Source organism: Streptomyces sp. NPDC058671, from assembly GCF_042716475.1.
Lineage (GTDB): Bacteria > Actinomycetota > Actinomycetes > Streptomycetales > Streptomycetaceae > Streptomyces.
On record NZ_JBHXSA010000005.1, the window covers coordinates 185,237 to 242,907 of the forward strand.

43 protein-coding genes and 1 riboswitch (1 of these 44 cut by a window edge) are annotated in these 57,671 nt (G+C 72.0%); of the genes, 11 read left to right on the forward strand and 32 right to left on the reverse strand.

The window, feature by feature from the left end; genetic code table 11:
* Window positions 1–19: 19 nt before the first annotated feature.
* From ACFWV2_RS08560 to ACFWV2_RS08575, 4 genes are read right to left on the reverse strand one after another with little or no spacing between them, the layout of a single operon-like run.
* Window positions 20–670, reverse strand: a complete 651-nt coding sequence (locus ACFWV2_RS08560) for a thymidine kinase (RefSeq protein WP_384403702.1) — start codon at window positions 668–670, stop codon at window positions 20–22.
* A 60-nt stretch (window positions 671–730) separates the two neighbouring features.
* Window positions 731–1,936, reverse strand: coding sequence for an alkaline phosphatase family protein (locus tag ACFWV2_RS08565; protein ID WP_384403705.1), 1,206 nt, complete (start codon window positions 1,934–1,936; stop codon window positions 731–733).
* Entirely contained in the window at window positions 1,936–2,532 is a 597-nt protein-coding gene (locus tag ACFWV2_RS08570; RefSeq protein WP_384403708.1) for a DUF5998 family protein, read from the reverse strand. Before ACFWV2_RS08570 ends, ACFWV2_RS08565 begins: the two co-directional genes overlap by 1 nt.
* Before the next feature lie 31 nt (window positions 2,533–2,563).
* Window positions 2,564–5,725: a GNAT family N-acetyltransferase gene (locus tag ACFWV2_RS08575; RefSeq protein ID WP_384403711.1), complete on the reverse strand. Its 3,162-nt coding sequence runs from the start codon at window positions 5,723–5,725 to the stop codon at window positions 2,564–2,566.
* A gap of 215 nt (window positions 5,726–5,940) precedes the next feature.
* Between ACFWV2_RS08575 and ACFWV2_RS08580 the strand changes: the two genes are divergently transcribed.
* On the forward strand, window positions 5,941–6,222 hold the full coding sequence (locus tag ACFWV2_RS08580) for an HPr family phosphocarrier protein (RefSeq protein ID WP_030211756.1): 282 nt from the start codon (window positions 5,941–5,943) through the stop codon (window positions 6,220–6,222).
* A gap of 143 nt (window positions 6,223–6,365) precedes the next feature.
* On the opposite strand, the gene ACFWV2_RS08585 is transcribed toward ACFWV2_RS08580, so the two are convergent.
* The 4 genes from ACFWV2_RS08585 to ACFWV2_RS08600 all read right to left on the reverse strand — a co-directional run bounded on the left by ACFWV2_RS08585 (window position 6,366) and on the right by ACFWV2_RS08600 (window position 11,240).
* Window positions 6,366–7,049: a GntR family transcriptional regulator gene (locus ACFWV2_RS08585; protein WP_384403715.1), complete on the reverse strand. Its 684-nt coding sequence runs from the start codon at window positions 7,047–7,049 to the stop codon at window positions 6,366–6,368.
* Between the two features lie 249 nt (window positions 7,050–7,298).
* Window positions 7,299–8,069, reverse strand: a complete 771-nt coding sequence (locus tag ACFWV2_RS08590) for a M23 family metallopeptidase (RefSeq protein ID WP_384403718.1) — start codon at window positions 8,067–8,069, stop codon at window positions 7,299–7,301.
* Between the two features lie 12 nt (window positions 8,070–8,081).
* A riboswitch (cyclic di-AMP (ydaO/yuaA leader) is annotated at window positions 8,082–8,247 on the reverse strand.
* A gap of 240 nt (window positions 8,248–8,487) precedes the next feature.
* The gene (locus ACFWV2_RS08595) at window positions 8,488–9,885 is read right to left on the reverse strand and encodes a M16 family metallopeptidase (RefSeq protein ID WP_384403721.1); all 1,398 of its coding nucleotides are present in this window, start codon (window positions 9,883–9,885) and stop codon (window positions 8,488–8,490) included.
* On the reverse strand, window positions 9,882–11,240 hold the full coding sequence (locus tag ACFWV2_RS08600) for a M16 family metallopeptidase (RefSeq protein ID WP_384403724.1): 1,359 nt from the start codon (window positions 11,238–11,240) through the stop codon (window positions 9,882–9,884). The genes ACFWV2_RS08595 and ACFWV2_RS08600 overlap by 4 nt, the downstream gene beginning before the upstream one ends.
* A 181-nt stretch (window positions 11,241–11,421) precedes the next feature.
* On the opposite strand from ACFWV2_RS08600, the gene ACFWV2_RS08605 reads away from it, so the two are divergent.
* Complete coding sequence (locus tag ACFWV2_RS08605; protein WP_384403727.1) at window positions 11,422–13,878, forward strand: DNA topoisomerase (ATP-hydrolyzing) subunit A; 2,457 nt, start codon at window positions 11,422–11,424, stop codon at window positions 13,876–13,878.
* Window positions 13,879–13,910: 32 nt separating this feature from the next.
* Here ACFWV2_RS08605 and ACFWV2_RS08610 read toward each other — a convergent pair whose 3' ends face one another.
* Window positions 13,911–14,996 (reverse strand): CobW family GTP-binding protein, encoded by a 1,086-nt coding sequence (locus tag ACFWV2_RS08610; RefSeq protein WP_384403730.1) that lies wholly within the window; start codon window positions 14,994–14,996, stop codon window positions 13,911–13,913.
* Window positions 14,997–15,109: 113 nt separating this feature from the next.
* On the opposite strand from ACFWV2_RS08610, the gene ACFWV2_RS08615 reads away from it, so the two are divergent.
* Together ACFWV2_RS08615 and ACFWV2_RS08620 are read left to right on the forward strand one after the other, a co-directional pair.
* Complete coding sequence (locus ACFWV2_RS08615) at window positions 15,110–16,792, forward strand: ATP-binding protein (protein WP_384403733.1); 1,683 nt, start codon at window positions 15,110–15,112, stop codon at window positions 16,790–16,792.
* A complete protein-coding gene (locus tag ACFWV2_RS08620; protein ID WP_384403736.1) occupies window positions 16,789–17,478 on the forward strand; it encodes a response regulator in 690 nt (229 codons plus the stop codon). Before ACFWV2_RS08615 ends, ACFWV2_RS08620 begins: the two co-directional genes overlap by 4 nt.
* A gap of 9 nt (window positions 17,479–17,487) precedes the next feature.
* Here the strand turns inward: ACFWV2_RS08620 and ACFWV2_RS08625 are convergent, their stop codons facing one another.
* The 3 genes from ACFWV2_RS08625 to ACFWV2_RS08635 all read right to left on the reverse strand — a co-directional run bounded on the left by ACFWV2_RS08625 (window position 17,488) and on the right by ACFWV2_RS08635 (window position 21,865).
* Window positions 17,488–19,080, reverse strand: coding sequence for a cation acetate symporter (locus ACFWV2_RS08625; protein ID WP_384403739.1), 1,593 nt, complete (start codon window positions 19,078–19,080; stop codon window positions 17,488–17,490).
* Window positions 19,077–19,514 carry a DUF485 domain-containing protein gene (locus ACFWV2_RS08630; RefSeq protein WP_384404018.1) on the reverse strand — a complete coding sequence of 146 codons (438 nt, stop codon included), beginning with the start codon at window positions 19,512–19,514 and terminating at the stop codon, window positions 19,077–19,079. Before ACFWV2_RS08630 ends, ACFWV2_RS08625 begins: the two co-directional genes overlap by 4 nt.
* Window positions 19,515–19,747: 233 nt before the next feature.
* Complete coding sequence (locus tag ACFWV2_RS08635) at window positions 19,748–21,865, reverse strand: type IIA DNA topoisomerase subunit B (protein ID WP_384403741.1); 2,118 nt, start codon at window positions 21,863–21,865, stop codon at window positions 19,748–19,750.
* A 431-nt stretch (window positions 21,866–22,296) separates the two neighbouring features.
* On the opposite strand from ACFWV2_RS08635, the gene ACFWV2_RS08640 reads away from it, so the two are divergent.
* On the forward strand, window positions 22,297–22,527 hold the full coding sequence (locus ACFWV2_RS08640; protein ID WP_030211728.1) for a hypothetical protein: 231 nt from the start codon (window positions 22,297–22,299) through the stop codon (window positions 22,525–22,527).
* A gap of 105 nt (window positions 22,528–22,632) precedes the next feature.
* Here ACFWV2_RS08640 and ACFWV2_RS08645 read toward each other — a convergent pair whose 3' ends face one another.
* From ACFWV2_RS08645 to ACFWV2_RS08675, 7 genes are all read right to left on the reverse strand, one after another.
* Window positions 22,633–23,451: a serine protease gene (locus ACFWV2_RS08645; protein WP_384403744.1), complete on the reverse strand. Its 819-nt coding sequence runs from the start codon at window positions 23,449–23,451 to the stop codon at window positions 22,633–22,635.
* Window positions 23,452–23,604: 153 nt separating this feature from the next.
* The gene (locus ACFWV2_RS08650) at window positions 23,605–25,152 is read right to left on the reverse strand and encodes an RNA polymerase sigma factor (protein WP_384403747.1); all 1,548 of its coding nucleotides are present in this window, start codon (window positions 25,150–25,152) and stop codon (window positions 23,605–23,607) included.
* A gap of 379 nt (window positions 25,153–25,531) precedes the next feature.
* The gene (locus ACFWV2_RS08655) at window positions 25,532–26,422 is read right to left on the reverse strand and encodes a FadR/GntR family transcriptional regulator (RefSeq protein WP_384403750.1); all 891 of its coding nucleotides are present in this window, start codon (window positions 26,420–26,422) and stop codon (window positions 25,532–25,534) included.
* A gap of 159 nt (window positions 26,423–26,581) precedes the next feature.
* Window positions 26,582–28,324, reverse strand: a complete 1,743-nt coding sequence (locus ACFWV2_RS08660; protein WP_384403753.1) for an ATP-binding cassette domain-containing protein — start codon at window positions 28,322–28,324, stop codon at window positions 26,582–26,584.
* 122 nt (window positions 28,325–28,446) lie between these two features.
* Window positions 28,447–29,277: an NUDIX domain-containing protein gene (locus ACFWV2_RS08665; RefSeq protein WP_384403756.1), complete on the reverse strand. Its 831-nt coding sequence runs from the start codon at window positions 29,275–29,277 to the stop codon at window positions 28,447–28,449.
* Window positions 29,278–29,386: 109 nt separating this feature from the next.
* Window positions 29,387–31,459, reverse strand: a complete 2,073-nt coding sequence (locus tag ACFWV2_RS08670) for a glycogen debranching N-terminal domain-containing protein (protein WP_384403759.1) — start codon at window positions 31,457–31,459, stop codon at window positions 29,387–29,389.
* 115 nt (window positions 31,460–31,574) lie between these two features.
* Complete coding sequence (locus ACFWV2_RS08675; protein WP_384403762.1) at window positions 31,575–32,999, reverse strand: DUF4192 domain-containing protein; 1,425 nt, start codon at window positions 32,997–32,999, stop codon at window positions 31,575–31,577.
* 141 nt (window positions 33,000–33,140) lie between these two features.
* On the opposite strand from ACFWV2_RS08675, the gene ACFWV2_RS08680 reads away from it, so the two are divergent.
* Window positions 33,141–35,324 (forward strand): RecQ family ATP-dependent DNA helicase, encoded by a 2,184-nt coding sequence (locus ACFWV2_RS08680; RefSeq protein WP_384403764.1) that lies wholly within the window; start codon window positions 33,141–33,143, stop codon window positions 35,322–35,324.
* A 228-nt stretch (window positions 35,325–35,552) separates the two neighbouring features.
* Window positions 35,553–36,182, forward strand: coding sequence for a hypothetical protein (locus tag ACFWV2_RS08685; RefSeq protein WP_384403767.1), 630 nt, complete (start codon window positions 35,553–35,555; stop codon window positions 36,180–36,182).
* A gap of 57 nt (window positions 36,183–36,239) precedes the next feature.
* Here the strand turns inward: ACFWV2_RS08685 and ACFWV2_RS08690 are convergent, their stop codons facing one another.
* From ACFWV2_RS08690 to ACFWV2_RS08715, 6 genes are all read right to left on the reverse strand, one after another.
* The gene (locus ACFWV2_RS08690) at window positions 36,240–36,878 is read right to left on the reverse strand and encodes a hypothetical protein (protein WP_384403770.1); all 639 of its coding nucleotides are present in this window, start codon (window positions 36,876–36,878) and stop codon (window positions 36,240–36,242) included.
* 106 nt (window positions 36,879–36,984) lie between these two features.
* A complete protein-coding gene (locus ACFWV2_RS08695; protein ID WP_384403773.1) occupies window positions 36,985–37,698 on the reverse strand; it encodes a ribonuclease HII in 714 nt (237 codons plus the stop codon).
* A gap of 692 nt (window positions 37,699–38,390) precedes the next feature.
* Window positions 38,391–39,299: an ADP-ribosylglycohydrolase family protein gene (locus ACFWV2_RS08700; RefSeq protein WP_384403776.1), complete on the reverse strand. Its 909-nt coding sequence runs from the start codon at window positions 39,297–39,299 to the stop codon at window positions 38,391–38,393.
* A 12-nt stretch (window positions 39,300–39,311) separates the two neighbouring features.
* On the reverse strand, window positions 39,312–39,971 hold the full coding sequence (locus ACFWV2_RS08705; protein ID WP_360789007.1) for a histidine phosphatase family protein: 660 nt from the start codon (window positions 39,969–39,971) through the stop codon (window positions 39,312–39,314).
* A 173-nt stretch (window positions 39,972–40,144) separates the two neighbouring features.
* Complete coding sequence (locus ACFWV2_RS08710; RefSeq protein WP_384403779.1) at window positions 40,145–40,750, reverse strand: YdbC family protein; 606 nt, start codon at window positions 40,748–40,750, stop codon at window positions 40,145–40,147.
* 42 nt (window positions 40,751–40,792) lie between these two features.
* On the reverse strand, window positions 40,793–41,527 hold the full coding sequence (locus ACFWV2_RS08715; RefSeq protein ID WP_384403782.1) for an arylamine N-acetyltransferase: 735 nt from the start codon (window positions 41,525–41,527) through the stop codon (window positions 40,793–40,795).
* Window positions 41,528–41,765: 238 nt separating this feature from the next.
* Here ACFWV2_RS08715 and ACFWV2_RS08720 point away from each other — a divergent pair, with 238 nt between their 5' ends.
* Window positions 41,766–42,296, forward strand: coding sequence for a TerD family protein (locus ACFWV2_RS08720; RefSeq protein ID WP_384403785.1), 531 nt, complete (start codon window positions 41,766–41,768; stop codon window positions 42,294–42,296).
* A gap of 114 nt (window positions 42,297–42,410) precedes the next feature.
* On the opposite strand, the gene ACFWV2_RS08725 is transcribed toward ACFWV2_RS08720, so the two are convergent.
* A complete protein-coding gene (locus tag ACFWV2_RS08725) occupies window positions 42,411–45,305 on the reverse strand; it encodes a vitamin B12-dependent ribonucleotide reductase (RefSeq protein WP_384403788.1) in 2,895 nt (964 codons plus the stop codon).
* A gap of 170 nt (window positions 45,306–45,475) precedes the next feature.
* Window positions 45,476–45,985 (reverse strand): transcriptional regulator NrdR, encoded by a 510-nt coding sequence (nrdR, locus tag ACFWV2_RS08730; RefSeq protein WP_384403791.1) that lies wholly within the window; start codon window positions 45,983–45,985, stop codon window positions 45,476–45,478.
* 447 nt (window positions 45,986–46,432) lie between these two features.
* Here nrdR and lexA point away from each other — a divergent pair, with 447 nt between their 5' ends.
* Window positions 46,433–47,221 carry a transcriptional repressor LexA gene (gene lexA / locus ACFWV2_RS08735; RefSeq protein ID WP_384403794.1) on the forward strand — a complete coding sequence of 263 codons (789 nt, stop codon included), beginning with the start codon at window positions 46,433–46,435 and terminating at the stop codon, window positions 47,219–47,221.
* Window positions 47,222–47,330: 109 nt separating this feature from the next.
* Here the strand turns inward: lexA and ACFWV2_RS08740 are convergent, their stop codons facing one another.
* From ACFWV2_RS08740 to ACFWV2_RS08760, 5 genes are all read right to left on the reverse strand, one after another.
* On the reverse strand, window positions 47,331–49,304 hold the full coding sequence (locus tag ACFWV2_RS08740; RefSeq protein ID WP_384403797.1) for an ATP-dependent DNA helicase: 1,974 nt from the start codon (window positions 49,302–49,304) through the stop codon (window positions 47,331–47,333).
* 50 nt (window positions 49,305–49,354) lie between these two features.
* Window positions 49,355–51,199, reverse strand: a complete 1,845-nt coding sequence (locus ACFWV2_RS08745; RefSeq protein WP_384403800.1) for an IucA/IucC family protein — start codon at window positions 51,197–51,199, stop codon at window positions 49,355–49,357.
* Window positions 51,200–51,260: 61 nt separating this feature from the next.
* The gene (locus ACFWV2_RS08750; RefSeq protein WP_384403803.1) at window positions 51,261–51,947 is read right to left on the reverse strand and encodes a GNAT family N-acetyltransferase; all 687 of its coding nucleotides are present in this window, start codon (window positions 51,945–51,947) and stop codon (window positions 51,261–51,263) included.
* A 55-nt stretch (window positions 51,948–52,002) separates the two neighbouring features.
* Window positions 52,003–53,955 (reverse strand): IucA/IucC family protein, encoded by a 1,953-nt coding sequence (locus ACFWV2_RS08755; RefSeq protein WP_384404021.1) that lies wholly within the window; start codon window positions 53,953–53,955, stop codon window positions 52,003–52,005.
* A 139-nt stretch (window positions 53,956–54,094) separates the two neighbouring features.
* Window positions 54,095–55,507: a diaminobutyrate--2-oxoglutarate transaminase family protein gene (locus ACFWV2_RS08760; protein WP_384403806.1), complete on the reverse strand. Its 1,413-nt coding sequence runs from the start codon at window positions 55,505–55,507 to the stop codon at window positions 54,095–54,097.
* Window positions 55,508–56,049: 542 nt separating this feature from the next.
* Here ACFWV2_RS08760 and ACFWV2_RS08765 point away from each other — a divergent pair.
* Together ACFWV2_RS08765 and ACFWV2_RS08770 are read left to right on the forward strand one after the other, a co-directional pair.
* Window positions 56,050–57,228 (forward strand): trypsin-like serine peptidase, encoded by a 1,179-nt coding sequence (locus tag ACFWV2_RS08765; protein WP_384403808.1) that lies wholly within the window; start codon window positions 56,050–56,052, stop codon window positions 57,226–57,228.
* Between the two features lie 288 nt (window positions 57,229–57,516).
* Window positions 57,517–57,671 carry the 5' end (the start) of a trypsin-like serine peptidase gene (locus tag ACFWV2_RS08770; RefSeq protein WP_384403811.1) on the forward strand. Its footprint extends 1,009 nt past the window's final position, so only the first 155 of its 1,164 coding nucleotides appear in the window; the start codon lies at window positions 57,517–57,519; the stop codon falls past the right edge of the window.

The following is a 57,671-nucleotide window of genomic DNA, read 5'->3' on the forward strand; positions in this document are numbered from 1 at the left end:
CGCCGGCGCCTCGGCGCCGTCAGGCGTGGTTGACGGGGAGGACGTCCGGGGACAGTGCGCCCGCGTGGGCGGCGGCGGAGGTCATCCGCTTGCGGTGGTGGCGGCGGCACAGCACCTCGTAGCCGACCTCCTCGACCGGGCGGCGCACATCACCGACGACGACCTGCTCACCCTCGACCACCATCTCGCCGCCGACCGTGCGGGCGTTGTGCGTGGCCCGCGCCCCGCACCAGCACAGCGCCTCGACCTGGAGCTGCTCGATCCGGTCCGCCAGTTCGATCAGGCGCTGCGAACCCGGGAAGAGCCTGGTCCGGAAATCGGTGGTGATGCCGAAGGCGAAGACGTCGAGACCCAGGTCGTCGACGACCCGCGCGAGCTGGTCGATCTGTTCCGGGGCGAGGAACTGCGCCTCGTCGACGATCACGTAGTCGGCCTTGCCGCCCTGCGAGAACTGGGCGACCAGGTACGCGTACAGGTCCATGCCCTGGGGAGCCTCGACCGCCTCCGTCACCAGGCCGAGCCGGGACGACAGCTTGCCCTCGCCCGCCCGGTCGTCACGCGTGAAGATCACGCCCTGAAGCCCCCGCGCATCGCGGTTGTGGGCGATCTGGAGGGCCAGGGTGCTCTTCCCGCAATCCATGGTTCCGGAGAAGAAGACCAGCTCGGGCATGACGGGTCGGGACCTTTCAGGTCGTGGGAGGGGACGGGACGGGGAGACGGGACGCGGTGTTCAGGAACGGACTTCGAGCAGCGGGACGAGCTGCTCCGCGGGCGTCATCGACCCGTGCATGCCGACCATCGCGGACTCGTGCGGCTCGTTGACGGAGGCGGTGATCGCCACGTCGTCGTGGGCCGCGGCGACGACGTCGCCGATCCGGCCGTACACCCGCTCGTCGATCTCGTCGCCGAACCAGCCGAGGGAGACGGCCTCGTCGCGGCTCGCCACCCAGAACTGCTCGCCGATCACCTCACGCCAGCAGGTGAGGACGTCCGCCTCGGCGCCGGGCACGGCGTAGACGTGACGGGCCCGGCCCTCGCCGCCGAGGAGGGCGACGCCCGCGCGCAGCTCCCAGTCCTCGTCGAAGTCGATGCGGTGCTGCTCGTCGAAGGGGATGTCGACCATGCCGTGGTCGGCCGTGACGTACAGGGCGGAGCGGGGCGGCAGCTGCTCGGCGAGCCGCTGCACGAGCCGGTCGACGAACATCAGCTGGCCGCGCCAGGCGTCGGAGTCGACACCGAAGCGGTGTCCGGCGCCGTCGAGTTCGCTGTAGTACGTGTAGACCAGCGAGCGGTCGCCGGCGGCGAGCTGCTCGGCGGAGAAGTCCATGCGCTCCTCGCCGGAGAGCCGCCCGTGAAACGTTCCGCCGCTGAGCGCGACCTTGGTGAGCGGGGTCTGCTCGAAGATCGGGGAGGACACCTGGGCGGTGTGGACCCCGGCCTCGTGCGCGAGCTGGAAGACGGTCGGGTACGGCTGCCAGACGTGCGGCGCGGTCCACGGCTTCCAGCGCAGCTGGTTCATCAGCTCGCCGGTCGCCGGGTTGCGCACGGTGTAACCGGGCAGCCCGTGCGTGCCGGGATAGCGGCCGGTGCCGACGGAGGCCAGCGAGGTCGCCGTGGTCGCGGGGAAGCCTGCGGTGACCGGGCGGCCCGTGCCGCCCCGCGAGGAGCCGAGGAGCGAGGTCAGATAGGGCGCCTCGTCCGGGTGGGCCTTGATCTGCTCCCAGCCGAGCCCGTCGATCAGGAAGAGGCAGTTCCGGTCGGCCGGGGCCAACTCCGCGATCCGGGAGGTGAAACCGGGCACTCCCTGGCCGGCGACGAGCGTCGGCAGCAGGTCACCGAGGGAGCCGGAGGCGTACTCGGGGACCGGCGCGGTCTCCGGGGCGAGCGGAACCGGATCGTCGGGCCAGCCGTGGTTCACGGCGGCGGGCTGCACCATCAGCGGGTGGGGGCGGCGGTGGCCGCGATGGCTTCGGAGAGGGCCTGGGCGAAGGCGAGGGTCTGCCGGACGGTGTCCGGACCGTCCCCGGCCTCGCTCACGCGCAGGCTGAGGTCGTCGGCGGTGGCGTTCCCGGTGTAGCCGTGGTCGGCGTCACAGTTGGAGTCGCCGCAGGCGGCGGGCTCCAGATCGATCCGGGAGACGGCACCCCAGCCGATGGTGAGGACGACCTCGCGGGGAAGGGCGCCCGGCGTGTACGACTCCGGGTTGGCGACCACGCGGCTGAGGACGACGGACGAGATCCGGTCCAGCTTCACGGACTCGGTGGACGTCGTGGCGTACGGGGTCGGGGAGCTGGAGTCGGCGGCCTGCTCGTCGGTGTGGCTGACGATGAAACGGTGCGGCGTCAGGACGAGGACGGTGACATGGCGCCGGACCTCGTTCGCGTCGAAGGTGGTCTCCTGGTGCACCACGTACGACGCGACGGCCTCGCCGCCGACGGCGGACTCCACCGCCTCGGCCACGAGGGCCGGGTAGTAGCCGCTGCGCTCGATCGCCGCGCGCAGCCCCTGGGTCGTCGTACCGGTCTTCGCCATGGACTCCATCCTACGGGGCGGTGGGGGCCCCTCAGGCCGTTCCGTAGCTCGGCAGGCTGCGCGGGCCGAGGTCGGTTCGGGGCGGCGGCGGGGCCAGTCGGACGGTGGCGCCGAGGACGGAGAGTCCGCGTGGTGCGACGACCACCGGCTCCAGGGAGACGGCGACGACCTCGGGATGGTCGTCGACGAGCCGGGAGACCCGAAGCAGGACCTCTTCGAGGGCCGGGGTGTCGACGGGGGCCGAGCCGCGCCAGCCGAACAGGAGCGGGGCGGTGCGGAGGGAACGGACGAGTTCGGCGACGTCCCGGTCCGTGGCCGGGACCAGGCGGTGGGTCGTGTCGCCGAGCAGCTCGGACGGCGCGCCCGCGAGGCCGAAGGAGAGGACGGCGCCGACGGCTGGGTCGATGGCGGACCTGACGACCGTGTCGACGCCCCGGGGCACCATGGCCTGCACGACGGGCTGGAGCTCCTCGGGCTTGCCGAGGACCTCGGTCAGCTCGGCGTACGCCGTGCGCAGCTGCTCCTCGGTCGCCAGGTCGAGCCGGACGCCGCCGAGGTCGGGGCGGTGGCGGAGGTGCGGCGCGGTCGTCTTGAGGGCGACCGGGTAGCCCAGCCGGGCGGCCGCCGCGACGGCGGCGTCGGGCGTGGGCGCGGGCAGGGTGGGCAGGACGGCGATCCCGTACCGCGCGAGCAGTTCCCCTGCCTGCTCGGTGCCGAGCGTCACACCGCGGGGGTCGGCCTCCTCGCCGCCGAGCACCCGCTCGATGAGCGCGGCGGCCCCCGCCTCGTCGATGTCCTCGTACTCGGGCACCCGCCCGGGCTCGGCGGCCTGCCGCCGCCACTGCCCGTACCGCACGGCCTCGGCCAACGCCCGCACGGCCCGCTCGGCGGCGGGGTAGGCGGGGATGGTGATGGCGACGCCGGCGGCGCCGGGGGCGCCGGCCGGCTCCTCCGACGACCCGGGGACGGATCCGGTGCCGGGCCCGGCCGTGGAACCGGCCGGGTCCGCGACCCGGGAACTGGCCGGGGCTCCGGGTCCGGACCCGATCGGCGTTCCCGATCGGGCGTCGGCCGGGGCGCCGGGGCCGGACTCGGCCGGGACTCCGGGTCCGGACTTCGCCGGGGCTCCGGGGCCGGACTCGACCGGGGTTTCCGGTCGGACGTCGGTCGGCGTCGGTGGGTCGGCCTGGGCCTGCGCTCCGAGCCGGGGCCCGGCTCCCGTACCCGTCCCCGTACCCCCGCCCCGGCCCCTCCCGGCCGTCGTCGGTCGCGTGCTCGTTGCGATCGCGAGGGCCTCCGCGAGGCCGCCCATCTCGACGTGGACGACGACGACCGGCTTCGTCGGGGTCGGGGCGGAGGCGACGGCCTCGCGGAGGGAGGCCGCGAGGACCTCGCCGTCGCCGAACTCGGTGGCACCGTTCTCACCGACCCAGGGGATCGCGTTCACGACGACCGCGTCGGACGTCTCGTCCGCGAGCGCCGCCGCCAGCGCGTCCCGGAAGTCCGCCGGTTCCGCCGCCGTCGTCAGGTCCAGCGGCCGCAGCGGGCGCAGTCCCTCCGTCAGGCAGGCGTCGTACGTGAGGAGGCCGAGGGACTCGGAGTTGCCGAGGATCGCGACCCGCGGCCCGGCGGGCAGGGGCTGGGCGGCCAGGAGCAGACCGGCGTCGACGAGTTCGGTGACGGTGTCGACGCGGATGACCCCGGCCTGGCGGAGCAGAGCGGAGACCGTGGCGTGCGGGATGCGGGTGACGGGCACCCGGTGGCCGGGCGGGGCGCTGCCGCTGTGCCGGGCGCCCTTGACGACGACGACCGGCTTGACGGCGGCGGTGCGGCGGGCCAGCCGGGTGAACTTGCGGGGGTTGCCGATCGACTCCAGATAGAGGAGGACGACGTCGGTTCCGGGGTCGTCGTACCAGTGCTGGAGGAAGTCGTTGCCGGAGACGTCGGCGCGGTTGCCCGCCGAGATGAAGGAGGAGAGGCCCGCCCCCCGCCGGTGCAGCCCGGCGAGCAGGGCGATACCGATCGCGCCCGACTGGGTGAAGAGTCCGATGCGCCCCGCGGCCGGCATCTGCGGCGCGAGGGAGGCGTTGAGCCGGACGTCGTCGGCGGTGGTGATGATCCCGAAGGCGTTGGGGCCGATGATCCGCATCCCGTACGAGCGTGCCTGCCGGACGAGCTGCCGCTGCCGTTCGCGGCCGTCGGCCCCGCTCTCCGCGTATCCGGCGGACAGGACGACCAGGCCCCGTACGCCGTGCTCACCGCAATCCGCGACGGCCTCCGGCACCCGTTCGGCGGGGACCGCGACGATCGCGAGGTCGACGGGTTCTCCGATGGCGCCGACGGACGCGTGGGCGGGGACACCGTCGAGCTCCGAAGCCTCGCCGGTGGGGAGCGCGGCGTTGACCGCGTACACGCGTCCCGTGAAGTCGGCTCCGAGGAGGTTGCGGAGGACGGTGCGGCCGACGCCGCCGGGGGCGCGCCCGGCTCCGACGACGGCGACGGACCTGGGGGTGAGGAGGCGCTGCACGGAGCGTGCCTCGGCCCGCTGCTCCCGTGCGCGCTGGACGGCGAGGGACCGGTCGGTGGGTTCGAGGTCGAGGTGGAGCCGGACGGAGCCGTCCTCGAAGCTGCGCTTCTGGGTGTAGCCCGCGTCCGTGAAGACCTTGATCATCTTGGTGTTGGCGGGCAGGACCTCGGCGGCGAAGCGCCGGATGTCCCGTTCGCGCGCGACCGCCGCGATGTGTTCGAGCAGGGCGGAGGCGACACCGCGTCCCTGGTGGGCGTCCTGCACGAGGAAGGCGACCTCGGCCTCGTCGGCAGGCGCGGAGGCGGGCAGTCCGCGGTCGTCGATGCGGTCGTAGCGGACGGTGGCGATGAACTCGCCGCCCACCGTCGCCGCGAGCCCGACCCGGTCCACGAAGTCGTGATGGGTGAAGCGGTGGACGTCCTTGGCGGAGAGCCGCGGATAGGGGGCGAAGAAGCGGTAGTACTTCGACTCGTCCGAGACCTGCTCGTAGAAGCTGACGAGGCGGTCGGCGTCGGCGGCGGTGATGGGCCGGATGCGCGCGGTGCCGCCGTCGCGGAGCACCACGTCCGCTTCCCAGTGGTCGGGGTAGTCGTGGTCCGGTGGCTCGGGACGCGCCTGTGGTGCCGGGTGTTCGGCCGCTTCCGACTGCTCCGACGCGCTCTGCATGGGGCCAGCCTACGGCCGCGACACGGCTGTGGCACCGGTCGCGTGGAGGGTGCGCGCCGTGCAAGGTAGGGGCACGCCGTGCAAGGTGGGAGCACGCCGGGTGCGGCAGGAGCGGGTCGGAAGACGGTCCGGTCCGGGCCGGAGGTCGGCGTGGAGCACCGGGCGTCCCGTGAGAGACTGGTCTAGACAACCGCTAAGACTTGAAGGGCAACACCATGGCTGAGCGCCGCGTCAACGTCGGCTGGGCCGAGGGCCTGCACGCCCGCCCCGCGTCCATCTTCGTCCGTGCCGCCACGGCTTCCGGCGTTCCGGTGACGATCGCCAAGTCCGACGGCACCCCGGTGAACGCCGCCTCCATGCTCGCGGTGCTCGGCCTGGGCGCGCAGGGCGGCGAGGAGATCGTCCTCGCCTCGGAGGCCGAGGGCGCCGAGGCCGCTCTGGACCGTCTGGCGAAGCTGGTCGCCGAGGGTCTCGACGAGCTCCCCGAGACCGTCTGAGCCGGGTCGACCTTCTCGTACGGCGAAAGGCCGTGGCTGCCGGAATTCCGGCGGCCACGGCCTTTCGCATTTCCCCCCGAGCGACTTTCGGGCAGCACGGGACCAGCCCGCCGAATTCGCATTCTTTGTATACGGTGCGCGCGTTAATTCCGGGCGCTCGCCGTGTTGACGACATGTTGCGAAACCCTCACACGACCGCGCGTCGGCCTTTTGAGGTGGTGCAGCGGCTGCGAGCGCTCCGCGTGCAGCGCGGTCAGCGCCCGCGCCCGCTCGGCGTCACCGCGCGCGAGGGCGTCCACGATCGCGCCGCGCTCGGCCCAGGCCTCCACCGGCTGCGCGGGCTCCTCGACCGCGTACATCCAGGCGATCTTGTGGCGCAGCTGGGTCAGCAGCGCCGTGAGCGCCGGGCTGCCGGAAGCCTGTGCCAGCGTCTCGTGGAACCAGCCGCCCAGCGAGCGCAGATCCTCGCCCTGACCCCGCCTGGCCCGCTCCTGCCCCAGCCTGACCAGGCCCCGGAGCACCTTGAGGTGGGCCTCGGTGCGCCGCTGGGCGGCTCGTGCGGCGCCCAGTGGTTCGAGCAGCGCCCGCATGTCGAGCAGATCGGCCGCCTCCTGCTCGGTGGGCTCGGCGACCTGCGCGCCCGCGTGGCGGCGGGTGACGACGAAGCCCTCGGACTCCAGGGTGCGCAGGGCCTCGCGGACCGGGACCCGGGAGACCCCGTACCGACGTGCGAGCTGTTCCTCGGTCAGCCGGCTGCCCCGCTCGAAGACGCCGGAGACGATGTCGTCCCGGATCGCCGTGCATACCGAGTGCGCGGGAATGCGCATGTCCGACCTCCGCCTTGGTCTGCGCGAGACAATTCCAGAGGCGCCTGTTCTGCGCCCGATCTGCGACTCTATTGCAGCGCGCCGGAATTTCCGATGCCCCAGCGGAATATGGACGCCTTTTGACCGACGAAAAGCCCCGGCTCAGCACGAGCCGGGGCTTTTGCGACGCGACGCGGACCGGCCCTCGGGGGCCGGGGTGCGGTCAGGGGGTACGGGGTGCGGTGACGCGGGCGCGGCGGACGCCGTGCGTCAGACGCTGACGCCTCGGGCCCGGAGGTAGGCGACCGGATTGATGTCGGAGCCGTACTCGGAGCTCGTACGCGCCTCGAAGTGCAGGTGCGGGCCGGTCGAGTTGCCGGTCGAGCCGGAGATGCCTATCCGCTGGCCCGGTTCGACGCTCTGGCCGACGTGGACCTCGATGGAGGAGAGGTGACCGTACTGGGTGTACGTGCCGTCGTTCATCCGGATGACGATGTTGTTTCCGTACGCGCCGCCCCAGCCGGCCTCGACGACCGTCCCGGAGCCGACGGAGACGACGCCGCTGCCGTAGCCGGCGTGGAAGTCGACGCCGGAGTGGCTGCCGGAGGACCAGAGCGAGCCGCCGGTCTGGTAGCCGGTGGACACGTACGAGCCGGCGACGGGGAGCTGGAAGGAGTTCAGACGGCGGCGCTCGGCCTCACGGGCGGCGCGCTCCTCCGCCTCGCGGATCTCCTTGGCGCGGGCCTCCGCCTTGCGCTTCGCCTCGGCTTCGGCCTTCGCCTTCGCGGCGGCCTCGAAGGCCTCCTGCTCCTGGGCGGCGGCCTGGGCGTTGATCCGGTCCACGAGGGAGTCCTCGGTGATCACCTTGGTGAGCCCGGTGTCCTCGACGGAGCGGTTGTCCGCGTCGGCGGCGAGTGCCGGGGAGGCGAGGGTTCCGATGACGCCGGTGGTGGCGAGTGTCGCGGCGCCGGCGAAGCCCACGCTGCGGCGCGCCATCCGGCTCGAACCACGATGCTTCCCGGTGGCACGGGTGAACGCCATGTAGTGGCTGATCCTTTCCTTCCCTCTCGCCTACCGGGTTAGCTGACGGGTTCGGAGCAGGAAGGTCTCCTACGAGCCCCTCCGTACGAGACGAAGGCGCCCGATTCACCCCAGGGACTACGTGTGGGTCCCCGGCTCCCCAGGCTCGCGCCTGACGGGGACTCGGCGATGACTGTCCGGTTGCCGCGGGTGCGGCGGGTGCAACTGCCGAACAGACGCAACGACGCTATGCGGATCACCTTTCAATCACCAACCGGACCGGCCTGTTTGTAAGACATGCCACAGAGCAAACGATCACCCTTGCTGCCAATACGGACAAAGGGGAGGGCTCCGACGACATCGTTCGTCGGAGCCCTCCCCGTGCCCCTCTTCTCAGGATCCGGCCGGAACCGGTCCCGGCCGGGGCCAGGAGCCGGAATCAGCCCGTCACGACGGTGACTTCACCGATGCCCAGCGCGCGCACCGGGTCCGCGATCTGCGACGCGTCACCCACGAGCACCGTGACGAGCCGGTCCACCGGGAAGGCGCTGACCACGGCCGCGGTCGCCTCGACCGTGCCCGTCTCGGCCAGGCGGGCGTACAACTGGGCCTGGTAGTCGTCCGGAAGGTGCTGCTCGACCTGGTCGGCGAGCGTCCCGGCGACGGAGGCGGCCGTCTCGTACTTGAGCGGGGCGACCCCGACGAGGTTCTGCACGGCCGTCTCGCGCTCGGCGTCGGTCAGGCCCTCGGCGGCCAGCGTCCGCAGCACCTTCCACAGGTCGTCGAGCGCCGGGCCAGTGTTGGGCGTGTCGACGGAACCGCTGATGGCGAGCATCGCGGCGCCGTTCCCCTGGCTGTCCGAACGGAGCACCTGCGCGAAGGCGCGCACCCCGTAGGTGTAGCCCTTCTCCTCGCGCAGCACCCGGTCGAGTCGCGAGGTGAGGGTGCCGCCGAGGCAGTACGTGCCCAGGACCTGGGCCGACCAGACGCGGTCGTGCCGGTCGGGACCGATGCGGCCGATCAGCAACTGGGTCTGGACGGCGCCGGGTCGGTCCACGATGACGACCCGTCCGGTGTCGTCGGCGGTGATCGGCGGCATCGGGAGCGGCTCGGCAGGCTCGCCGGTCCAGGCGCCCAGGGTCTCGGCGAGGACCTTGTCCAGGTCGACGCCGGTCAGGTCGCCGACGACCACGGCGGTGGCCGTGGCGGGCCGGACGTACGCCTCGTAGAAGGCGCGGACCGCGGCCGCGTCGATCGCCTCGACGGTCTCCTCGGTGCCCTGGCGCGGCCGCGACATCCGCGACTCGGCAGGGAAGAGCTCCTTGGACAGCTGCTTGGCGGCGCGACGGGCCGGACTGGCCGTCTCGTGCGGGATCTCGTCGAGACGGTTGCGCACCAGGCGCTCGATCTCGGTGTCCAGGAAAGCCGGGGCGATCAGGGCCTCGGAGAGCAGCCCGAGGGCCTTGGGCAGCCGGGAGACGGGGACCTCCAGGGAGACCCGTACGCCCGGGTGGTCGGCGTGCGCGTCGAGCGTGGCGCCGCAGCGCTCCAGCTCGGCCGCGAACTCCTCGGCGCTGCGCCGGTCGGTGCCCTCGGAGAGCGCGCGCGCCATGATGGTGGCGACACCGTCGAGACCGGCGGGCTCGGCGTCCAGCGGGGCCGGCAGGAAGAGCTCCACGGCCACGACCTGCTGACCGGGGCGGTGGCTGGTCAGCAGCGTCAGGCCGTTGTCCAGCTTGCCGCGGTCCGGGGCGGGGAAGGCCCAGGGCCTGGCGACGCCGGGCGTCGGCTGGGGGTGGAAGTCCATGCTCGTCAAAGACACGGCGGCGTCGGTCACTGGTCCGCTCCCTCTGCGTCGTCATCGCCGTCGGCGTGGTCGCTCTGCTCGGTCGCCAGGGGCTCGTAGACGAGCACCGCGCGGTTGTCGGGGCGCAGCGCGGCCGCGGCGGCCGCCCGCACCTCGTCGGCGGTGATGTCCAGGACCCGGTCGACGGCCGTGAGGGCGAGCTGCGGGTCGCCGAACAGCACGGCGTACCGGCACAGTTCGTCGGCGCGGCCCGCGACGGTGCCGAGGCGGTCGAGCCACTCGCGCTCCAACTGGGCCTGCGCGCGCTCCATCTCCTCCGGCGTGGGGCCCTCCGCGGCGAACCGGGCGAGCTCCTCGTCGACGGCCGCCTCGATCCGGGGGACCTCGACGCCTCCGGAGGTCTTGACGTCCAGCCAGCCGAGCGAAGGCGCTCCGGCGAGCCGCAGCAGGCCGAAGCCGGCGGCGACGGCCGTACGGTCGCGGCGGACGAGACGGTTGTGCAGACGGGACGACTCGCCGCCGCCGAGCACCGTCAGGGCCAGGTCGGCGGCGTCGCACTCGCGCGTGCCGTCGTGGGGCAGCCGGTAGGCGGCCATCAGCGCGCGGGCCGGGACCTCCTCCTCGACGACCTCGCGCAGCTGCTCGCCGATGACCTCGGGCAGGTCGCCGGAGCGCGGTTCGGGCTTGCCGTCGTGGCCGGGGATGGAGCCGAAGTACTTCTCGACCCAGGCGAGGGTCTCCTCCGGGTCGATGTCGCCGACGATCGACAGCACCGCGTTGTTCGGGGCGTAGTACGTGCGGAAGAAGTCCCGCGCGTCCTCCAGGGTGGCCGCGTCCAGGTCGGCCATGGAGCCGATCGGCGTGTGGTGGTAGGGGTGGCCCTCCGGGTAGGCGAGGGCGGTCAGCTTCTCGAACGCCGTGCCGTACGGCACGTTGTCGTAGCGCTGGCGGCGCTCGTTCTTGACGACGTCCCGCTGGTTCTCCATGGACTCGTCGTCCAGGGCGGCGAGCAGCGAGCCCATGCGGTCGGCCTCCAGCCAGAGCGCGAGCTCCAGCTGGTGCGTGGGCATGGTCTCGAAGTAGTTGGTGCGCTCGAAGCTCGTCGTGCCGTTGAGCGAACCGCCCGCACCCTGCACCAGCTCGAAGTGCCCGTTGCCGTGGACCTGCTTCGAGCCCTGGAACATCAGGTGCTCGAAGAGGTGGGCGAGGCCCGTGCGGCCCGGGACCTCGTGCCGTGAGCCGACGTCGTACCAGAGGCAGACCGCGGCGACCGGGGTCAGGTGGTCCTCCGAGAGCACCACGCGCAGGCCGTTCGCCAACCGGTGCTCGGTCGCTGTCAGGCCGCCGGAGCCGGCCTCGGCCGTGGCCGTGTGACCCATGGGCATGTACGTCCCTTCGATCGCGATGTGAAAAGGTCCTGCCACTGTATGCAAGCGCGCCGACACCTGACGAAGTTCCCGTCCCTTCGAGAAGTCCCTCTTCCGGGTCGCGGTCGGCGTTGTCGGTGGCAAGGTCCACAATGGTCCGCGTCAGTTCAACCATGTTGGTGAAGGAGCCGCAGCCGCGATGGCCCGCCGCAGCACGAAGACACCGCCGCCGGACGACGCGTTCGAGGAGCGAATCCTCGACATCGACGTCGTCGACGAGATGCAGGGCTCCTTCCTCGAGTACGCGTACTCGGTGATCTACTCGCGTGCCCTCCCCGACGCCCGGGACGGCATGAAGCCCGTCCAGCGCCGCATCGTCTACCAGATGGGCGAGATGGGGCTCCGCCCCGACCGGGGCTTCGTCAAGTGCGCCCGCGTCGTCGGCGAGGTGATGGGCAAGCTCCACCCGCACGGCGACGCCTCGATCTACGACGCCATGGTGCGCATGGCGCAGCCCTTCTCCATGCGCCTCCCCCTCGTCGACGGCCACGGCAACTTCGGCTCCCTCGGCAACGACGACCCGCCGGCCGCCATGCGGTACACCGAGTCGCGGATGGCCCCGGCCGCGCTGCTCATGACCGAGTCCATCGACGAGGACACGGTCGACTTCTCGCCGAACTACGACGGCCAGGAGCGGGAGCCGGCGGCGCTGCCCGCCGCCTACCCGAACCTGCTGGTCAACGGCGCGTCCGGCATCGCGGTCGGCATGGCGACCAACATGCCCCCGCACAACCTCGGCGAGGTCATCGCCGCGGCCCGCCATCTGATCCGCCACCCCGGCGCCGACCTCGAGACGCTGATGCGTTTCGTGCCCGGGCCCGACCTGCCGACCGGCGGCCGGATCGTCGGCCTCTCCGGCATCAAGGACGCGTACGAATCGGGCCGCGGCTCGTTCAAGATCCGCGCCACGACGAGCGTGGAGACCGTGACGGCCCGGCGCAAGGGCATCGTCGTCACCGAGCTGCCCTTCACGGTCGGCCCCGAGAAGGTCATCTCCAAGATCAAGGACCTGGTCGGCTCCAAGAAGCTCCAGGGCATCGCGGACGTCAAGGACCTCACCGACCGCAACCACGGCCTTCGCCTGGTCATCGAGATCAAGAACGGCTTCGTGCCGGAGGCGGTCCTCGAGCAGCTCTACAAGCTGACGCCGATGGAGGAGTCCTTCGGCATCAACAACGTGGCGCTGGTCGACGGCCAGCCCCTCACCCTCGGTCTCAAGGAGCTCCTGGAGGTCTACCTCGACCACCGCTTCGAGGTGGTCCGGCGCCGCTCCGAGTTCCGCAGGACCAAGAAGCGCGACCGGCTCCACCTCGTGCTCGGCCTGCTCGTCGCGCTGCTCGACATCGACGAGGTCATCCGCCTCATCCGGGAGAGCGACAACTCCGCGCAGGCCAAGGAGCGCCTGATGGAGCGCTTCTCGTTGAGCGAGATCCAGACGCAGTACATCCTGGACACCCCGCTGCGCCGCCTCACCCGGTTCGACCGGATTGAACTGGAGAGCGAGCGTGACCGTCTCAACGGCGAGATCGACGAGCTGACCGGAATCCTGGACTCCGACGCGGAGCTGCGCAAGCTGGTCTCGGCGGAACTGGCCGCGGTCGCCAAGAAGTTCGCGACGGACCGGCGGACGGTCCTGCTCGAGTCGGCGGGCGCGCCCGTCGCGGCCGTGTCCCTGGAGGTCGCGGACGACCCGTGCCGGGTGCTGCTGTCCTCCACCGGACTGCTCGCCCGTACGGCGACGGCGGAGCTGCCGGAGGCCGACCCGGACGCGAAGCGCGTCAAGCACGACGTGATCCTGTCGGCGGTGGCCGCCACGCAGCGCGGCGACATCGGCGCGGTGACCTCGCAGGGGCGGCTGCTGCGGATCGCGGTCATCGACCTGCCGCAGCTCCCGGACACCGCGAGCGTCCCGAACCTGGCGGGCGGTGCGCCGCTGTCCGAGTTCCTGTCCCTGGAGGCCGACGAGACCGTCGTCTGCCTCACCACGCTCGACGAGTCCTCGCCCGGCCTCGCCATCGGCACACGCCAGGGCGTGGTGAAGCGCGTGGTGCCCGACTATCCGGCGAACAAGGACGAGCTGGAGGTCATCTCCCTCAAGGACGGTGACCGGATCGTCGGCGCGACCGAGCTGCGGACGGGCGAGGAGGACCTGGTCTTCATCACCTCCGACGCCCAGCTGCTCCGCTACCCGGCCTCGCAGGTACGGCCCCAGGGCCGCCCGGCCGGCGGCATGGCGGGCGTCAAGCTGTCGGCGGGCGCCGAGGTGCTCTCGTTCACGGCGGTCGACCCGGCCGCCGACGCCGTCGTCTTCACCGTCGCGGGCTCCACGGGCACCCTGGACCCGGCGGGCACGTCGGCGAAGCTGACGCCCTTCGACCAGTACCCGCGCAAGGGCCGGGCGACCGGCGGTGTCCGCTGCCAGCGCTTCCTGAGGGGCGAGGACGTCCTGATCCTGGCGTGGGCGGGTGCCGCGCCGGCCCGCGCGGCCCAGAAGACCGGCACCCCGGTGGACCTCCCGGAGCTGGACCCGCGCCGAGACGGCTCGGGCACCCCGCTCCCCCACCCGGTGGACGTGGTGGCGGGCCCGGCGAGCTAGGACGCCGTCGAAGGCGCCCCCGCCCGCACCGGTTAGGGCGCCTCCGGCTCTTCCTCGGTCTGCTGTACGTATCGCAGGACGCCCCACATGCTGTGCTCGTCGGGGGCGTCCTGCGGGCCGTTCTGCTCGCAGGACGCCAGCTCCTTGCCGAGTCCCGCCGCGTCGACGCCGGCACCGATCAGGACGAGCTGGGTGAGCCGCTCCTCGCCCTCGGGCCACCGCTCGGGATAGAAGCGCAGGAAACGGCCGACGGCGTGGACGGTGTAGCGATTGTCCGGGTCCGCGGCGCCGAAGTCGACGAAGCCCTTGATCCGGTAGAGGCCCTCGGGCCGGGCGTCGAGGAAGGCCATGAGCCGGCGCGGGTGGAGCGGGGTCGTGGCCGTCAGGGACACGGTCTCGTACGCCGCGTGCGGGTGGGCGTGCGGGCCGGCCCCGCCGTCCTCCCCGCCCCCGCCGTCCTCGCCCTCCGGGCCGTACAGGATGTCCTCGATGGACATCTGCCCCTCGATCTCCCCCTCGGGGACCACGCGGTCGAAGAGCAGTTCCGGGTCGATCCGTCCGTACGCTGCCTCGACCACGACGGCCTTCCCGGCCAGGCCCGCCACCGCCTCGCGGACGGCGCGCAGCCGGTCCCCGGGGACCCGGTCGGTCTTGTTCACGACCACGAGGTCGGCGATCGGCAGATGCCGGTCGGTCTCGGGGTGCCGCTGCCGGGTGGCGGAGAACTCGGCCGCGTCGACGACCTGGACGAGCCCCCCGTACACGATCCGCTCGTTCTCGCTGGCGAGCACCATACGGACCAGTTCCCGCGGCTCGGCGAGACCGCTCGCCTCGATCACGATGACGTCGAGGCGGGACTCGGGGCGGGTGAGGACCTCCAGGTACTCGTCGAGTTCGCTCGCGTCGACGGCGCAGCAGAGGCAGCCGTTGCCGAGGGAGACGGTGGAGCCGACCTGCCCGGCGACGCTCATCGCGTCGATGCCGATGTCCCCGAAGTCGTTGACCATGACGCCGATACGGGTGCCCCGGGCGCTGCGCAGCAGGTGGTTGAGGAGCGTGGTCTTGCCGGCCCCGAGAAACCCGGCCAGGACGACGACGGGGATCTGCTGCGTGGTCAAGGGACGTGCCTCCTGTTCCTTCGTGTCCCACGGCTGTGGGAAACCCCCAGGATAGGCACCCCCGCTCCGTCACCGTTTCCGGTCCCGGGGCGCGGCCCCGTACCTTTTCCGGCATGAGCCCCGCACAGACCAGCCCCCCGCGCCCCCGTGCGCGCCGACGGCGGTTCGGGTGGCCCCGGCGGGTGTTCTCGCAGGTCCTGCTGATGCAGCTGGCCATCGCGACCGGCGTGACCGTCCTCGCCACCGGGCTGTTCCTCGCCCCGCTCAGCGCCCAGCTCGACGACCAGGCCATGCGGCGGGCGCTTGCCATCGCGGGAACCACCGCGTCGCCCCGGCTGGCCGCGGACCTCACCACGACCCCGCCGTCCCCGCGGGGCCCGGTGCAGACGGAGGCCGAGCGGATCAGGACCTCGACGGGCGCCGAGTACGTCGTGGTCATGGACACCCGTGGGGTGCGCTGGTCGCACACCGATCCCGCCGCGATCGGCGGGCGTGTCTCCACCGACCCGAGCACCGTCCTCGCCGGGCGCGAGGTGATGGAGATCGACAGCGGCACCCTGGGCCGCTCGGCGCGCGGCAAGACGCCGCTGCGGGACGCGGACGGGCGGATCGTCGGCGCGGTGTCGGTCGGCATCGAGTACGACAGCGTCCGCGACCGGCTCCTCGCCGCGATCCCCGGTCTCCTCGCCTACGCGGGCGGGGCGCTCGCGGCCGGAGCCCTGGCCGCGTACCTGATCTCCCGGCGCCTTCAGCGGCAGACCCACGACCTGGCGTTCTCCGACATCTCCGCGCTGCTCGCCGAACGCGAGGCCATGCTGCACGGCATCCGCGAGGGGGTGGTGGCCCTGGACCGCAACGGCTCGGTGCGGCTCATCAACGACGAGGCACAGCGGCTTCTCGGTCTCGGTCCCGAGGCGGCGGGCCGGCCGCTCGACGACATCCTCGGCGGGGGCCGTACCGCCGATGTCCTCGCGGGCCGGGTGACCGGGCAGGACCTCGTCACCGTGCGGGGGCACCGGGTGCTGATCGCCAACCGCATGCCGACCGACGACGGCGGCGCGGTGGCGACGCTCCGCGACCGGACCGAGCTGGAGCGGCTCGGACGCGAGCTGGACTCCACCCGGGGGTTGATCGACGCCCTTCGCGCCCAGGACCACGAGCACGCCAACCGGATGCACACCCTCCTCGGACTCCTGGAGCTGGAACTGCACGAGGAGGCGGTCGCGTTCGTCACCGAGGTGGTCGGCGTGCATCGGGCGACCGCCGAGCAGGTCACGGAGAAGGTCCGCGATCCGCTGCTCGCCGCGCTGCTGGTCGGCAAGGCGACGGTCGCCGCCGAGCGGGGCGTCTCGCTGCGGATCGCCCCCGCCTCGCTGCTGCCGGACCGGCTGGTCGACCCGCGAGAACTGGTCACCGTCGTCGGGAACCTCGTCGACAACGCGCTGGACGCCGTGGCGGGCACTCCCGGCGCCCGGATCGACGTCTCCCTCCGCGCCGACGGCCGTACGGTCGTGCTGCGGGTCACGGACAGCGGACCGGGGGTTCCGGAGGAGAGCCGCGAGCTGATCTTCACCGAGGGCTGGTCAACCAAGGCCCTTCCCTCCCACGGGAAGCGCGGTCTCGGTCTCGCCCTCGTCCGCCGGCTCGCGGAGCGTCGCGGCGGCACCGCCCGCGTGGCCGGGGGCCCCGAGGGGGGCGCCGAGTTCACCGTCGTCCTCCCGGACGCCCTGACCGAGCCGGCACCCGGTCCCGAAGCGGCCTCCGCGGAACCGGAACCGGTGGAGGGGGCGCGATGATCGACGTCCTCGTCGTGGACGACGACGCGCGGGTGGCGCGGATCAACGCCGCGTACGTCACCAAGGTGCCCGGCTTCCGGGTCGCCGCCACCGCCCACACGGCCGCCGAGGCGCTCGCCGCCCTGGACGACCACCCGGTGGATCTGATCCTTCTCGACCACTACCTCCCGGACGAGAACGGCCTCGCGGTCGTACGCGAACTCCGCGCGCGGGGCCACCAGTGCGACGTGATCATGGTGACGGCGGCCCGGGACGTGGCCACGGTGCAGGCGGCGATGCGGCACGGCGCCCTCCAGTACCTGGTCAAGCCGTTCAACTTCGCGGTGCTCCGAGCCAAGTTGGAGGCGTACGCGACGCTCCGCCGCGCCCTGGACAGCGGCGGCGAGGCGGAGCAGGCCGAGGTGGACCGCATCTTCGGGGCCCTGTCGGCCGGCTCCTTCACCCCCGACCTGCCCAAGGGGCACTCCCCCACCACGGCCGAACTGGTCCGCCAGGTCCTGCTCGCCTGCGGCGCTCCCCTGTCCGCGCAGGAGATCGCCGAGCGGGCCGGCGTCAGCCGCCAGACGGCGCAGCGCTATCTCAAGCTCCTCGAACGCACCGGCCGCGTGCGGCTCTCGCTCCGGTACGGCGAGACGGGCCGGCCCGAACACCGCTACGTCTGGGTGAGTTCCCCGCCCGGTCGCTGAGGCATCCGGTCAGACGGCTCCCGCGCCCGTCAGCGCCCGCACCTCGGTCTCGGCGTGCCGAGCCTCGTCGGGCGGCTCGGTGGAGGTGACCGTCCCGATCCAGCCCGCGAGGAAGCCGAGCGGAATGGACACCACTCCCGGGTTCTGCAGCGGGAAGAGGTGGAGGTCGACGCCGGGGAACAGCGCCTCGGGACTGCCGGAGACGACCGGCGAGACCAGGACGAGCAGCACCGCGGGGATCAGTCCGCCGTACACCGCCCAGACCGCGCCCCGGGTGGTGAACTTCCGCCAGAACAGCGAGTAGAGCAGCACCGGCAGATTGGCGGAGGCCGCGACCGCGAAGGCCAGTCCGACGAGGAAGGCCACATTGAGGTCGCGGGCGAGCAGCCCCAGGCCGATGGCGGCCGCGCCGATCACCGCCGCGGCGATCCGGGCCACGGTCACCTCGCTGTACTGCTTCGCGTGCGGACGGCGCAGCGAGGCGTACAGGTCGTGGGCGACGGAGGCCGACGAGGCGAGGGTGATCCCCGCGACGACGGCCAGGATGGTCGCGAACGCGACGGCGGCCACGATCGCGAAGAGCACGGTGCCGCCGGTGGACCCCGCTCCCCCGCCGAGGTCGAGAGCGAGCAGCGGTACGGCCGTGTTCCCGGAGGCGTTGGAGGCGCGGACCTCGGCGGGGCCGATCAGGGCCGCCGCGCCGAAGCCGAGCACGATGGTCATCAGGTAGAAGCCTCCGATGAGCCCGATGGCCCAGACGACGGAGCGGCGGGCGGCCCTGGCAGTCGGCACGGTGTAGAAGCGCGCCAGGATGTGCGGCAGGCCCGCGGTGCCCAGGACCAGGGCGAGGCCGAGGCTGATGAAGTCGAGACGGGCCGTCCAGTCCCCGCCGTAGCGGAGTCCGGGGGCGAGGAACCGCGTTCCGTGGCCGCTGCGTTCCGCCGCGGTGGAGAGCAGGTTGTTCACGTCGCCGTGGAACCGGAGCAGGACCAGGACGGTGAGCGCGATCGTGCCCGCCATGAGCAGGACGGCCTTGACGATCTGGATCCAGGTGGTGGCCCGCATGCCGCCGAGCGACACGTAGACCACCATCAGCGCGCCCACGCCGATCACCGTCCATGACCGGGCCGCCTCGCTGGTGCCGCCGAGCAGCAGGGCGACAAGGCTCCCCGCGCCGACCATCTGGGCGACGAGGTACAGCAGCGACACGGTCACCGAGGACGTTCCGGCGGCGATCCGCACCGGCCGCTCGGCCATCCGCGCGGCGACGACGTCGGCCAGCGTGAACCGGCCGCAGTTGCGCACCAGTTCGGCCACCAGGAGCAGCACGACCAGCCAGGCGACCAGGAACCCCACGGAGTACAGCATGCCGTCGTAGCCGTAGAGCGCGATCAGCCCGGAGATGCCGAGGAACGAGGCCGCGGACATGTAGTCACCGGCGATCGCGAAGCCGTTCTCCAAGGGCGAGAACAGCCTGCCCCCGGCGTAGAACTCCTCCGCCGAACCGCGCCGGTTGCGGCTCACCCAGGTGGTGATGCCGAGGGTGACGGCGATGAAGACGCTGAACAGCACGAGCGCCAGGGTCTGGTGGTCTCCGGTCACGGCCGCACCACCCCTCGGGTCATCTCCTGCGTGTCCCACCGCAGGTCCAGCGCGGCCCGGTCCCTGCGCAGCCGGGCATGGCGCGCGTAGGCCCAGGTCAGCAGGAAGGTGGTGAGGAACTGCCCGAGCCCCGCGACCATCGCCACGTTCACCGCTCCGGCGACCGGGCGGGCCATGAGCCCCGGAGCGGCTGTCGCCGCCACTACGTAGGCGAGGTACCAGAGGAGGAACGCGAGGGCGGCGGGGAACGCGAACCGGCGGTAGCGGCTGCGCACTTCCTGGAAGGCGGGGCTGCGCTGCACTTCCAGATAGATCTCCGCCGCGCTGTGGACCCGCTGCCGCGGCACCGCGTCGGGGCGGCCGGCGCCGGGCGCCCCGGCCCGCTCGCCACGTCCGGAGGCCGTCGCGTCGTACCCGGGGTCGTCGACCGGCATCGCCGGAACGCCGAGCCCCTCCTGTTCGTCCACCTGCTCCACCCGCCAACTCTCCTTGTCAGCGAACCGTTTCGGCCGCGTGCCCAAGGATGGACAGAGCGGGAAGACCCCGGACTCTTCTCCTCCCCCTCTTCACCCCATCAGGTGACTCTTCTCCCAGGCGACCTGACCAGGCCGTGCTGATATGCGTACCGCACGGCCTGCGCCCGGTCGCGGGCCCCGGCCCGCGAACCTCAGGCGTCGATGCGCGAACGGTCGAGGGTCGCCGCCGAACCGGTGATGAACTCCTTGCGGGGAGCCACGTCATTGCCCATGAGGAGGTCGAAGACCTGCTCGGCCGCGTCCAGGTCACCGATGTTGATCCGGCGCAGGGTGCGGTGGCGGGGGTCCATCGTGGTCTCCGCGAGCTGGTCCGCGTCCATCTCGCCCAGGCCCTTGTAGCGCTGGATGGCGTCCTTGTAGCGGACCCCCTTGCGCTGGTACTCCAGCAGGGTCTGCCGCAGCTCGTTGTCCGAGTACGTGTAGACGTACTTGTCCTGGCCCTTCTTGGGCTGGACGAGCTCGATCCGGTGCAGCGGGGGCACGGCGGCGAAGACCCGCCCGGCCTCCACCATGGGCCGCATGTAGCGCTGGAAGAGCGTCAGCAGCAGACAGCGGATGTGGGCGCCGTCGACGTCGGCGTCGACGAGGAGGACGATCTTCCCGTAGCGGGCCGCGTCGATGTCGAAGGTGCGGCCCGATCCCGCTCCTATGACCTGGATGATCGCGCCGCACTCGGCGTTCTTCAGCATGTCCGAGACGGACGACTTCTGAACGTTGAGGATCTTGCCCCGGATGGGCAGCAGCGCCTGGAACTCGCTGTTACGGGCGAGCTTGGCCGTGCCGAGGGCCGAGTCGCCCTCGACGATGAAGAGCTCGCTGCGCTCCACGTCGTCGCTGCGGCAGTCGGCCAGCTTGGCCGGCAGCGAAGAGGACTCGAGCGCGGTCTTCCGGCGCTGCGCCTCCTTGTGCTGCCGCGCGGCGATCCGGGTACGGGCCGCGGCGACGGCCTTCTCCAGCACGGCGCGCGCCTGCGCCTTGGCGTCCCGCTTGGTGGAGGTGAGGAAGGCCTTGAGCTCCTTGGCGACCACGTTCGCCACGATCCGGCGCGCGGCGGACGTGCCGAGGACCTCCTTGGTCTGCCCCTCGAACTGCGGCTCGGCGAGGCGGACCGTCACGACGGCCGTGAGCCCTTCGAGGGCGTCGTCCTTGACGACGTCGTCCTCGGCGACGCGCAGCATCTTCGTCGAGCGCAGCACCTCGTTCACCGTCTTGGTGATGGCCTGCTCGAAGCCGGAGACGTGGGTGCCGCCCTTCGGCGTCGCGATGATGTTGACGAAGGACTTCACCGTGGCGTCGTAGCCCGTGCCCCAGCGCAGCGCGACGTCGACGGTGAGTTCGCGGGTGACCTCGGTCGGGGTCATGTGGCCCCGCTCGTCGAGGACGGGGACGGTCTCCTTGAAGGTGCCGTGCCCGGTGAGGCGCTGGATGTCGCAGACGGCCTTGTCCTGCGCGAGGTACTCGCAGAACTCGCTGATGCCACCGTCGAAGCGGAACGTCTCCTCGCTCTTGCCGACGCCCGCCAAGTCGCGCTCGTCGCGGACGACGATGGTGAGACCGGGCACGAGGAAGGCGGTCTGCCGGGCGCGCTGGTGCAGCGTCTCCAGGGAGAGCTTGGCGTCCTTGAGGAAGATCTGCCGGTCCGCCCAGTAGCGGACGCGGGTGCCGGTGCGGGCCTTGGGGACGCGCTTGCCCTTGAGGAGGCCGTTCGCCGGATCGAAGGGACTGTCGGGGCCGTGCTCCGTGAAGATGCCCGGGACGCCGCGGCGGAAACTGATCGAGTGCGTGGCGCTGTTCCGGTCGACCTCGACGTCGAGGCGCGCCGACAGGGCGTTGACCACGGAGGCGCCGACGCCGTGGAGGCCGCCGGAGGCCGCGTACGACCCACCGCCGAACTTTCCGCCGGCGTGCAGCTTCGTCATGACGACCTCGACTCCGGAGAGTCCGGTCTTCGGTTCGACGTCGACCGGGATGCCCCGGCCGTTGTCCCGGACCTCCACGGATCCGTCCTCGTGGAGGATGACCTCGATGTGGTCGCAGTAGCCACCGAGGGCCTCGTCGACCGAGTTGTCGATGATCTCCCAGATGCAGTGCATCAGGCCGCGGCTGTCGGTGGACCCGATGTACATACCGGGGCGCTTGCGGACCGCTTCGAGCCCCTCGAGTACGAGCAGGTGCCGCGCGGTGTAGTTGGAAGCGTCACGGTCTGCGGTCAGCAGCGCACTGGACGGCACGGACGTTTCGGCGGTCACGCGGTTCGCTCCTCGCTGAATTTGAAATCTTGCGCGATGGGGTAAGGCCCGGCTTCGGTCACCGGTCAGAGGGTACCGATGCCTGGTAGAGCCGTTGTCACGCCACCCACCCCGATTCCTCATGCTAGTCCAGAGTCGTATGGATGTTCGATCCCTCGATGGGGTGAAGCACACATCACGTTCCCTTCCAGGCATGAACCATTTAGGCTCCGGGCACGTCCTCATCAACAACCGGCAACCGCCGGGAGGGCCAACCGATGCAAGCAACGCGAAATCCGTAGAGCGAAGCAATACGGCTCATTCGCCGCCAACCGGCAGCAGACAGCCACCTTGGGAAGAAGTTTCAAGGAAAAGCCACGAGCGGGAACGTTTTCGGCCTGGTTGGATGTTGACCCTGGTACGACAGCTCGTCGAGCTAGAGAAGAGGCGACGTGACTACTGTTCTGACCCCCGCGAGCCCCCTGACGGCCGCTGACCGCTGCGACCGCTGCGGCGCCCAGGCATACCTGCGTGTCGTCCTGACCAGCGGAGGTGACTTGCTCTTCTGCGCCCACCACGGACGCAAGTTCGAGCCGGAACTCAAGAAGATCGCCGTCGAGATACAGGATGAGACGGACCGGCTGACCGACGTGCCGGCCCGCACTGTGGGCGACGAGCACTGACGCTTCGCAACCACGACGAGCCAGATCCGGCCACTGACCGGACGGCGGGCGGTCACCCCCGCATTCTCAGGGGGATGACCGCCCGTTCTCGTATTCCACCGAGTGTCAGATACGCGACGGCAGCACCGCCGAGACGCGCGTGTAGACGCCCGGATTCTCCGCCTGCCCGCAGCCGCTGCCCCATGACACCAGACCGATGAGCAGCCCCCTGGCCACGAGCGGGCCCCCACTGTCGCCCTGGCACGCGTCCCTGCTGCCCTTCGGGTCCCCCGCGCACACCATCGTGTCGCCCCGGTACGGAACGCCCGGTCCACCCGGGTACGCCCGCTCGCACGCGCTGTCCGGCAGCACCTGCACGCGCGCCGTCCGCAGCGTGGACGCGTAGGTCCCGTTGCCGGTCGTGTCACCCCAGCCGTAGACGTCCGCCTCCGTCCCGGGTGTGTGGACCGCGTCGCCGGCGGGGGCGACGCCGATCACGTACGACTTCGGGAGTGCGCTCACCAGCGTCAGCACCGCGAGATCGCCCGAGTTGGTCGTCGGGTCGTAGTCGGGGTTGACCCAGGTGTCCGAGATCCGCACCTCCTGCCCGCCCTGTCCCCGCAGCGCGGCGCGGCCCGCGATGACGACGAAGTCGCGCACCTCCCACGGCTCGCCGCCGAGCACCTCCCGGCCCAGGCAGTGGGCCGCCGTCAGCACCTTGGTCGGCGCGACCACCACGCCCCCGCAGAACTGTCCCGCGCGCGTACCTCCGAACCGGTCACGGCTGGACAGCGCCACGACCCAGGGCGCGTCCCCGATCTGGGCGGGACGCCCGCCCACGACGACACTGTCGGCGGCCGCGGGGGCGCCGGTGGCGACCTGGCCCGCCGCTGCGGCGATCAGGCCCAGAGCACCCGCCAACGCTCGGGTGAGGGAACCACGCATGAAGCCTCCTGACTCTCCGGTGATGTCGGTTCACCCAGCGTCCAGCACTCGCGCGCACCGTGCACCCCGCACAGCCGGAGGGCCCGGCTCCCTCTCGGGGAACCGGGCCCTTCCGTCTACCGCGCCGTACCTCGTGTCCGAGGTGTGTACGGCTCAGTCGAGGTAGTCGCGCAGAACCTGCGAACGCGACGGGTGACGCAGCTTCGACATCGTCTTCGACTCGATCTGACGGATCCGCTCGCGCGTCACGCCGTAGACCTTGCCGATCTCGTCCAGAGTCTTCGGCTGACCGTCGGTGAGACCGAAGCGCATCGAGACGACGCCCGCCTCCCGCTCGGAGAGCGTGTCGAGCACGGAGTGCAGCTGCTCCTGGAGGAGCGTGAAGCTCACCGCGTCGGCCGGGACGACCGCCTCGGAGTCCTCGATCAGGTCGCCGAACTCGCTGTCGCCGTCCTCACCCAGCGGGGTGTGGAGGGAGATCGGCTCGCGACCGTACTTCTGGACCTCGATGACCTTCTCAGGGGTCATGTCGAGCTCCTTGGCCAGCTCCTCCGGAGTGGGCTCGCGGCCCAGGTCCTGGAGCATCTGGCGCTGCACGCGCGCGAGCTTGTTGATGACCTCGACCATGTGCACGGGGATACGGATGGTGCGGGCCTGGTCGGCCATGGCGCGGGTGATCGCCTGACGGATCCACCAGGTGGCGTACGTGGAGAACTTGTAGCCCTTGGTGTAGTCGAACTTCTCGACGGCACGGATCAGACCCAGGTTGCCCTCCTGGATCAGGTCCAGGAAGAGCATGCCGCGGCCGGTGTAGCGCTTGGCCAGGGAGACCACCAGACGGAGGTTGGCCTCCAGGAGGTGGTTCTTGGCCCGGCGGCCGTCCTCGGCGATGATCTCCAGCTCGCGCTTGAGCTTCGGCGCGAGCTTGTCCGAGTTCGCCAGCTTGTCCTCGGCGAACAGGCCGGCCTCGATGCGCTTGGCGAGTTCGACCTCCTGCTCGGCGTTGAGCAGCGGGACCTTGCCGATCTGCTTCAGGTAGTCCTTGACCGGGTCGGCGGTGGCACCGGCGACGGCGACCTGCTGCGCCGGAGCGTCGTCCTCGTCGTCGTCGGACAGGACGAAGCCCTTGCTCTCGCCCTCGGTCTCCTCTTCCTCGCCCTTGCCGGGCGCGACGTCCTCGAGCAGCTCTTCGCCCTCGACGGCCTCGTCGGCGTCCTTCTTGGACGTGGTCTTCTTGGCCGCCGTCTTCTTGGCGACGGTCTTCTTGGCCACCGCCTTCTTGGCGACGGTCTTCTTCGCGGCCGCCTTCTTGGCGACGGATCCGGCCTCGTCGGCCGGGTCGGCGCCCTCCGCCGCAGAGGCCGTGGCGCCCGCGACGCTGGTCTTCGTCACGGTCGCCCTGGCGGTGACGGTCTTGGTGGCGGTGCGCTTGGCCGGGCTCTTCGCTGCGACGCTCTTACGGGCGCGCTTCGGCGACTCCGCTGCACTGACCATCAGCGTCACACCCTCTTCCTCGAGGATCTGATTGAGGCTGCGCAGAACATTCTTCCACTGGGTTGGCGGAATCTGGTCAGCCTCGAAGGCCCGACGCACGTCATCGCCGGCGATCTGCCCATCAGCCTTTCCCCGCTCGATGAGCGCCATCACAGACTCGGACTCGGCGATCTCCGGCGGGAGCGTACGGGATGTGCTGGCCGACACGAACAACCTCTCGGAACGATGGAAACGGCTTCCGGCCCCGCCCTGGATCGGGCTGGAGCCGACGACCGTCGACGGGGAATGTGCCGACGGCGCGGGCTGGACCGGGGAACTGCACAGCGCCTCCATCGGCTGCTGTATTCCTTCCTCGGCTGTCACCTCTTAAGTCATCGCACGGCCGGGAGGAGTGTTACGCCCAATCTTCGTGGCCCGAGTCACACCTCATGCACGACAAAGCGGCAGAAAAGGGTAGATCAGCGTACATCCGCACCGCCGCAACCCTGGCGCCACCCGGGGAATCCCTGCGGGACCCCCCGGGTGGCGCTCGGACCCGGCGGTACGCGATGCCGTCACGTGCGCGCTCCCGAACACGGCCCGCGGGTCAGTGTTCGCGGGGGGCGGGGACGACCCGCTCCACCTCGGGGTGGACGGTGAGCAGCTGCCGCATGGCCGACTCGGCGCCGTGCGCGTCCCCCGCGGCGAGCGCGTCCGCGATCCTGGCGTGGTGGGCGATGCAGGTCTCGCTCGGCCGGTCGCAGTTCGTGACGGGGCCACCGCCGGAGACCTGGAGAGCGGACGCGACGATGCCGGAGAGATGCTCCAGCATCCGGTTCCCGGCGAGCTGGATGAGGAGGGAGTGGAACTCGGTGTCGGCGCGGGAGAAGGTGATGCCGTCTCCCTGGGCGAACGCGTGGCCCATGATCTCGACCATGTCGGCGAGACGCTGCTGGACGTCCTCCCGGCCGTGCCCGGCGGCGAGGCGAGCGGCCAGCGGCTCGATCGTCCAGCGGAGCTCGATCAGCTCTCGGCGCTGGTCGTCGCGCTGCGGGCCGAAGGCACGCCACTCGATGATGTCGGGGTCCAGGAGGTTCCAGTCGCTGACGGGCCTGACCCGGGTGCCGACGTTGGGGCGGGCGCTGACGAGCCCCTTGGCCTCCAGCACGCGCAGCGACTCGCGCACGACCGTGCGTGAGACCTCGAACCGCTGGCCGATCTCTTCGGGGACGAGCGGACGGTCGGCTCCGAGGTCTCCGGAGACGATCATCTGGCCGAGCTGCTGGACGAGCTGCCCGTGCAGCCCGCGGCCCCGGTTGCCGGAGCTCCGGCGGCCGACACGGCCCAGGTCCGTGTCCACACCCTCCCAGGAGGACGGTCCCGTACGGCCGACGGCGGGCGCCTCCGGGTAGGGGTAGCGGTCGAGATCGCCCGGGGCGCCGAGGCCGGAGTCGACGGAGCGGGCGGCGGTCATCATGGTGTGCGCAAGGGTACTCACGCATCCTTTGTCGGCGTTGCCTCCGTGCCCCTTGAGGTCTTTGGTGAAAAGCACACGAAAGGGTGATCGGCACCCCCTGCGCAATTGACGATTTATCGGACATACGAGGCAGTTTCACGGGAGTTGACAGTGAACCGGAATCTTTTGGTTCACAAGTGATCACCAACGGGCCTTCCGGCGAAGCCCCGTGAACACATAAGCGCAGAGCAACCCCGTCAACGTCAGCGACAGGGCCACCCCCGCGGGCTGCCCCAGGACCCGCAGCACCCCGGCCAGCCAGCGGTCCACCGCCGGCGACCACTGGGGACCCGCGAACTCGCGCAACCGGGCGGGGAGTCCGGCGGCCGATCGCACCGACGGCCCCGTCAGCACCTTCTGCAGCAGCGGGACGAAGGCGACCGGTACCGCGAGGACCGCCGCCACACCGGCCGCCGCGGCACGGAACACACCGGCGCCGAGCACTCCGGCCCAGGCGCAGCCGACGAGCAGTCCCAGCCAACTCGCGCAGAGCGTGGGCCAGTTCTCAGGCACGGTGATCAACTCGGCGCCGTAGACGAACCTCAGTGCCTCCAGGTCGGCCACCACCACGGCCACCCCCAGCACGAGGGCGACGGCCGCCGCGACGGTGAGCTTCGCCAGGAGCAGACCGGGCCTGCGGGGCACGGCACCGCGGCCCGAGGTGAGTGCGGGGTAGCGGTACTCCTCGCCGAAGGAGAAGGCGCCGAGGAGCCCGGCTCCGAGGGCCGCGGGCGGCAGAGGGGAGATCGCGGGCCAGCCGGCCAGAACGGCGGGCACCGCGGCACGCCCGCCTCGCCCGAGAAGCAGGGCGAGCACCACGGAACCGAGCAGGACGGCCGCCACGACGAGGGGAGTGGACGGCACCCCCAGAAGCCGGCGGATCTCGTACCGCAGCGGGCGCAGGGGCGAGCGGGCCGGTCGGCGGGCACCGCCCGACCCCCCGGCGGCGCCACCTGCCACCTCGTCCGGCGGAGCCACGGCGGCGGGCGATGCGCGCCTTTCCGGGGTACGCGGGACGGGGCCGGTTTCGGCCGCGAGCCGGTGGATCGGCACTCCGTGGCGGAACGCCGTGTCCCCGACGGCCGCGCAGTCGCTCCCGTAGACGGACAGACGGCTGCCGCCCTCGGCCACCACTTCGACCGGGCGACGCGCCGCTCTGGCCTCCTGGGTCACGGCCGCGGCGAGCCTCGCGGCCTGCGGGGTGCGGACGGTGACCCGGGGGCGCAGTCGGGTGCGGGCGAACTCGGAGACGTCCTGGTCAGCGACGAGCCGACCGCCGTCGAGGGTGACGACCCGGTCGGCGTTGCGGGCGGCGTCCCTCGGGTCATCCGTGGTGTAGAGCACGGTTCCCCCGTCCGCCGCGTGCGCGCGCAGGAGTTCGTACAACCACGCACTCTCGGGCACGGAGAGGCCGGCGCCCGGCTCGTCGAGCAGCAGGGTGTGCGGATCCCCCAACAGGGCAGAGGCGAGGCCGAGTCGGCGGTCCGCGCCGATCGGCAGGGTGCCGATCCGACGGCGCTCCAGCCCGGTGAGGCCCACGGTCCGCGTGAGGGTGTCGGCCCGCGAGGCGGGAACCCCTGCGGCGGCGCAGAGCATCCGAAGGTGGCCCCGGAGCGTCCGGGAGGGATGTCCTGGGACGTCACCGAGGAGGACGCCGACCTCGCGCGAGGGGTGGGCGATGCGGTGCAGGGGCCGGCCGCGGAAGTAGGTGATGCCCCGGCCCGGCTCGAGTTCGAGCATGAGCCGGAGTGCGGTCGTCCTGCCGGAGCCCGGGGAGCCGAGGAGCGCGGTCACGGCGCCCGGCGGGGCCTCGAAGGTCAGATCGTCCACGGCGGGCGGGCGATCGGGGCGGGGCATGCTGGTCAGTCCGATTGCCTGGAGCATCGCTTCTCTCGCCGTAGATGTCACCGCTCCGCGGCAGGGCGGCGCTACCACAGCAAGATAACGCTACATTTCGGACTTTCAACGCAGGATTGGCGCGCGGGGGCGCCGGACGTACCGGCCTGTCAGACCTCGGGGCGCAGCATCGGCGGATTGAGGAGAGTGGCTCCGCCCGCCCTGAAGAGCTGGGCGGGACGCCCACCCTGACGGGTCGTGGTGCCACCGGCCGGAACCAGGAAGCCGGGCGTGCCGGTCACCTTCCGGTGGAAGTTGCGCGGATCCAGGGAGACACCCCAGACCGCCTCGTACACACGCCTCAGCTCTCCGACCGTGAACTCCGGCGGACAGAAGGCAGTGGCCAGGGAGGAGTACTCGATCTTGGAGCGGGCGCGCTCCACCCCGTCGGCGAGGATCCGGGCGTGATCGAAGGCGAGCGCCTCCGGGCCCCCGCGCTTGCCCGCGTCCTCGGCGTCGCCTGCTGCTTCCCCCGCTGCGGCCGTGTCGGCGCTCCCGAGCGTCCCGGCGATCACGTCCTCGCCCAGCAGTTCCTCGACGGGGGCCCAGCGGGCGCTGTTCGCGTCGCCTCCGGCTCTCGGCGCGGGGAGGTCCGGGGCCAGCGCCAGGTGCGCGACGCTGACCACCCGCATGCGCGGGTCGCGGTCGGGCGCCCCGTAGGTCGCGAGCTGCTCCAGGTGCGCGCCGTTGCTCGGTACCGGCGGCGGGGCGGCGGGGTCGTGGGCGCAGAGGCCGGTCTCCTCGACCAGCTCGCGCGCGGCCGCGGCGCCGAGATCCTCCTCAGCACGCACGAAGCCGCCGGGCAGCGCCCAACGCCCCTGATAGGGGGTCTCTCCCCGCCGTACGACCAAGGTGCAGAGCGCGTGGCGGCGCACGGTGAGCACGACCAGATCGACGGTGACGGCGAAGGGGGGAAAGGCCGACGGGTCGTAGGGAGGCATGTCGTGATCATAGTCGTCTTCCTGACGATAAGCACGCCCCTCGGGAGCATCGGCGACGACTTCCTCGCCCTGCCGCGCAGCATCCCTCGTGTCTGTGTCCGGCATCCCGTCACACCCCCAGTTGAAGGCCCTCTGCGGCCTCCTCGACCATACCGAGCCCGAGCCGTCCGACCCGCACGGCGAACGGCTCACCGGCGACCACAAGCCCTGAGAACCGGATCGCACCCAGCGGGGCCGACCGCAGGGGATGTGCCGACACGGAGCGGCCCGGCGCGTCGGGCCGGATGCCGGCGAGGGCGAGCAGGGCGTGCACCGCTCCGGCGGCCGCGACGGCCGCCGGCCGGCACGCGGCCGGGTGCGGCACCGGACGGCCGCCCGCCGTGCGCTGTTCCCCGGCGTACATCTCGGGCAGCCGATGGCCGAAGGCCTCCGCCGCGCCGATCAGCCCGCGAAGCAGGGAGGTGGCCTCCTTCTCGTGCCCGGAGGCGGCGAGACCGGCCACGGCGACCGATGTCTCGTGCACCCGCACCGCGCCCGCCCGGTGGCCGAACGGGTTGTGCCCCGGCTCCTTGGCGCCGAGGCCGCGCAGCCCCCAGCCGGAGTCCAGGGCCGGGGTGCCGAGCAGCCTCGCCACCTGCTCGGTCTCCGTCCTGTCCAGCAGGCCCTGCGCGTGACGGCCACCGCCCAGCAGCCCGGTGTCGAGCAGATGGGCGACCCAGCCCCCCAGATACGGCAGGCTCCGGCCGTCAGACGTGCGGCCCACAGCGGGGCGGCCCCCCGCTCGGTCGTCGAGCCAGAACTCCCGGCGAAAGCGCTCGCGCAGAGTCCGCCCCGTGTCCCGCAGCGTGTCTCCCCCAGGTCTCCCGCAGGCATCGAGCAGGTCCGCTCCGAGCAGGGCCGCGCGGTGCGCGTGCGCCTGCGTCTCGGCCCGCCAGGGACCGGCGGGCCCCGGGTCCGCCACGAGGCCGTTTCCCGCGGCCGCCCGGCGCAGCCAGCCGAGGCAGCGCTCCGCCACGGGAAGCAGCTCCTCGAGGTCCGCCGTCGGGAGCCCCCAGCGACGGGCTTCGGCGAGAACGGCCGGGAAGGCGAGGGTGGCCTCGACGCCCGTGCAGCGGGGCGGCAGATGCGGCCCGGCGTCGCGGAGGGGTCCTGGGATGCGGCCGGACTCGGGACCTGCTCCGGAGAGTTGGGTACGGCCGAGGGCGCGCAGGGTGGTGACGGCGAGCCGGGTGCCGAGAGGAAGGGCCATCCGGGCCGCCCAGAGCGCTTCGGCGGTGACCGGTCCACAGCGCCAGGGGACGCCGGCTGCGAGGTGTACGTCCGCCGGGTGCGCCGGGTCGCGCTGGAGCAGGGCCCGCAGGTCCTCGACGGACGCGCGCAGCAGCTCTCCCGGGCGCGGGTCGTCGCCCTCGGCCTGGGCGTCGGCGAGCAGATGGCCGCCGGGCCGTCCGGCGCCCCCACCCGTGAGGGCGCGGGGCCGGGTGGACGAGTCGTCGCGTACGCGTAGCTGGACCGTGAACGTGCCTCCGGGCGCCACCTCCGCCTCCCAGCGCAGCACTCCGGCCGCCGCGAGGGAGTCGGTGGGCGGTGGGTCCGCGGTGACGGCGACGGACCGTCCGCCGCTGGTCCAGCGCAGGCCGGTGCCATGGACGCTCCCGGTGAGCTCGGGGCCGGACCGGCCGGACGCCACCGCGGCCAGGTCCGCGAGATCCGTGCCCAGAGCGATTTCCACGGGGAGCCGGAGCGGGCGGGCGACGGAGCTGCGCAGCGTGATCCGTTCTGTTCCGTCGGCGCTCCGCGTGCGTTCGACGGTGAGCCCGGGGTCGGGTCCCCTGTCTCCCGGGACGCGGAGGACGCCGAGGAACACCGCCCGGTCGGCGGCGGCCAGGCGGCCCTGGAGGGCGACGGGCTCACGCCCCGCCACGCGGAGGACGCAGCGGGAGAGGAGCCGTCGACCGGCCGCGTACACGCCCTCGGGTCCCTCGCCGGTGAGCTGGCCGTGCTCGGCGCAGACGGCGAGGGCGGGCAGGGCCACGCAGAGGAGCGCGCCGTGCACCGAGGGAAGCTCCGCGGGCCGCGCCCCACGCGGAGGCGAGGTGCCGCTGCCGGGCAGGCGCCCGAGTGAGTGACCGGCAGGGGGTGCGGGTGGGCGGCCGGGGGCAGGGACGGGGCTGAGGGCCATGGCGGGTACGGGGTGCTCTCTCTGCGAACCGGGCGGCCGGCGGAATGTCGGCGGGACGGCTCGGACGACTCCGCCAGAGAGCTGAACGCGTCTGTGGGCGGCCGGGTCACGGTCGTCATCGGCCACTCCTGGTGCCGCGCTGTCCGCCGCGCCTCGGGGTACGGCTCCCCGGCTTCCCCGTGGCGGGTCCACCGGGCCTGATCCCGGCCGTCGAGCGGCGCTCCTCTCCCCCGGTCGGGCGCGGGGGCTTGCGAAGGGTCTGCCGGGCGCCCTGCGGGCGGGTGGCGCGCATCCGGACGCGTCGGGAGGCGGGGGGAGCGGAGGGCGCCGAGGTGGTCCGGGTGTCCCGCTCGCTCCTCAGGCAGGAGCGGAGCGACTCGGGGTCGAGCCCTTCGTTGCACGCCTGGTGCAGCAGCTGGGCGAAGACGTACTCGGGGTCGGCCTGGAGTGCGAGCCCGAGGGCGACCCGGGCGGTCGGCTCGTCGCCGGTGGACCATGCGACCCAGCCGGCGAGGGTGAGGGGTGCGGCGGCGTGCTCCTGGTAGGGGCTGACGCAGCGCCGGGCGAGGACGCGCCAGAGCCGCAGGGCCGCTGAGGCCTCCCAGCCCTCCATCCATTCGGCGGCACGGTCCCGGGTGACCCGGTCCTGGAGGCCGATGATCAGCGCCGCCGCTTCGTCGATCCCGACCAAGGCGTCATCGGCCGCGTCGCCCTCGGCCGTCGCGGTGTCGGCCTTTCCCGCGCCCGTCCGGTCCTTCCGGTCTGTCGGACTCGTCGGGACTTCCTGGCCGGGGTGCTTCGGGTTGACGAACCGGCGGAGGACGGCGCGCGCGATGCGCAGCGTCGTCTCGCGCACCTCTTCGCGCCCCCTGCCCTCGGCGCCTTCGAGGATCCGGGGGACGATCGAGGCGGCGGACGCGTCGAGCGCCGCGCGCTGCTCTTCCTCCCCCGGGCCTCCGGACGGCATGAACCGGCCTTCCATGTCCCTCAGGGAACCCCGTACCTGCACTCCGGCGTACGCCGCGGCCGCCGCCATCACCGACGTGCCGCTGAGTGCGAGCGGGGTGCCGTCGGGCGGGCAGCAGCGCGCGTCGGGGCAGCAGTAGGAGAAGAAGAGGCCGTCGGAGATGCAGAGGGCTTCGTAGACGGGGATGTCGAGGGCGCCGCAGGCGGTCCGCAGGTGCTGGGCGAAGGGGCGCAGCCGTTCCATGACCCCGCGACCCGTCTCGCCGGCCGAGGGGTCCTGGCAGAGGAAGACGACGATGCCGTCCGGTCGCGTACCGCCCTTGGCTCCTCCGTCGACGAGGCATTCGGCGAGGTGGTCGGCGACGGACGCCCATTCGTGGGGCGAGCGCGGGATGCCGAGCCTCACCCGTCCGCCGAAGCGGCCGCGCTCGCCGTGAAGGGCGACCAGGACGACGGAGTCGGTGGGGTGGAAGCCCAGCATGAACGGCAGGGCGTCCGCCAGTTCCGCCGGGCCTCGCAGGGTGATCTGCTGGGTACGGGAGGGTCCGCTGGATTCATGGTGATTCGCGTTCATGGTCAGGACGGTCTCGTGATCTCCCGAAATCCGAAACCCCTGTGGATAACTCCTGGAACGGGGCGTCCGTCGCCCTTCGAGTTGTCCACAGGTCCGGCGCCTCATTCGCGCGATGTCCGAGGCATCGGGTTGCATGGAGGCATGACCCACGCAGACCCCCTGGAAGACCGCGCCGCACTCCGGACCGCCGCCGACACCGTGCTCGCCCGCCTCGTATCGGACCCGACCGGGAAGGCGAGACTGCGCGAGGACCAGTGGCGGGCCATCGAGGCCCTGGTCGCCGACCGGCGGCGGGCCCTGGTGGTGCAGCGGACCGGCTGGGGGAAGTCGGCGGTGTACTTCGTGGCGACCTCGCTGCTCCGTGCGCGGGGAAGCGGCCCGACCGTGATCGTCTCCCCGTTGCTCGCGCTGATGCGGAACCAGGTGGAGGCGGCGGCTCGGGCGGGCATCCGCGCCCGGACGATCAACTCGTCGAACACGGAGGAGTGGGACACGGTCCAGGAGGAGGTGTCCGCCGGTGAGGTGGACGTGCTCCTGGTGAGTCCCGAGCGGCTCAACAATCCCGACTTCCGCGACCAGGTCCTTCCCCGGCTCGCTGCCGCCACCGGACTGCTCGTGGTCGACGAGGCGCACTGCATCTCGGACTGGGGGCACGACTTCCGGCCTGACTACCGCAGGCTGCGCACGATGCTGGCCGACCTGCCGTCCGGGGTGCCGGTGCTCGCCACCACGGCGACGGCGAACGCGCGGGTGACGGCGGACGTGGCCGAGCAGCTCGGCACGGGCGCCGGCACGGACGCCCTCGTGCTGCGCGGGCCGCTGGACCGGGAGAGTCTGAGTCTGGGCGTGGTCAGACTGCCCGACGCGGCCCACCGGCTGGCCTGGCTGGCCGATCACCTCGGCGAGCTGCCCGGCTCCGGAATCATCTACACGCTGACGGTCGCGGCGGCCGACGAGGTGACGGCCTATCTGCGCCAGTGCGGGCACACGGTCTCGTCGTACACGGGCCGGACGGAGAACGCCGACCGGCAGCAGGCCGAGGACGACCTGCAGGCCAACCGGGTCAAGGCGCTGGTGGCGACGTCGGCCCTCGGCATGGGCTTCGACAAGCCGGACCTGGGCTTCGTGGTGCATCTGGGGTCGCCTTCCTCGCCGATCGCGTACTACCAGCAGGTCGGCAGGGCCGGGCGAGGGGTGGAGCACGCGGAGGTGCTGCTGCTGCCAGGGCAGGAGGACGAGGCGATCTGGCGTTACTTCGCGTCGGTGGCCTTCCCGCCCGAGGAACAGGTGCGCCGGACGCTCGACGTGCTCGCGCAGGCGGGCCGACCCCTGTCCCTGCCCGCTCTTGAGCCGTTGGTGGAGCTGCGCAGGACACGCCTTGAGACGATGCTCAAGGTCCTCGACGTGGACGGCGCGGTGCGCCGTGTGAAGGGCGGCTGGGAGAGCACCGGCCGGCCCTGGGTGTACGACACCGAGCGGTACGCGTGGGTCGCGCGACAGCGGGCGACCGAGCAGCAGGCGATGCGCGACTACGCGGCGGCGACGGGATGCCGGATGGAGTTCCTCCGGCGTCAGCTGGACGACGAGGAGGCCGCTCCGTGCGGTCGTTGTGACAACTGCGCGGGGAACCGGTTCGATCCGAAGGTGTCGGACGCGGCCCTGGACGCCGCCAAGGGCGAGTTGGGCCGGCCCGGCGTGGAGGTGGAGCCGCGCAAGATGTGGCCGACGGGACTCGCGGCGGTCGGGGTCGACCTGAAGGGCCGCATCCCTCCCCGAGAGCAGGCCTTCGGCGGCCGGGCTCTGGGGCGGCTTTCGGACATCGGCTGGGGCAACCGGCTGCGTCCGCTGTTGGCCGACGGCGCCCCGGACGGACCCGTGCCGGACGACGTCGTGCAGGCGGTGGTGCACGTGCTCGCCGACTGGGCCAAGGGGCCTGGGGGTTGGGCCTCCGGGGCGCCGGACGCGCCGGCTCGGCCCGCGGGGGTGGTCACCGTCGCCTCCGTCCACAGGCCACGTCTGGTGGGGTCGCTCGGGGAGCGCATCGCCGAGATCGGCAGGATGCCCCTGCTCGGTGCGGTGGAGTACGCGCCCGAGGCGGAGGAGGTGCGGCTCTCCCGGACCAACAGCGCTCAGCGGGTGATGGGTCTGCAGCGGACCCTGACGGTCTCCGCCGAGTTGGGCGGGCGACTGGCCGCCGCGGGTGGGCCGGTTCTTCTCGTGGACGATCTCTCCGACAGCGGCTGGACGTTGGCGGTGGCTACCCGGTTGCTGCGGCGGGCCGGAGCGGAAGGGGTGTTTCCGCTGGTGCTCGCCGTCCAGGGGTGAGACAGGTGGGGAAACGGGGAGTGAACAATGGGCAACTGGGCAGGGATATGGGTGGCATACCAACCCATTCCCGTCAGCTGCCTCAATTGCTCGTTGCCGCTCGCGCACGGGCCAGCAAGAATTGGGAAACCGCCTCGCACGGCCCGTCAGCGGTCCGGAAGGACTGTGCCGTGGTGCGCCTTCACCCGACCTTGCCCGCCTCGCGGGCGCGTATCCGAAGGGAGGACCGTGACCCTCGGATTCGCTCCGCCCACAGCCGCCTCGCTCAGATCGTCGTCCGAGTCCGCCAGCCGCCTCGCTCGGATACTCGAACCCGCCGAGTGGTCAGCTGCCGGGATCCCGCTGCTGCGCAACCCCCGCGAGATCGTCAGCGGGCTGCACTCGCGTCATACACCCACGCCCTCGACGGCCGTCCTGGCGGTCCTCGACCACGAGGAACGGCTCGCGGCCAGCGCCTCGTTCGTCCGGCGCCCCTCCCCGGCTGACGGCTGGGAGTTCCGCAACGCGCTGCTGGCGCACCTGCGGCGGGTCATCCCGCACGACCTGCGCAGGCGCACGCCCGTGCGGACGGCGGTCCTGCTGTACTGCCGTGAGGGCGACGAGCGTTGGACCGAGGAGGACGGAGCGTGGATGTGGGGCCTCCGGGACGCCTGCACCTTGCACGGTCTCCGCTGCGGCGCGTACATCACGCTGACCCGCGGCGGCTGGCAGGTGCTCGGCGAGGGCCGGGGCGGCCGCCGTCCGGGGTCCGACTCGCTGCCGCTGCCTCTCGGTGACGCGCCGGCCGAGCTCGGCCGACTCGCGCCGAGAACCGCGAGCGGTGCCACCGAGCCCCTGCGCAGGGCGGCCGCGCGCTGATCGCACGCCCGACTCGACCTCCGCCGGCCCGGTTCGGTCCGGCGGAGGGGTCGTCGGTCAGACGCCGGCGCCCGCTCCGAGGAGCGCCGAGACACGCTGCGGGTCACCGCAGACGACAAGCAGCGCGCTCGCGCGGGCCATCGCCGACGGCAGCGTCTTGGCGGCCGCCTCGTCGTCCCCGCCGTTCACGGCGACGATCACCACGGGGCGGGGGTTCGCCCGCTCCACGGCGGCGGCGTCCGCGAAGAACACGTCGTCGCCGGCGTCCTGCTGGGCCCAGTAGGCAGCCTCGCCGAACGACAGCTCGTGCGTGGTCCAGGGGTGCGGGTCGCCGGTGGTGAGCACGAGGACCTCACCGGGTGCCCGCCCACTCTCCAGAAGCAGGTCCAGCGCCTCGTCGGCGGCGTCGAGCGCGCCGTCGACTGAGGCCGGGATCAGCTGGAGCTGCGGCGCGGGCCGCTGGTCGGAACGATTCTCCGGAGTGCGCGCCGGAGAGGGCTCGGCACCGGCGGGCGGGCGCGGGGTGGGCGATGCGGGCCTGGCCGGGCCGGGAACGGGGCGTCCGGGCCGCGGTGAGGCCGCGGTACGCGGGCCGGGTACAGGACGGGGGGTCGACGCGGGACGGCCGGCGGCCGCGGTGGCGCGGGGACCCTGGGCGCTCTCGTGAATCTGAGGCTCCTCGGGGAACAGAGGCATGGGTGGATGTCTATCAAACGCCGCTGCGCTTGGCACCGGCGGGTGGGCACAGATGTGCGCCCCGGCCGTGCGGGAAACCCTTCGCCAGGGCCCCGCGGCCGGAAGTTCAGAAGTCGAAGCCGAGTTGGCCCCCGCTCTGCAGCGCGGCCGCCTCGGCGGAGAGGCGGACCTTCTTGAGGTGGCGCCACCTGGGCATCGCGTCCAGGTAGGCCCAGGAGAGACGGTGGTGAGGAGTGGGTCCCAGCTCTTCGAGCGCCGCTTTGTGGACCGGCGAGGGGTAGCCCGCGTTGGCCCCGAAGGCGTACGCCGCATAGTTATCGGCCTCGGTGCTCTGCAGTTCCGCCATGACGGCGTCCCGGCGGACCTTGGCGATGACGGAGGCGGCGGCGACGGCGACGCAGGACTGGTCGCCCTTGATCACCGTGCGGACCTGCCAGGGGCTGCCGAGGTAGTCGTGCTTGCCGTCGAGGATGACCGCGTCGGGCCGGACGGGGAGGCCTTCGAGTGCCCGGACCGCCGCGAGCCGCAGCGCGGCGGTCATTCCGAGCTCGTCGATCTCCTGCGGACTGGCATCGCCGAGCGCGTACGCCGTGACCCACCGCTCCAGTTCCCCGGCGAGCGCGGTGCGGCGCTTGAGCGTGAGCAGTTTGGAGTCGGTGAGGCCCTCGGGCGCCCGGCGCAGGCCGGTGACGGCCGCGCACACGGTGACGGGACCGGCCCAGGCCCCGCGCCCGACCTCGTCGACCCCGGCGACGATCTTGGCGCCGGTGGTGGCTCGGAGCGATCGCTCGACGGTGTGGGTGGGTGGTTCGTACGGCATGGCGCCTGACAGGTTACGCCGCTTGATGCCGCGCGCGATACCCGGATTCCCCGTCGGGGCCCCCGGGGGCTTCGCGCCGGACCCCCGAGGCCGGGCGAGCCGGCCTCGGGGAGCGTTCCCGGCCGCCTCGGGGACGGAGCGGCGGCACCATGATCCGGTCGACCAGGTCGGCGTGCTCACGTTCGGCCGTTCGCTCGCGCACACCCTGGAGCGGTACATCATCATGGCGGGAGTGACGCCGAGCGCCGGGTCGTCGTCCGCGCCGGACAGGACCTCACGCCGGGCGATTCCGCGCCCCAGGACGGCTCCGAAGAAACGGACCCAAGGCTCGACCCCCCTCGCGACGACCCGGTCTCAGAACCTTTCGGCTACCTCGGCGTCGCTTTCGTGAATACACAGCCCGCACGACGAATCCGGGCGTGGAGCACATGGCGTCCCGGACCGACGACGACCAGTTCGTACAGATCCCCACGCGCGCTCCCGAAGATCCCGCGCCTCGTCGAGCGTCGGCGATCCGAACCGGAGCACGTCCGCGAGGAGGTCCTCCTCCGACGGCCGACGCCGGATCCGGGTACGCACGAGCGATCGGGAAGCGCTCAGCGGCGGTGCGGAAGCCGCCGGGCCGGTCGCCTGCGCGCCACACCGGTGTCCCCTGGATCCCCGGCCGGAGATCCAGGGGACATCACGGCTTCTCAGGCGGCCGTGACCGGGACCCACTCCGGAAGGGCCTCGGTCTGCCGCAGCCATTCCGCCGGGGGCGCACCGGTCGCCGCGGCGGCCACCACACCCCCGGCGATGGCACAGGTCGTGTCGACGTCGCCTCCGACCTGCGCGGTCGTCCAGAACACCCGCTCGAAATCGTCGAGGCCCCGGGCGGCCGACCAGAGGGCGAACGGCACCGTGTCGTGCGCACTCGTCCGCCGGCCACTGCCGAGCACCGCGGCGACCGTGCCGGCGTCGCCGTAGTCGAGCATGTCGCGGGCCCGGCGCAGGCCGGCCCCGACCGCGCTGCGCGGCACGAGGGCGATGACGCCGTCGAGCAGCGCCTCGGGAGTGGGCGGTCCGGCGGGGTCGGCGGCCAGCGCGGCAGCGGCGGCGACGGCCATCGCGCCCACCACGGCCTCGCGGTGCTGATGGGTGGTGTACGCGGAGATCTCGGCCTGGTGCGTGGCCTGCTCCGGGTCCTCCGCGTACCAGGCGCCGAGCGGGGCGATCCGCATCGCGGCGCCGTTGCCCCAGGAGCCCTGTCCCTGGAAGAGCGCGGCGGCCAGCTCCCGCCAGTCCCCGCCTTCCCGGATGAGCCGGAGCATCCGGTTGACGGCCGGGCCGTAGCCACGGTCGAAGTCGTGGTGCCGGGCGAAGGACATCGCCAGGGCGTCCTGGTCGATCCGCTCGTGGCGGGCGAGGACGGCCACGACGGAACAGGCCATCTCGGTGTCGTCGGTCCACTGCCAGGGGCCGTCGGGCAGCTCGCACCGCTTCAGCAGGGGGTAGTGGGCGGGTAGGAAGAACTGGGAGCCCAGGGCGTCTCCCACGGACAGCCCGCGCAGGCTGGCCAGGGCGCGGTCGAAGCGCCGGTCGAATGCGGAGTCAGCGGTCATCGGTCTGCCACTCTATCCGGTAGGGCCGTACGGTTCCGGGGTACGCCAGCGTTCGAACGGCCGGTCCAGACGGTATCTCCCGTCCTCGCCGAGCAGGAGGACACGGGTCTCGCCGTTGCCCGGATTGGCGAGCGACTCGAAGTCCGCGACCGTCCAGTGGAACCAGCGCATGCAGAACAGGCGCATGGTCAGTCCGTGGGTGACCAGCAGCACGTTGGGCGGATGGTCGGGTGCCTCGAAGCTGCGGTACAGGCTCTCGAGGAACGCCCCGACACGGTCGTAGACGTCCGCCCCCGACTCCCCCTGCGCGAAGCGGTAGAAGAAGTGCCCGTACGCGTCCCGGTAGGCCTTCTGCAGGCGTACGTCGTCCCGCTCCTGCCAGTTGCCCCAGTCCTGCTCCCGAAGGCGTGGCTCCTCCCGCACCCTGACCCTCTCGGGCGACAGCCGGAAGGCGCGGAGGGTCTCATGGGTGCGGCGGTACGGCGAGACGTAGACGCTGACCCGCTCCTCCCCGAAGAGTTCCCGCAGCCACTCCCCCGTCTCCTCGGCCTGCCGCAACCCGGTCGCGGTGAGCCGCAGTGCGTGGTCGGGCTCCCGTTCGTACACCGTGTCATCGGCATTGCCCTCGGACTCTCCGTGCCGTACGAGAACGATGCGCCGCGGTCGTGCCATACCCCGACCCTAGATCGCCGGTCCCGGGCGGGCTCAGTCGAGGGGGCACCCGGAGGCCATCCGGCGTACGCGGCCCGGCTCCGTCGGCTTGCGCCCGCCCGGTCCGCCGACCCGCCGGCCGCACCCGCCCGGTCCCGGACCGGCGACGCCGTCCGGACCGGCGTCGAACCCTCTCAGACCGTCCAGGACGGTTCGAGCTGCACCACGTCCCCGTCCAGTGCCGCCACGTCGGCCGCGGTCCTGGCCCGCAGACCGAGCCGCTCGATGCGTTCCGCCCGGTACTTCCCGTGCTCCGCGACGGACTGCCACATCGAGAGCACCAGGAACTCACTGCCGGGCGCCTCACCGAACAGGCCCCGCAGCATGCCGGGAGACCCGGCCATCGCCGGGTTCCACACCTTCTCCTGCATGAGCGCGAAATGCTCGGCGCGGTCCTCGTGGACACGGCAGTGCGCCACCCGCGCCACATCGGCGTCGGAGAACCGCGGCTCGAACCCGGTCTTCACGTCGAAGCGGTGATCGAACAGCTTGACCTGGCTGTCCTTGAACGTGCCGACCTGCGCGGTCGCCAGACGGTCGTGCGAGCGCGCCATGAAGGAGTCGTAGAAGGCCCGGCTCTCCCAGAACGCGAAGATGTGAGCGACGTCAGGCCGAGCCCGGCTCCACCCGCCACCCTGTCCCCGGAACCCCGGCTCACCGAGCAGCCCCGCCCACTTCCGCTGTCCCCGCTCGAACCCTCGACGGTCCACCACGGTGCAGCGAATCCACTTGACCAGCACCGCGCCATCGTACGGGGCCGATGACCGCCCCGGCAGGCCCCTTCAGACTCCCGCCGGATGTATTCGCTCCACTCCCGCGCGCTCCTCGTCGTCCAGTTCGATCCCGAACTCGGTCTCCAGGGTCGCGACCAACTCGGCCGCGCCTACGATCCGTTCCCCGGTGAAGCCGTCCGTCCGCATCACCGAGAGCGTCTCGCGCACCAACGCCCTGCGCACCTCCGTGCCGGGCCGCTGGGCCACGACCTGGCCGAGGAAACGCGACTGCGGATGGCTGGAGCTGTAGTGGTTCATGACGACGAAGTCGCCGGGGTAGAGGGTCTGGGGGGCGAAGGCGTACAGGTCGGTCCAGCCCTGCGGCCGAAGGGAGCGCAGCACGTGGATGCCCTCGTCCTCGGCCCCGATCGCGAACGTCCAGCCGCCCTGCTGGACCCGCGCCCCGGCGTGCAGCGGCACGGGCTCCAGCGGCCCCTGCCAGCCGAACCCGACGTCTGCCAGCCACTCCTCGCCCTCGATGGTGACGACGAGAAGCGCGTGGGTGACCGGCGGCAGCACCGCGCCCCGCGACCGGTTACGGGCTCCGCGGGCGGCAACCGCGAAGCCGATCCGCTCGAGTACGGCCGCGAACAGGGAGTTCTGCTCGTAGCAGTAGCCTCCCCTGCGCCTCTCGACGAGCTTGCCCTGAAGGCTCTTCAGGTCCAGGAGCACCGGCTTCCCGAGCACGACGTCGAGGTTCTCGAACGGTACGGCTCCGACGTGGGCACGGTGAAGGTATGTCAACGTCCGCAGATCAGGGCCGAGTTCCCCGTCCCGCTCGGGCTCGTAGCCGATTCGAGCCAGATATACGTCGAGATCCAGCTCCTCACCGCTCCACAAACCGATCTCCCCCCTCAACCCTCGGTCCACTGTCGTAGCCCCATGACACCATGAGTGATCGGCTTACGACCACGGGCATTCGAGCGGGTCGACGGTACGACGCGAAGCGTGCGCGGGGGCGCACGCGGAGAGGGGAAGCACCATGAGCGGACTCAACAAGGGAGTGGGAAAGGTCGAGGTGACGCTCAGGTGGGACCCGGCCCCGGCGGGCGCACCGGCCCACGACCTGGACATCGTCGCCGGCGTCTTCGCGGCGGACGACCCGCACGGAGCACCGGTCCACCTGGTGCACTTCGGCAGTCGCTCCCCCGACGGCACGATCACACTGCACCGCGACAGCCGTACGGGCCAGGGATTCGGCTACGACGAGGCCATGACCCTGGAGCTGGACCGGCTGGCACCGCGGTACGCCCGCGTGGTGGTCGGCGTCGCCATACAGCAGGGCGGTGGACGACGGACCTTCGGCGACATAGCGAGCACGGGCGTACGGGTCCGCGAGGGATACACGGACCTGCTGGTCCATGACTTCGCGGATGTGTCGGACGCCCTGTCGGCGACGGTCGTGGAGTTCACCCGCGACGGCGGAGAGGGCTGGACGTACCGCCCGCTCAGCCGCGGCTTCGACGCCGATCCCCAGGACTTCGCCCGGCTGCTGGGCTCCGCGCGCCCCTGAGTCCCCGGGCGCGACGAAGGGGACCGGCCGCGAGGCCGGCCCCCTTCGTGAGGCGCTGGTCAGTCACCCGCTCGGTCCGCGCCGGACCTCACGTCCGGCGCGGACCCACCGGTGTCAGCTGCAGCCGCTGGTCGATCCGCAGCCCTCGCAGATGTAGCAGGAGCCGGCGCGCTGCATCTTGGTGCCGCAGGAGAAGCAGAGCGGGGCGTCGGCGCTGATGCCGAGCTGCATCTCGACGAGCTCCGCCGAGGTGTGGGCCTGCTTCGGAGCCGGGACCTCGACCTTCGGGGCCGGGGGCGCGACGGCCTTCAGCTCCGGGGTGCGGGGCGCGGACTGCGCCAGGGCCTCGACGTCGACCTCGTCCTCTTCGGACTGCTCGTACGAGCCGGTGTCCAGGTGACGCTGGCGCTCCTCGGCCGAGTGGATGCCGAGGGCGGAGCGGGTCTCGAAGGGGAGGAAGTCCAGGGCCAGGCGACGGAAGATGTAGTCGACGATCGACTGCGCCATCCGCACGTCCGGGTCGTCCGTCATGCCGGCCGGCTCGAAGCGCATGTTGGTGAACTTCGAGACGTACGTCTCGAGCGGGACGCCGTACTGCAGACCGACGGAGACGGCGATGGAGAAGGCGTCCATCATGCCGGCGAGCGTCGAGCCCTGCTTGGACATCTTGAGGAAGACCTCGCCGAGACCGTCGTCCGGGTAGGAGTTGGCGGTCATGTATCCCTCGGCGCCACCGACGGTGAAGGAGGTGGTGATCCCCGGGCGTCCCTTGGGGAGACGCTTGCGGACCGGGCGGTACTCGACGACCTTCTCGACGGCCTCGCGGATCGTCGCCTCGGACTTCGCCGTGACCGCGACCTTCTCCTCCTCCTTCTTCTTGGCGGAGAGCGGCTGGCCGACCTTGCAGTTGTCGCGGTAGATCGCGAGCGCCTTGACGCCCATCTTCCAGGCCTCGAAGTAGACCTCCTCGACGTCCTCGACCGTGGCCGTCTCCGGCAGGTTCACGGTCTTGGAGAGGGCACCCGAGATCCACGGCTGGATGGCGGCCATCATGCGGACGTGGCCCATCGCGGAGATGGAGCGCTCGCCCATGGCGCAGTCGAAGACCTCGTAGTGCTCGCTCTTCAGACCGGGGGCGTCGATCACATTGCCGTGCTCGGCGATGTGGGCGACGATCGCCTCGATCTGCTCCTCCTGGTAGCCCAGGCGACGCAGGGCCTGCGGGACCGTGCCGTTGACGATCTGCATCGAGCCGCCGCCGACGAGCTTCTTGAACTTGACCAGGGCGAGGTCGGGCTCGAGGCCGGTGGTGTCGCAGGACATCGCGAGACCGATGGTGCCGGTCGGGGCGATGACCGAGGCCTGGGCGTTGCGGAAGCCGTTCTTGGCGCCGAGGTGGATCACGTCCTGCCAGGCCTCCGTGGCGGCGGCCCAGATCGGCGAGTCGAGGTCGTCCACGCGGACGGCCTTGGTGTTCTCGTCGGCGTGCTGACGCATGACGCGCTGGTGCGGCTCCGCGTTGCGGGCGTAGCCGTCGTAGGCGCCGACGACAGCGGCCAGCTCGGCGGAGCGCTTGTACGAGGTGCCGGTCATCAGGGAGGTGATGGCACCGGCGAGGGCGCGGCCGCCGTCGGAGTCGTACGCGTGGCCGGTCGCCATCAGCAGGGCGCCGAGGTTGGCGTAGCCGATGCCGAGCTGGCGGTAGGCGCGGGTGTTCTCGCCGATCTTCTCGGTGGGGAAGTCGGCGAAGCAGATGGAGATGTCCATCGCGGTGATGACGAGCTCGACGACCTTGGCGAAGCGCTCGACCTCGAAGGACTGGTGGCCCTTGCCGTCGTCCTTGAGGAACTTCATCAGGTTCAGCGAGGCGAGGTTGCAGGACGTGTTGTCCAGGTGCATGTACTCGCTGCAGGGGTTCGAGCCGTTGATCCGGCCGGACTCCGGGCAGGTGTGCCAGTGGTTGATCGTGTCGTCGTACTGGATGCCCGGGTCGGCGCAGGCCCACGCGGCCTCGGCCATCTTGCGGAAGAGCGCCTTGGCGTCGACCTCCTCGATGACCTCACCGGTCATGCGGGAGGTGAGACCGAACTTCTCGCCGGCCTCGACGGCCTTCATGAAGGTGTCGTTCACACGGACGGAGTTGTTGGCGTTCTGGTACTGGACGGACGTGATGTCGTCGCCGCCCAGGTCCATGTCGAAGCCCGCGTCACGGAGGGCGCGGATCTTCTCCTCCTCCTTGACCTTCGTCTGGATGAAGTCCTCGATGTCGGGGTGGTCGACGTCGAGGATGACCATCTTGGCCGCGCGACGGGTCGCGCCGCCGGACTTGATCGTTCCCGCGGAGGCGTCGGCGCCGCGCATGAAGGAGACCGGGCCGGACGCGTTGCCGCCGGAGGAGAGCAGCTCCTTGGAGGAGCGGATGCGGGAGAGGTTCAGGCCGGCGCCGGAGCCGCCCTTGAAGATCATGCCCTCTTCCTTGTACCAGTCGAGGATCGACTCCATGGAGTCGTCGACGGACAGGATGAAGCAGGCGGACACCTGCTGGGGCTGCGGCGTGCCGACGTTGAACCAGACCGGCGAGTTGAAGCTGAAGATCTGGTGCAGGAGGGCGTAGGCCAGCTCGTGCTCGAAGATCTCGGCGTCGGCGGGCGAGGCGAAGTAGCCGTACTCCTCGCCGGCCTTCGTGTACGTCTTCACGATCCGGTCGATGAGCTGCCTCAGACCGGTCTCGCGCTGCGGGGTGCCGACGGCCCCGCGGAAGTACTTGCTGGTGACGATGTTGACCGCGTTCACCGACCAGAAGTCGGGGAACTCGACGCCACGCTGCTCGAAGTTGATCGAGCCGTCGCGCCAGTTGGTCATGACGACGTCACGGCGCTCCCAGGCCACCTCGTCGTACGGATGCACGCCAGGGGTGGTGTGGATGCGCTCGATACGCAGGCCCTTGCTCGTCGCCTTGGTCCCCTTGGAACGAGAACCACGTGCCGGACCGCTCGCCGTCTCTGTCATGCCGCCTCCCATATACGGGCAAAACACACTTTGGCACCCAGATAGTCCCAGGGCACCGTCTTCTGTACGTCGTTCTGTACTGCTGCCACGAGCGTCACCGGGGATCACTCGGGGCACGTCTGCCGGGCCGCACGGGCCGGCCGCCGGGCACCGTGGGCCCGGACCGCCGGTCAGTCGGCGGCGGTGGCGGGAACGGGGACCCCGGGGGTCGCACCGGTCCCGCGGTTCTCAGCGGGAGGCCGCACGCGGAGTTCCACGATGGCGGCCTCGAAGTCTTCGAGGCTGTCGAAGGCCTTGTAGACGGACGCGAAGCGCAGGTACGCGACGAGGTCGAGTTCCTGCAACGGACCGAGGATGGCCAGGCCCACGTCGTGGGTGGTCAGCTCGGCACTGCCGGTGGCGCGCACCGCCTCCTCGACCCGCTGGCCGAGCTTGGCGAGGGCGTCCTCGGTGACCGGTCGCCCCTGGCACGCCTTGCGTACGCCGGAGATGACCTTGGTGCGACTGAAGGGCTCGGTGACTCCGGAGCGCTTCACCACCATGAGCGAGCACGTCTCCACCGTCGTGAAACGACGGGAGCAGTCGGGACACTGACGACGACGACGGATCGACGTCCCGTCGTCGGTGGTGCGACTGTCGACGACACGGCTGTCGGGGTGCCTGCAGAAGGGGCAGTGCATTGGTTCCGACCCTCCCTCACGGCACGACTGGTGAACCTCACGCGGCCCGTCAAGGCCCTGCGAAGCGACCCCCAGCATAGGCGATGCGGACACCCCCGGCGGACCGGGGACCACTACCCCTGGGTGGCCGGTGCCATCCAACCACTAGATCTTGGGTTGCGGGCGTTTCGAGGGCCTCCGCGTGTCGCGGCGCGTCCACACCCGGGATCCCGCGCCCCGGATGCCACACTGAGGGGAGTCCCGCCCGCCCGCGGCCCAGCGGCGAAGGCTACCGTAGCGTTCGATTCGGCTCCGATTCGACCGGCGGGCGACCCTGCTCATACACCCGCATACGAACAGACGTAAGGCAATCTGCGAATTTTCACTCGAACGTGTGTTTGGCGCAACCTTTCGAAAGCCACTACCGTTGTGCCAGCGAGGGAGACCATTTCGAGAGGGGCCGACGACGTGACCACCACCGCAGACAGTGCCGCCATCACCGCCCAGGACCGTTCCCAGGGCCGACTCGAGCCGGTGCACGCCATGAATGAAGTGAGCATGAACGGCGAGGAGCCCGGGCGACCTGCCCGCGCCCTCCCCGGGCGACCTCCAGGCATCCGCGCCGACAGCTCCGGTCTCACCGACCGGCAGCGCAGGGTCATCGAAGTCATCCGCGACTCGGTCCAGCGGCGCGGCTACCCGCCGTCGATGCGTGAGATCGGGCAGGCGGTCGGCCTCTCCAGCACCTCGTCGGTGGCGCACCAGCTCATGGCGCTGGAGCGCAAGGGCTTCCTCCGCCGCGACCCGCACCGACCGCGGGCGTACGAGGTGCGGGGCTCCGACCAGCCGAGCACCCAGCCCACGGACACCACGGGCAAGCCCGCCGCGTCCTACGTGCCCCTGGTCGGCCGGATCGCCGCCGGTGGCCCGATCCTCGCCGAGGAGTCCGTCGAGGACGTCTTCCCCCTTCCCCGACAGCTGGTCGGTGACGGCGAGCTGTTCGTCCTCAAGGTCGTCGGCGACTCGATGATCGAGGCCGCCATCTGTGACGGCGACTGGGTCACCGTCCGCCGCCAGCCGGTCGCGGAGAACGGGGACATCGTCGCCGCCATGCTGGACGGCGAGGCCACGGTCAAGCGGTTCAAGCGCGAGGACGGCCACGTCTGGCTCCTCCCGCACAACGCGGCGTACCAGCCGATCCCCGGCGACGAGGCCACCATCCTCGGCAAGGTCGTGGCGGTACTGCGGCGGATCTGACACACGTCGCCGGCTCTGACCGGGCCCCGGGACCCCTGCGCCGGTTCCGGGGCCCTGCCGCGTCCGGAGGGCCCCGGCGCACGGCCGGGAGCCCGACAAGCGGTGAACGTCAGGCACCCGCCGCCTGCGACGCGGCGTCGATCGCAGCGAGGGACTTCCGTACCTGGTTGCGGTCGGTCGTGTACCAGAAGTCCGGCAGCGACGCCTTCAGATAGCTGCCGTACCTGGCCGTCGCCAGGCGGGGGTCGAGGACAGCCACGACCCCCCGGTCGCCCGTCGCCCGCACCAGCCGGCCGGCGCCCTGCGCCATCAGCAGGGCCGCGTGGGTCGCCGCGACCGCCATGAAGCCGTTGCCGCCGGCCTCCTCTACGGCCTTCTGACGCGCGCTCATCAGCGGGTCGTCCGGCCGCGGGAACGGGATCTTGTCCATCACGACCAGCTGACAGCTGGACCCCGGGACGTCCACGCCCTGCCAGAGCGAGAGCGTCCCGAAGAGACACGTCCTGGGGTCGGCGGCGAAGTTCTTGATCAGCTCACCGAGGGTGTCCTCGCCCTGGAGCAGGATCGGCAGCTCCGGCACCCGGGTCCGCAACTCCTCCGCGGCCTGCTGCGCCGCGCGCATGGACGAGAACAGCCCGAGGGTCCGCCCGCCGGCCGCCTGCATCAGCTCGGTCAGCTCGTCCAGCATGTCGCCGCGGTCCCCGTCACGGGCGGGACGGGAGAGATGCTTCGCGACGTAGAGGATGCCCTGCCTGGGATAGTCGAACGGGGAGCCGACGTCGATGCCCTTCCAGACGGGCAGGTCGTCGCCCTCGGTGCCCTCCGGAGCAAGCCCGAGAGAGGCTCCGACGCCGTTGAAGTCACCGCCCAGCTTGAGGGTGGCCGAGGCCAGGACCACGGACCGCTCCGTGAACAGCTTCTCCCGCAGCAGCCCCGATACGGTCAGCGGCGCCACCCGCACCGAGGCACCGAAGCGGTCGTGCCGCTCGTACCAGACGACGTCGTACTCCGAACCCTGGGTGATGCGCTCGGCGACGCCGTGCACGGTCTCCACGGAGGCCATGGCCTGCTTACGCACGGCGTCCTCGTCCTGGACGGACCGGTCACGGGTGGACCCCAGGGCCGAGATCACCGCGCGGGCCGCGTCCCGCAGTGCCATCAGCGCGTACGCGAGGTCCTCGGGAAGCTCTTCCAGGCGCCCCGGCAGAGCCAGCTCCATGACCCGCTCGAAGCTCTCCGCTGCGGTCTGCAGCTGGTCGGCGATCTTCTCGTCGACCAGCTTCGCGGACCGGCGCACGGCACGGTTGACCTGGCCGGGGGTGAGCTCGCCCGTGGCCACCCCGGTGACCCGGGAGACCAGCTCGTGGGCCTCGTCGACGATCAGCACCTCGTGCTGCGGGAGCACCGGGGCGCCCTCGATGGCGTCGATGGCGAGCAGGGCGTGATTGGTGACGACGACGTCGGCGAGCTTGGCACGCTCACGCGCCGCCTCGGCGAAGCACTCCGCCCCGTACGCGCACTTGCTCGCGCCGAGGCACTCCCTGGAGGAGACCGAGACCTGGGACCAGGCCTTGTCGGAGACACCGGGGGTCAGGTCGTCCCGGTCGCCGGTCTCGGTCTCGTCCGACCAGTCCCGCAGCCGCATCAGGTCCTGGCCCAGCTTGCTCGTGGGCGCGGCGGCCTCGAAGGGGTCGAAGAGGCCGTCCTCCTCGTCCTGCGGCACCCCTTCGTGGAGCCGGTGCAGGCACAGGTAGTTCGACCGGCCCTTGAGCATGGCGAACTGGGGACGGCGCCGCAGCTGCGGATGCAGTGCCTCGACCGTCCGCGGCAGGTCGCGCTCGACGAGCTGACGCTGGAGCGCCAGGGTGGCCGTGGCCACCACCACCCGCTCCCCCTGCGCCAACGCCGGCACCAGGTAGCCGAGGGACTTACCCGTGCCGGTGCCGGCCTGGACGAGGAGGTGGGAGTTGTCGTCGATGGCCTCGGCCACGGCCTCGGCCATGGTGACCTGGCCGGGCCGCTCCGTGCCGCCGACGGCGGCGACGGCGGCGTGGAGGAGGTCGGGGAGGGATGGCTTCGTCATAGCCCTCTCAGACTAAGGGGCGCCACTGACAGCCCGAGCACGCGCGCGCGTCACGCGAGCGGGTTGGGAACGGTCCCGCGGACGGCCGCGTGGGGCCGCTCCGGGCGGTCCCGGTAGCCGTCCAGATGCAGACGGTTGCGGTTGAGGCAGAGCCGCTCGATCCGGGGGGTGAGGAGATCGAAGAGTTCGAACCGTTCCTTCAGCTCGGGGAAACGCGCCTGGTGGCGGAGGATCTCGGCGCGGACGAGGGCCCAGAACTGCGTCTCGGGCACGCCGAGTTGCTGCTCGCACAGCGGCGCCAGATAGCGGAACACGCCGACGAAAAGCCCCGAATGGATGAACTGGACGAGGAAGTCGGGTTCCTCGGTCAGAAGGACGGCGCGGACGTCGTCCGGCAGGGTGTCGTGCTCGGGAAGCGGCTGGGCGCTGATGTTCACGTCGTCGACGAAGTCCTTGATCGCCAGGCGTACGGGAACGTCCTCGCCGTCGTAGACGACGATGGCGTTCTCCCCGTGCGGCGAGAAGACCGTGCCGTACCGGTAGAGGAAGTGCAGCAGCGGGGGCAGCAGCGCCGCGAAGAGGCGCCGGAGCCAGACGGCGGGGGCGAGTCCGGAGCGTTCGACGAGTTCCGCGACGAACGCCCGCCCTTCGGGGTCCGTGTGGAGCAGGGAGGCCAGCGTGCGGGCCCGCTCGCCCGGGGGCAGCCTGAGGGGTTCGCGCCAGATCGCTCCGAGGAGTTCCTTGTACTGGTACGGGACTTCGGGCAGCCGGTCGTACAAGGGGTGCTCGACCGTGACGGAGGCGACCTCGCCGAGGAGGACCACCCCGCACTCGTCCCGCAGGAACGGATCGGCCTCCCGCAGGCCGTGGACCCAGGCGGTGACGGCCGGTGCGGCGAGGGTCCGTTCGGTGGGCAGGCCGCGCCAGACGAGGGTGTTGAGCACCGACAGCGGAAGCTTGACGGTGTGCCGGTCGGGACGGCTGGTGTTGAGGAAGGTACGGACCGACTGCTGCGGGAGCCGGAGGTCGCCGTCGGTTCCGAGCGGGACGACGGTCCCGGCGGCGACCGCCGGGGCGTAGAGGGGCAGCAGGACCTCGTCCCACTGCCAGGGGTGGACGGGCAGCAGGAGGTAGCCGTCGGGTTCGTGACCGCGGGCGGCCAGTTCGGCGCGGAAGGCCGCGCGGACCTCGGGGTCGAGCTCCTGGGCGTAGAGGCGGTCGGGGGTTTCGAGTCCGGTCACGCCTCGGTAGGCGGCGAGGCGGTTGTCGACGGCGATCCAGGGGAGCCGGGTGGCGCGTCGGGCCTCGGGGGCCCAGCGGGCGGCGTCGGTGGCGGAGAAACCGACGCGCCCCTTGTTGAGGACGATCCAGGGGTGGCCGGTCTGGTGGCCTTCGAGTTCGGCGTAGGAGAGGTCGGCGAGGCGGGCGGCGGTGAGCGCGGTGTGGTCGAGGCGTGCGTCTGCGGCGAGGGTGGCGGAGAGCTCGCGGATGAGATGTCCGAGGGTGGCGCCGTCGAGCTGGAGGAGGCGGCGGGCGCGGACGAGGAAGTCGAGGGGGTCGGTCATGGGCCGGCCCTCGTGGGCGACGGAGTCGGGGGTGATGTACCAGCTGCCGTAGGCGCCGCGACGGGCGCGGAAGGTGAGGGTGGACCCGTCGTCCAGGCGCAGGGCGTAGCTGTCGGGTGCGCCGTCGGCCGCGGGGACGGGTTCGACGATCTCCTCGTAGGCGAACTCCGCGAGCGCCTTGTGGAGCAGGCGGGTCGACGCCAGGGTCCAGGCGGCGGCGTTCAGCTCGGGGGGCGCGAGCAGCTCGGGGGTGGGCGCCGCTCCGTCCGAGGGGGACGGGGCGGGCGGTGTGGACCGAGCGGAGTCGTGGGGTGCAGGGGACGTCGACACGAGGACTCCTCGGGGTGGGAACCGCTGTGGGCCGAGCGGTGTATAGAAGACAGAGGGTGGGTCACAGAGCGTGACGGAGGACGCGGTCACGCATCATGAGCGCCGCTCGCTTGTCAGGGAGGTCGACTTCCGCCGCGTAGCGGAAGCCGCCGCTGAGGAAGGCAGAGACGGAGGGGGAGTTGCGGATGTCGGGTTCGGCGACGACGCGTGTGCATCGGGGACGGTGGTCGAGGACGAGGTCGGCGACGGCGCGCAGAAGGGTGGAGCCCACGCCGCGGCCCCGGTCGGTGACGCCTCCGATCAGCAGATGGATACCGGTGTCATGGGGGCGTGCCGGGTAGTGCCGGGCGAGTGGGTCGAGGTCGGCGCGGTAGATCTCGAAGTAGCTCATGGGCGTGGTGTCGAGCACGCCGAGGCAGGGGACGCTGCGGCCGTCGCCTTCGATCTGGGCGCGGAGGTGCTCGGCGGTCACGGTCTCGGGTCCGGCGAGTTCCCAGAAGGCGGCGACGGCGGGGTCGTTCATCCATCGGGTGAGGAGCGGCAGGTCCCTGTCGAGCCGTACGGGGACGAGCCGGAAGGTGCCGGCGGGGGTGTCGGCCGGGTTCCAGGAGGCGACGGAGTCCAGCAGGTCGCCGTCGAGGACCTCGGCGTCGAGGTGGCCGCCTTCGAGGAGGGCGACGAGGTCGTCGAGCCTCAGGTCGAGGGTGTCGTCGCCCGGCGGGTCGGTCGGTGGGCGGGTGGGTGACACGGTGTCGCTCTCCTCTCGGCGGTGCGGTCGGGGCGTGGGTCCTCGGAGGGTGGCCTCAGGGGCGGAGGGGGTTGGTGACGGTGACGTAGACGGACTGGGTGTCGACGGGTCCGACGAGTTCGTCCATGCCGTGGAGGCGGGTGAGGAGGTTGGCCTTGGTGCGCAGGGTCGCGGCTTCCAGGAGCCGGTGCGGCAGGGGTGAGCCCAGGCTGGTGGCGGAGATGAGGAAGCTACGGAAGGCGGCGAGCAGGACGCGCTCGTCGGCGAGGTGCTGGGAGCCGAAGGCGCCGATCAGACCGAGGACGTTGTTGATGCCGAGGTAGTAGGCGAAGCGCTCGTCGGTGACCTGGTCGGAGACGAAGGTGTCGCTGTCGGCGCCGATGCCGGGGAGGCGGCTCTCCAGCTCGCCCCGGTGTGACTCGCGGAAGTAGTACCCCTGATTGTCGCGGTAACGGCCGCCGACCGGCCAGCCGTCGGGGTCGAGGAGTACCAGGGTGTTCTGCTGGTGGGCTTCCAGGGCGATGCCGGCGTGTCCGTCCAGCCAGAGCACGGGTCGGACGACCTGGTCGAGGTAGCGGAGGAACCACTCGGCGGAGACGGCCGTGAGGGGGCGACCGGTGCGGGCGGCGAGCCGGCCGATGACGTCGGCGAGGCGGGAGCGCATGGTGGTGGCTCCGGGCCAGGGGCGGGGAGCGGTGAGGGAGGCGATGCAGACGGCGTCGTCACCGGGCCCGAAGGGGTTGTGGCGGATCACGACGTCGAGTCCGGGGACGGGAGTGCCGTCCAGAGTGTCGACGGCGAGCCAGGCGGGGTCGCGGACGATGTCGAAGCCGGGGTGGACGGCCTGCCATTCGTCGACGAGGCCGGTGCGGAGCAGGCGGTGGACCTCGACGCCGCGGTGGAGTTCCTTGCGGAGGTTCTCGCGGCGGGAGTTGGTGATCCGCAGGCCGAGGGAGAGCTTGAGCATGGCCCGTGCGCCGGGGCGGTGCACGGTCCGGACGGAGGAGGTGGGGTGCCAGGGGCTGCCGTGGGGACCGAGGTCGTGCAGGAGCCCGGCGTCGAGGAGGGCGCGGATGTCGGCCCGGTGCAGGAGTTCGCGTGCTTGCCAGGGGTGGACGGGCAGGGGCGCGGTGCCGGCGGGGAGCGTGAGCCCCTCGGCGAGACCGGTGGCGAGTTGCTCCGCGGTGACGGGACGGCCCTGTTCGGTCCAGCCGGAGTCCGAGGTCAGGAGGAAGGAGTCGACGGCGAGCCAGTGGAGCGGGAAGGATCCGTGCAGTTCGGGTGAGTAGAGCCGGGCCTCGGCCTCGGAGAGGCCTTCGCGGCTCTTGGAGGTGGGATGGAGGGGGTGGCCGAGCAGCAGGGCCTGTTCGGCGGCGAGGAAGAGGTCGGCGTCCGGGTGCGGCTGGGGTCGGAGACGGCGCTCGGTGACGAAGTCGGCGGTGCGGCGGGCGGAGTCGGCGACCCTGCCGACGAGTTCGGTGCCCTCGGGGCGGCCGGTCTCCCGGCTGAGCAGGGCCGCCACGGTCACGGCGTCGACGGACGGTGCCGTGGCAGGGAGTCCTTCGAGGGTGGGGGCTCCGAAGCGGTGCCAGCCGGTCGGCGACCAGTAACGGACGGGGACGAGGAGGGCGGTGCCGCTGGCTTCGAGGGCGACGCGCAGGGTGGTGGAGCCGGGGGCGGGCAGGTTCTTCTCCCGGACCCAGCAGCGGAGCAGGTTCTCGATGGTGGCGGCGTCGGCGGCGCGCTGCGGATCAGGGTCGTCCAGGGGATCGGCGACGGTGACCGGGCGGTGCGGCCGGGGGTCGTGAGGACCGGTGTGCTGGCGCGGGACCGTGGGGTCGGCGGTGCCGGCATCACGCGGGGCGGTGGGGTCGGTGCCGGCGCCGCGCGGGGCGATGGGGGCGGTGCCGGGTGGGGCGGTGTGGGAGGGGGAGGTGTCTCGTTCGGTCGCGGCCGCCGGCTCCGCAGTGTCGGGAGCCTGGGGGCGGCGTACTCCGGGGGGCGCCAGGGAGGTGTCGCGTGCCTCGGGGGCGGGTGTGTCGGCGGCGAGGTGCTGCGGGGCGTGGGGGGCCTCGGTCTCGGGCGCCGGGGAGGGGGGCGTGGCGTTCACGGGGGCTTCCTTGGGGTGGGGCCGGGGGCGGTCCGGGTCAGTGGGACGGCCCGGGGGCGGTCCGGGGGGCCGTGGCCCGGCGGGCGGCGGGCAGCTGGGGGGTGTGGGCCCGCTCGGCCGCGGCCAGGGCGTCGGCGAAACGGTCCAGGACGGCGCTGGCCTGCTCGTCGGTGAGGGTGAGAGGGGGAAGGAGCCGGACCACCGCCGAGTGGCGGCCGCCGAGTTCGACGATGAGTCCGCGGGCGAGGCACTGCTGCTGGACGGCGAGGGCCAGGGCGGGGGCGGCGGGCGGCACGAGGTCGTCGGGTCCCGCCGCTTCGGGGTCGACGAGTTCGACGCCGATCATCAGGCCGCGGCCACGGACGTCGCCGACGCAGGGGTGGGCGGCGGCGAGGCCCCGGAGCTGGCCGAGGATGCGGGCGCCGAGGGTCCCGGCCCGTTCGGCGAGCTTGTTCTCCCGGACGTACGCGAGGGTGGCCGTGCCCGCGGCCATGGCCAGCTGGTTGCCACGGAAGGTGCCCGCGTGGGCGCCGGGTTCCCAGGCGTCGAGTTCGGACCTGTAGACGATGACGGCGAGGGGGAGGGAGCCGCCGATGGCTTTGGACAGGACCATCACGTCGGGCACGACACCGCTGTGCTCGACGGCCCAGAACGCGCCGGTGCGGCCGACGCCGGTCTGGACCTCGTCGACGACGAGCGGGATGGAGCGGTCGGCGGTGATCCGGCGCATCCGGCGCAGCCAGTCGTCGGGGGCGGGGAGGACCCCGCCTTCGCCTTGGACGGCCTCCACGATCATTCCGGCGGGGGCGGGGACACCGCTCTTGGGGTCGTCGAGGAGGCTCTCGGTCCAGCGGGCGGCGAGTCGGGCGCCGGAGGCGCCACCGACGCCGAAGGGGCAGCGGTACTGCTGGGGGTAGGGCAGCCGAGTGACGCGGACGTCGGTCGCCCCGCCCGAGGCGGCCAGGGCGCCGGCCGTCATGCCGTGGTAGGCGCCGGTGAAGGCCAGCAGGCCGCTGCGGCCGGTGGCGGTGCGGACCAGCTTGAGGGCCGCCTCGACGGCGTCCGTGCCCGCGGGGCCGCAGAACTGGACGCGGGCGTTGTCGGCGAGTTCGCCCGGGAGGGTGGCGAACAGCTCGGAGGTGAAGGCGTCCTTCACCGGGGTGGCGAGGTCGAGCACGTGCAGGGGAGCGCCCGAGTCGAGGACCTTCTTGATGGCTTCCAGTACGACGGGGTGGTTGTGCCCGAGGGCGAGCGTCCCGGCGCCGGAGAGACAGTCCAGATAGCGGCGGCCGTCGGCACCCTCGATGGTCAGGCCTCTGGCCCGCACCGGCACGATGGGCAGGGAGCGGGCGTAGGTCCGGGCGGCGGATTCGCGCAGGGACTGGCGACGAAGGATGCCTTCGTATCCGCCACCGCCGCCTTGATCCGAGACGTCCCGGTCCGAAACCACCCGGTCAGGAGCGGCGCGGTCCGAGGCCGTTCGGCCTGATGCCGCCCGGTCCGGGGCCGCTCCGCCTGGTGCCGTTCGGCCTGATGCCGCCCGGTCCGAGGCCGCTCCGCCTGGTGCCGTTCGGCCTGGCGCTCCGGGGGGTGGGCCCGTGGGGGCTTCGGGTGTCCGGGGCTGCGTCCGCGCGGCCGGTGGGACGGCCGGAGCTGATTCGGTCACGGCCACGACTCGGTGTCCTCCCGCTGTAACGGTTGCGTTGCACATCGGGACGTCGTGGAGCCGCCGCAAGGGTCGCCCTGAGCGCCACCGTCGTGTCCCCCGTGCGTACCAACGACGCGAGCTGCCGGGGATCACGGGCCGGAGGCAAGAACTTGGCGTGTCCCGGATCACGTCACGGCAACAGCCGGACGACGGCCGGAACCGCCGACCGGCCGAGTACCGTCCCCTCCGGCACCGGCATAGTGGGGGCCGTCGGCCGCTGTCCGCACGGGCACGGCCGCTGTTCGTGCATGCACAAGTAGACGTAGTCCCAGGGGGATCACGAGATGCGATCGATTCGTCCGCTGCTGACGGCGGCTTCCGCCGTCGCGGCGCTGACGCTCACCGCCACGGCCTGCGGGCCGAGCGAGGAGAACGCGGGAGACAAGCCCAGCGCGCCCGCGACCGCCCAGAGCCCGGCCGACAAGCTCAGGATTCCGGAGGACCTCAAGGACCGCCTGAAGGAGCACGGGATCGACGTCGACAAGTGGCGCGACGGCGAGTGGAGGAACTGGGACCGCGACAAGTGGCTGCGCGAGGCCAAGGACTTCGTCAACCCGATCATCGAGGACCTCTGGAACCCGGACCGGATGCGCGAGGCCGAGCGCCCCGACCAGCCGGTCGGGGAGGAGGACATCTCGGGTGACGCGGGCAAGACCGACCCGACGCCGGAGCCGGTGCGCGCGAAGGCCGTGGCGCCGAAGTACCACGCCAACGCCCCGGAGTCCGGGAAGGTCTTCTTCGACGGCCCCGAGGGCTCGATGGTCTGCTCGGCCACGGTGGTGCAGGACCCGGCGCATCCCGGCAGGTCGAACATGGTGTGGACGGCCGGCCATTGCGTGCACAAGGGCAAGAAGGGCGGCTGGTACCGCAACATCGCCTTCGTGCCCTCGTACAACGACTCCGGCCTTTCGACCGCCGACCTGGAGAAGGCGACGCGGGAGCAGATCGCGCCGTACGGCGTGTGGTGGGCGGACTGGGTCAAGACCTCCGACCAGTGGATCGCCCAGGGCGCGTCTACCGGGGGCGCGGGTGCTCCCTACGACTTCGCGGTCATCCAGGTGACTCCGGAGAAGGGCGGCACGGGCAAGTCCCTGGAGGAGACGGTCGGTTCGGCGCTTCCGGTGCAGTTCAACGCGCCGGCGGTGGCGAAGATCGCGAGCCTGGAGGCGACCGGATACCCGGCGGCACCGCCGTTCGACGGTCAGAAGATGTTCCAGTGCGCGGACAAGCCGGGCCGGCTGTCCCTGAAGGCGGAGCAGCCGACGATGTACCGCATCGGCTGCACCATGACCGGTGGTTCGTCCGGTGGCGGCTGGGTCGCCAAGGGCAGCGACGGCAAGCCGGCGCTGGTGTCGAACACCTCGATCGGTCCGTCGTCGGCGGGCTGGCTCGCCGGTCCACGCCTCGGCGCCGAGGCGAAGTCCATCTTCGACGCGGTCAGCAAGAAGTACGCCGGGCAGTAGGCACCCGTGCGACGAGGCGGGGCCCAGCGGCCCCGCCTCTCCCGCGTCCGACCCTCCCGGTCGACCACTGACCGGCCGTCCGACCACTGACCGGCCGTCCAGCCCGCCCGTCCGACCACTGACCGGCCGTCCAGCCCGCTCGTCCGACCGCTCACCGCCCGTCCGGCCCCGTCCTGCCGACCGGCATACTGTCACCGCAAGTGACGCGTCCATGGCAACGTCGCCGCGGCAACTCGCCGCGAACGTGGCCCGTCCGGGCGCGGAATCATCACAGGGGGAATTCACCACATGCGTTCCGTACGACTCCTACCAGCCACCCTCGGCCTGGTCACCGCGCTCGCGCTGACCGCCACGGCCTGCGGGCCCACCGAGACCCCGGCCGCCGACAAGCCGGCCACCGAGGCCGGCAGTTCCGCGCCGGCCACCGACGGCGGGGGCGCCGA

Coding starts and splice junctions, on each gene's coding strand:
- ACFWV2_RS08765 (WP_384403808.1), top strand. CDS start 56,050: ATGCGATCGATTCGTCCGCTGCTGACGGCGGCTTCCGCCGTCGCGGCG.
- ACFWV2_RS08565 (WP_384403705.1), bottom strand. CDS start 1,936: ATGGTGCAGCCCGCCGCCGTGAACCACGGCTGGCCCGACGATCCGGTT.
- ACFWV2_RS08680 (WP_384403764.1), top strand. CDS start 33,141: ATGACCCACGCAGACCCCCTGGAAGACCGCGCCGCACTCCGGACCGCC.
- ACFWV2_RS08700 (WP_384403776.1), bottom strand. CDS start 39,299: ATGACCGCTGACTCCGCATTCGACCGGCGCTTCGACCGCGCCCTGGCC.
- ACFWV2_RS08590 (WP_384403718.1), bottom strand. CDS start 8,069: ATGGCGTTCACCCGTGCCACCGGGAAGCATCGTGGTTCGAGCCGGATG.
- ACFWV2_RS08580 (WP_030211756.1), top strand. CDS start 5,941: ATGGCTGAGCGCCGCGTCAACGTCGGCTGGGCCGAGGGCCTGCACGCC.
- ACFWV2_RS08585 (WP_384403715.1), bottom strand. CDS start 7,049: ATGCGCATTCCCGCGCACTCGGTATGCACGGCGATCCGGGACGACATC.
- ACFWV2_RS08575 (WP_384403711.1), bottom strand. CDS start 5,725: ATGCAGAGCGCGTCGGAGCAGTCGGAAGCGGCCGAACACCCGGCACCA.
- ACFWV2_RS08660 (WP_384403753.1), bottom strand. CDS start 28,324: ATGCTCCAGGCAATCGGACTGACCAGCATGCCCCGCCCCGATCGCCCG.
- ACFWV2_RS08670 (WP_384403759.1), bottom strand. CDS start 31,459: ATGGCCCTCAGCCCCGTCCCTGCCCCCGGCCGCCCACCCGCACCCCCT.
- ACFWV2_RS08630 (WP_384404018.1), bottom strand. CDS start 19,514: ATGCCGGTCGACGACCCCGGGTACGACGCGACGGCCTCCGGACGTGGC.
- ACFWV2_RS08620 (WP_384403736.1), top strand. CDS start 16,789: ATGATCGACGTCCTCGTCGTGGACGACGACGCGCGGGTGGCGCGGATC.
- ACFWV2_RS08605 (WP_384403727.1), top strand. CDS start 11,422: ATGGCCCGCCGCAGCACGAAGACACCGCCGCCGGACGACGCGTTCGAG.
- nrdR (WP_384403791.1), bottom strand. CDS start 45,985: ATGCACTGCCCCTTCTGCAGGCACCCCGACAGCCGTGTCGTCGACAGT.
- ACFWV2_RS08740 (WP_384403797.1), bottom strand. CDS start 49,304: ATGACGAAGCCATCCCTCCCCGACCTCCTCCACGCCGCCGTCGCCGCC.
- ACFWV2_RS08615 (WP_384403733.1), top strand. CDS start 15,110: ATGAGCCCCGCACAGACCAGCCCCCCGCGCCCCCGTGCGCGCCGACGG.
- ACFWV2_RS08570 (WP_384403708.1), bottom strand. CDS start 2,532: ATGGCGAAGACCGGTACGACGACCCAGGGGCTGCGCGCGGCGATCGAG.
- ACFWV2_RS08675 (WP_384403762.1), bottom strand. CDS start 32,999: ATGAACGCGAATCACCATGAATCCAGCGGACCCTCCCGTACCCAGCAG.
- ACFWV2_RS08560 (WP_384403702.1), bottom strand. CDS start 670: ATGCCCGAGCTGGTCTTCTTCTCCGGAACCATGGATTGCGGGAAGAGC.
- ACFWV2_RS08720 (WP_384403785.1), top strand. CDS start 41,766: ATGAGCGGACTCAACAAGGGAGTGGGAAAGGTCGAGGTGACGCTCAGG.
- ACFWV2_RS08705 (WP_360789007.1), bottom strand. CDS start 39,971: ATGGCACGACCGCGGCGCATCGTTCTCGTACGGCACGGAGAGTCCGAG.
- ACFWV2_RS08645 (WP_384403744.1), bottom strand. CDS start 23,451: ATGCGTGGTTCCCTCACCCGAGCGTTGGCGGGTGCTCTGGGCCTGATC.
- ACFWV2_RS08725 (WP_384403788.1), bottom strand. CDS start 45,305: ATGACAGAGACGGCGAGCGGTCCGGCACGTGGTTCTCGTTCCAAGGGG.
- ACFWV2_RS08690 (WP_384403770.1), bottom strand. CDS start 36,878: ATGCCTCTGTTCCCCGAGGAGCCTCAGATTCACGAGAGCGCCCAGGGT.
- ACFWV2_RS08665 (WP_384403756.1), bottom strand. CDS start 29,277: ATGCCTCCCTACGACCCGTCGGCCTTTCCCCCCTTCGCCGTCACCGTC.
- ACFWV2_RS08695 (WP_384403773.1), bottom strand. CDS start 37,698: ATGCCGTACGAACCACCCACCCACACCGTCGAGCGATCGCTCCGAGCC.
- ACFWV2_RS08600 (WP_384403724.1), bottom strand. CDS start 11,240: ATGCCCATGGGTCACACGGCCACGGCCGAGGCCGGCTCCGGCGGCCTG.